At 73.8% G+C, this 49,736-nt stretch carries 41 protein-coding genes; 24 read left to right on the top strand and 17 right to left on the bottom strand.

Features of this window, described 5'->3' with window-relative positions; genetic code table 11:
• Positions 1 to 71 precede the first annotated feature (71 nt).
• Positions 72 to 1,007 carry a TIGR03619 family F420-dependent LLM class oxidoreductase gene (locus AB0J46_RS49735; protein WP_364343778.1) on the bottom strand — a complete coding sequence of 312 codons (936 nt, stop codon included), beginning with the start codon at positions 1,005 to 1,007 and terminating at the stop codon, positions 72 to 74.
• A gap of 96 nt (positions 1,008 to 1,103) precedes the next feature.
• Here AB0J46_RS49735 and AB0J46_RS49730 point away from each other — a divergent pair, with 96 nt between their 5' ends.
• Genes AB0J46_RS49730 through AB0J46_RS49705 form a run of 6 tightly spaced genes read left to right on the top strand, consistent with a single transcriptional unit; the run spans position 1,104 to position 7,704 of the window.
• Positions 1,104 to 2,297, top strand: coding sequence for an ABC transporter substrate-binding protein (locus AB0J46_RS49730; RefSeq protein WP_364343775.1), 1,194 nt, complete (start codon positions 1,104 to 1,106; stop codon positions 2,295 to 2,297).
• A complete protein-coding gene (locus AB0J46_RS49725) occupies positions 2,297 to 3,154 on the top strand; it encodes a branched-chain amino acid ABC transporter permease (RefSeq protein ID WP_352327194.1) in 858 nt (285 codons plus the stop codon). The genes AB0J46_RS49730 and AB0J46_RS49725 overlap by 1 nt, the downstream gene beginning before the upstream one ends.
• On the top strand, positions 3,141 to 4,889 hold the full coding sequence (locus AB0J46_RS49720; RefSeq protein WP_364343772.1) for an ATP-binding cassette domain-containing protein: 1,749 nt from the start codon (positions 3,141 to 3,143) through the stop codon (positions 4,887 to 4,889). The genes AB0J46_RS49725 and AB0J46_RS49720 overlap by 14 nt, the downstream gene beginning before the upstream one ends.
• Before the next feature lie 23 nt (positions 4,890 to 4,912).
• A complete protein-coding gene (locus AB0J46_RS49715) occupies positions 4,913 to 5,596 on the top strand; it encodes an ABC transporter ATP-binding protein (protein ID WP_364343769.1) in 684 nt (227 codons plus the stop codon).
• Positions 5,593 to 7,161 carry an amidohydrolase family protein gene (locus AB0J46_RS49710; protein ID WP_364343766.1) on the top strand — a complete coding sequence of 523 codons (1,569 nt, stop codon included), beginning with the start codon at positions 5,593 to 5,595 and terminating at the stop codon, positions 7,159 to 7,161. Before AB0J46_RS49715 ends, AB0J46_RS49710 begins: the two co-directional genes overlap by 4 nt.
• A 45-nt stretch (positions 7,162 to 7,206) precedes the next feature.
• Positions 7,207 to 7,704, top strand: coding sequence for a MarR family winged helix-turn-helix transcriptional regulator (locus AB0J46_RS49705; RefSeq protein WP_352327198.1), 498 nt, complete (start codon positions 7,207 to 7,209; stop codon positions 7,702 to 7,704).
• Here the strand turns inward: AB0J46_RS49705 and AB0J46_RS49700 are convergent.
• Positions 7,679 to 8,908: a cytochrome P450 gene (locus AB0J46_RS49700; RefSeq protein ID WP_364343763.1), complete on the bottom strand. Its 1,230-nt coding sequence runs from the start codon at positions 8,906 to 8,908 to the stop codon at positions 7,679 to 7,681. The two genes, AB0J46_RS49705 and AB0J46_RS49700, sit on opposite strands and share 26 nt — an antisense overlap.
• A gap of 150 nt (positions 8,909 to 9,058) precedes the next feature.
• Here AB0J46_RS49700 and AB0J46_RS49695 point away from each other — a divergent pair, with 150 nt between their 5' ends.
• Positions 9,059 to 10,450: a tetratricopeptide repeat protein gene (locus AB0J46_RS49695; protein ID WP_364343760.1), complete on the top strand. Its 1,392-nt coding sequence runs from the start codon at positions 9,059 to 9,061 to the stop codon at positions 10,448 to 10,450.
• 92 nt (positions 10,451 to 10,542) lie between these two features.
• Positions 10,543 to 11,367, top strand: a complete 825-nt coding sequence (locus AB0J46_RS49690) for a PIG-L family deacetylase (RefSeq protein ID WP_364343757.1) — start codon at positions 10,543 to 10,545, stop codon at positions 11,365 to 11,367.
• A 345-nt stretch (positions 11,368 to 11,712) separates the two neighbouring features.
• Here AB0J46_RS49690 and AB0J46_RS49685 read toward each other — a convergent pair whose 3' ends face one another.
• Positions 11,713 to 12,909: an MFS transporter gene (locus AB0J46_RS49685; RefSeq protein ID WP_364343754.1), complete on the bottom strand. Its 1,197-nt coding sequence runs from the start codon at positions 12,907 to 12,909 to the stop codon at positions 11,713 to 11,715.
• A gap of 87 nt (positions 12,910 to 12,996) precedes the next feature.
• A complete protein-coding gene (locus AB0J46_RS49680) occupies positions 12,997 to 13,449 on the bottom strand; it encodes a carboxymuconolactone decarboxylase family protein (protein ID WP_364343751.1) in 453 nt (150 codons plus the stop codon).
• A 69-nt stretch (positions 13,450 to 13,518) separates the two neighbouring features.
• Here AB0J46_RS49680 and AB0J46_RS49675 point away from each other — a divergent pair, with 69 nt between their 5' ends.
• Entirely contained in the window at positions 13,519 to 14,925 is a 1,407-nt protein-coding gene (locus AB0J46_RS49675) for a PLP-dependent aminotransferase family protein (RefSeq protein ID WP_364343748.1), read from the top strand.
• A 132-nt stretch (positions 14,926 to 15,057) separates the two neighbouring features.
• Here the strand turns inward: AB0J46_RS49675 and AB0J46_RS49670 are convergent, their stop codons facing one another.
• Together AB0J46_RS49670 and AB0J46_RS49665 are read right to left on the bottom strand one after the other, a co-directional pair.
• Positions 15,058 to 15,864 carry a GNAT family N-acetyltransferase gene (locus AB0J46_RS49670; RefSeq protein ID WP_364343745.1) on the bottom strand — a complete coding sequence of 269 codons (807 nt, stop codon included), beginning with the start codon at positions 15,862 to 15,864 and terminating at the stop codon, positions 15,058 to 15,060.
• Positions 15,865 to 15,893: 29 nt separating this feature from the next.
• Complete coding sequence (locus AB0J46_RS49665; protein ID WP_364343742.1) at positions 15,894 to 16,373, bottom strand: helix-turn-helix domain-containing protein; 480 nt, start codon at positions 16,371 to 16,373, stop codon at positions 15,894 to 15,896.
• A 170-nt stretch (positions 16,374 to 16,543) separates the two neighbouring features.
• Here AB0J46_RS49665 and AB0J46_RS49660 point away from each other — a divergent pair, with 170 nt between their 5' ends.
• Positions 16,544 to 17,356: an SDR family oxidoreductase gene (locus AB0J46_RS49660; RefSeq protein ID WP_364343739.1), complete on the top strand. Its 813-nt coding sequence runs from the start codon at positions 16,544 to 16,546 to the stop codon at positions 17,354 to 17,356.
• A gap of 320 nt (positions 17,357 to 17,676) precedes the next feature.
• Here the strand turns inward: AB0J46_RS49660 and AB0J46_RS49655 are convergent, their stop codons facing one another.
• Positions 17,677 to 18,399 (bottom strand): hypothetical protein, encoded by a 723-nt coding sequence (locus tag AB0J46_RS49655; RefSeq protein ID WP_364343736.1) that lies wholly within the window; start codon positions 18,397 to 18,399, stop codon positions 17,677 to 17,679.
• Positions 18,400 to 18,686: 287 nt separating this feature from the next.
• Between AB0J46_RS49655 and AB0J46_RS49650 the strand changes: the two genes are divergently transcribed.
• The 3 genes from AB0J46_RS49650 (at position 18,687) to AB0J46_RS49640 (ending at position 20,665) form a co-directional block, all read left to right on the top strand.
• A complete protein-coding gene (locus AB0J46_RS49650; protein ID WP_358286085.1) occupies positions 18,687 to 19,001 on the top strand; it encodes a metalloregulator ArsR/SmtB family transcription factor in 315 nt (104 codons plus the stop codon).
• Positions 18,998 to 19,573, top strand: a complete 576-nt coding sequence (locus tag AB0J46_RS49645; protein ID WP_364343733.1) for an SRPBCC family protein — start codon at positions 18,998 to 19,000, stop codon at positions 19,571 to 19,573. The genes AB0J46_RS49650 and AB0J46_RS49645 overlap by 4 nt, the downstream gene beginning before the upstream one ends.
• 144 nt (positions 19,574 to 19,717) lie before the next feature.
• Positions 19,718 to 20,665: a carbohydrate kinase gene (locus AB0J46_RS49640; protein WP_364343730.1), complete on the top strand. Its 948-nt coding sequence runs from the start codon at positions 19,718 to 19,720 to the stop codon at positions 20,663 to 20,665.
• Positions 20,666 to 20,741: 76 nt separating this feature from the next.
• Here the strand turns inward: AB0J46_RS49640 and AB0J46_RS49635 are convergent, their stop codons facing one another.
• The 5 genes from AB0J46_RS49635 to AB0J46_RS49615 all read right to left on the bottom strand — a co-directional run bounded on the left by AB0J46_RS49635 (position 20,742) and on the right by AB0J46_RS49615 (position 31,948).
• Positions 20,742 to 23,324 carry a glycoside hydrolase family 2 protein gene (locus AB0J46_RS49635; protein ID WP_364343727.1) on the bottom strand — a complete coding sequence of 861 codons (2,583 nt, stop codon included), beginning with the start codon at positions 23,322 to 23,324 and terminating at the stop codon, positions 20,742 to 20,744.
• A gap of 21 nt (positions 23,325 to 23,345) precedes the next feature.
• On the bottom strand, positions 23,346 to 24,902 hold the full coding sequence (locus AB0J46_RS49630) for a beta-N-acetylhexosaminidase (protein WP_364343724.1): 1,557 nt from the start codon (positions 24,900 to 24,902) through the stop codon (positions 23,346 to 23,348).
• 61 nt (positions 24,903 to 24,963) lie between these two features.
• The gene (locus AB0J46_RS49625; RefSeq protein WP_364343721.1) at positions 24,964 to 29,103 is read right to left on the bottom strand and encodes a TIGR02680 family protein; all 4,140 of its coding nucleotides are present in this window, start codon (positions 29,101 to 29,103) and stop codon (positions 24,964 to 24,966) included.
• A complete protein-coding gene (locus tag AB0J46_RS49620) occupies positions 29,100 to 30,314 on the bottom strand; it encodes a TIGR02678 family protein (RefSeq protein ID WP_364343718.1) in 1,215 nt (404 codons plus the stop codon). Before AB0J46_RS49620 ends, AB0J46_RS49625 begins: the two co-directional genes overlap by 4 nt.
• Entirely contained in the window at positions 30,311 to 31,948 is a 1,638-nt protein-coding gene (locus AB0J46_RS49615; protein WP_364343715.1) for a TIGR02677 family protein, read from the bottom strand. Before AB0J46_RS49615 ends, AB0J46_RS49620 begins: the two co-directional genes overlap by 4 nt.
• A 179-nt stretch (positions 31,949 to 32,127) precedes the next feature.
• Between AB0J46_RS49615 and AB0J46_RS49610 the strand changes: the two genes are divergently transcribed.
• On the top strand, positions 32,128 to 32,547 hold the full coding sequence (locus AB0J46_RS49610) for an SRPBCC family protein (RefSeq protein ID WP_364343712.1): 420 nt from the start codon (positions 32,128 to 32,130) through the stop codon (positions 32,545 to 32,547).
• A gap of 106 nt (positions 32,548 to 32,653) precedes the next feature.
• Here the strand turns inward: AB0J46_RS49610 and AB0J46_RS49605 are convergent, their stop codons facing one another.
• Positions 32,654 to 33,022: a hypothetical protein gene (locus tag AB0J46_RS49605; protein ID WP_364343709.1), complete on the bottom strand. Its 369-nt coding sequence runs from the start codon at positions 33,020 to 33,022 to the stop codon at positions 32,654 to 32,656.
• A 295-nt stretch (positions 33,023 to 33,317) separates the two neighbouring features.
• On the opposite strand from AB0J46_RS49605, the gene AB0J46_RS49600 reads away from it, so the two are divergent.
• The 7 genes from AB0J46_RS49600 (at position 33,318) to AB0J46_RS49570 (ending at position 40,999) form a co-directional block, all read left to right on the top strand.
• Positions 33,318 to 34,553 carry an alpha/beta hydrolase gene (locus AB0J46_RS49600; protein WP_364343706.1) on the top strand — a complete coding sequence of 412 codons (1,236 nt, stop codon included), beginning with the start codon at positions 33,318 to 33,320 and terminating at the stop codon, positions 34,551 to 34,553.
• Between the two features lie 147 nt (positions 34,554 to 34,700).
• Positions 34,701 to 37,466: a Na+/H+ antiporter subunit A gene (locus tag AB0J46_RS49595; RefSeq protein WP_364343703.1), complete on the top strand. Its 2,766-nt coding sequence runs from the start codon at positions 34,701 to 34,703 to the stop codon at positions 37,464 to 37,466.
• The gene (locus AB0J46_RS49590; protein ID WP_364343700.1) at positions 37,463 to 38,293 is read left to right on the top strand and encodes a Na(+)/H(+) antiporter subunit C; all 831 of its coding nucleotides are present in this window, start codon (positions 37,463 to 37,465) and stop codon (positions 38,291 to 38,293) included. The genes AB0J46_RS49595 and AB0J46_RS49590 overlap by 4 nt, the downstream gene beginning before the upstream one ends.
• A 21-nt stretch (positions 38,294 to 38,314) precedes the next feature.
• Positions 38,315 to 39,883, top strand: coding sequence for a Na+/H+ antiporter subunit D (locus tag AB0J46_RS49585; RefSeq protein ID WP_364343697.1), 1,569 nt, complete (start codon positions 38,315 to 38,317; stop codon positions 39,881 to 39,883).
• On the top strand, positions 39,880 to 40,422 hold the full coding sequence (locus AB0J46_RS49580) for a Na+/H+ antiporter subunit E (protein WP_364343694.1): 543 nt from the start codon (positions 39,880 to 39,882) through the stop codon (positions 40,420 to 40,422). Before AB0J46_RS49585 ends, AB0J46_RS49580 begins: the two co-directional genes overlap by 4 nt.
• Positions 40,419 to 40,679, top strand: coding sequence for a monovalent cation/H+ antiporter complex subunit F (locus AB0J46_RS49575; protein ID WP_352351365.1), 261 nt, complete (start codon positions 40,419 to 40,421; stop codon positions 40,677 to 40,679). Before AB0J46_RS49580 ends, AB0J46_RS49575 begins: the two co-directional genes overlap by 4 nt.
• A gap of 5 nt (positions 40,680 to 40,684) precedes the next feature.
• A complete protein-coding gene (locus AB0J46_RS49570) occupies positions 40,685 to 40,999 on the top strand; it encodes a monovalent cation/H(+) antiporter subunit G (RefSeq protein ID WP_364343691.1) in 315 nt (104 codons plus the stop codon).
• Here the strand turns inward: AB0J46_RS49570 and AB0J46_RS49565 are convergent.
• From AB0J46_RS49565 to AB0J46_RS49550, 4 genes are all read right to left on the bottom strand, one after another.
• Positions 40,951 to 41,448, bottom strand: a complete 498-nt coding sequence (locus tag AB0J46_RS49565) for a DUF6328 family protein (RefSeq protein ID WP_364343688.1) — start codon at positions 41,446 to 41,448, stop codon at positions 40,951 to 40,953. The genes AB0J46_RS49570 and AB0J46_RS49565 overlap by 49 nt on opposite strands.
• A 65-nt stretch (positions 41,449 to 41,513) precedes the next feature.
• Positions 41,514 to 43,535, bottom strand: coding sequence for a xanthine dehydrogenase family protein molybdopterin-binding subunit (locus tag AB0J46_RS49560; RefSeq protein WP_364343685.1), 2,022 nt, complete (start codon positions 43,533 to 43,535; stop codon positions 41,514 to 41,516).
• On the bottom strand, positions 43,532 to 44,503 hold the full coding sequence (locus tag AB0J46_RS49555; RefSeq protein WP_364343682.1) for a xanthine dehydrogenase family protein subunit M: 972 nt from the start codon (positions 44,501 to 44,503) through the stop codon (positions 43,532 to 43,534). The genes AB0J46_RS49560 and AB0J46_RS49555 overlap by 4 nt, the downstream gene beginning before the upstream one ends.
• The gene (locus tag AB0J46_RS49550; protein WP_357977060.1) at positions 44,500 to 44,988 is read right to left on the bottom strand and encodes a 2Fe-2S iron-sulfur cluster-binding protein; all 489 of its coding nucleotides are present in this window, start codon (positions 44,986 to 44,988) and stop codon (positions 44,500 to 44,502) included. Before AB0J46_RS49550 ends, AB0J46_RS49555 begins: the two co-directional genes overlap by 4 nt.
• 132 nt (positions 44,989 to 45,120) lie before the next feature.
• Here AB0J46_RS49550 and AB0J46_RS49545 point away from each other — a divergent pair, with 132 nt between their 5' ends.
• From AB0J46_RS49545 to AB0J46_RS49535, 3 genes are read left to right on the top strand one after another with little or no spacing between them, the layout of a single operon-like run.
• Positions 45,121 to 46,278, top strand: coding sequence for an acetate/propionate family kinase (locus AB0J46_RS49545; RefSeq protein ID WP_364343679.1), 1,158 nt, complete (start codon positions 45,121 to 45,123; stop codon positions 46,276 to 46,278).
• Positions 46,271 to 47,527 carry an erythromycin esterase family protein gene (locus tag AB0J46_RS49540; protein WP_364343676.1) on the top strand — a complete coding sequence of 419 codons (1,257 nt, stop codon included), beginning with the start codon at positions 46,271 to 46,273 and terminating at the stop codon, positions 47,525 to 47,527. The genes AB0J46_RS49545 and AB0J46_RS49540 overlap by 8 nt, the downstream gene beginning before the upstream one ends.
• Before the next feature lie 34 nt (positions 47,528 to 47,561).
• Positions 47,562 to 49,694 (top strand): ATP-dependent RecD-like DNA helicase, encoded by a 2,133-nt coding sequence (locus AB0J46_RS49535; RefSeq protein WP_364343673.1) that lies wholly within the window; start codon positions 47,562 to 47,564, stop codon positions 49,692 to 49,694.
• Positions 49,695 to 49,736: the final 42 nt, after the last annotated feature.

The raw sequence follows: 49,736 nt of genomic DNA, 5'->3' as shown, positions 1-49,736 counted from the left end.
CCCGTGGCCCGGGTGCCCCCCCACCCATCAACCCGCCGCCCGGCCGGATGAGGGCCGGCCGCGCGACGTCCTCAGCCGGTCAGCTCGCCCACGCGGCGCATGACCTCGCGGCAGAAGGCGCCCACGCCGTCCGGGTCGTCGATGAACTGCGACGGCTTGATGCAGAACGTGGTGTACCCCTCGGCCATCCGGGCCGGGATGTGCTCCAGGGCAGGACCGAGCGGCGCGCAGGAGACGGCGTCGGGGAAGACGGCCCGCGTGCCGCCGGCCAGCTCCAGCTCGCCGATGTCCCGGCCGGCCGCCTTCATGCCGTCGGCCAGCGCCTTCATGTCCTCGGCGGGCGGGTAGCCGAGCGGGTTGAACCCGCTGCCCCAGCGGGTCATCCGGCGCAGCAGCCGGCCGCTCATCCGCGCGCCGCCGAACCACAGCGCGGGCCCGCTCTCCCGGTACGCCTTCGGCTCGAAGTACACCTCGTCGAACCGGTAGTGCCGGCCGTGGTAGGTGACCGGCGAGTCCCGCCAGAGCAGCTCCCAGATCTCCAGGTGCTCGTCGAGGAGCTCGCCGCGCCGCTCGAAGGGCACGCCGAGCGCGGCGTACTCGTCGCGGCTCCAGCTCACGGTGGGCAGCACGACGAGCCGGCCCTGCGACAGCAGGTCGAGCGTGCCGAGCTCGCGGGCCAGTGCCAGCGGGTGGCGCAGCGGAGCGAGCACCGCGGCGGCGGCCAGGCGCAGCCGGGTGGTGACCGAGGCGACGGCCGCCAGCAGGCCCAGCGAGTACGGCCACGGCGTGAACGGGTCCTGGTTGCCGGGCAGCGCGTACTCGCGGGGGTTGGCCATGCGGCCCCGGGCGCCGGCGTCGGGGCCGAGCACCAGGTGTTCGCTGATCATGACCGAGTCGAACCCGGCGTCCTCGGCCTCACGCGCCCACTGGACCAGCACCGGCAGGTCGCGGGCCGAGGTCATCGTCCAGTTCTCGGACAGCACGAGTTGCATGCGCGGTTGCTTCATCTTGCATTCATACCCGAACGATCTTCAGCAAGCTAGCTCTTGAACGCAATCGTTTGGCACCTTACGATCCCTCCAAAATCCGCAGAGAGGTCGCCCATGATCCCCATGAGGGCACTCGCCGTCCCGCTCGCCGCCCTGCTTCTGGCCGCCGGGTGCGGCCTGTCCGACGACCCGCCGGCCGCCTCGTCCGGGGCCGCCGGCGACGTCATCAAGGTGGGCGGCGTCAGCTCGCTGAGCGGCGCGGTCACCTTCCCCGACTCCTCGGCCGCCGCCAAGGCCGTCTTCGACCGGGTCAACGAGCAGGGCGGCGTCAACGGCCACAAGATCGAGTACGTCAGCGCCGACGACAAGGGCGACCCGGCCGCCGCCGCCCAGGCCGCCCGGGACGTCGTCACCAACCAGGGCGTGGTGGCGCTGGTCGGCTCGGCCAGCCTGCTCGACTGCGCCGTGAACGCCCCCTTCTACCAGCAGTCGCGGATCGTCTCGGTGCAGGGCACCGGCGTCGACCCGACGTGCTTCGAGTCCCCGGCGATCTCCCCGGTGAACACCGGCCCGTACCTCAACATGGCGATCAACCTCTACTACGCCTCCGAGGTGCTCAAACGGGACAAGGTCTGCATGTTCCTGGCCATCCTCGGCAACACCAACGACGCCTACGGCGGGGCCGTGAAGAGCTGGACCGCGCTCACCGGCAAGAAGCTCACCCTGGACGACCGCACGGTCAAGCCGGACTCCGACCCGACGCCGTTCGTGCTGCGCGCCCGGCGGGAGGGCTGCCAGGCGGTCCTGTACAACGGCACCGAGCCGATGGCGATCTCCTGGATGAAGGTCGTCAAGCAGCAGGGCCTCAGCGGGATCGACTGGCTGATGACCACCGCCCCCTACACCGAGGCCGTCGCCAAGGCCCTGGGCGCCGACGGAGACGGCATGTACGCCAACGCCGAGTTCGAGCCGTTCACCGAGACCGACTCGCCCGCGCTGAAGGACTGGCGCACGCTCATGACCTCGAAGAACGTGCCGCTGACCTCCTTCGGGCAGGGCGGCTACCTGGCGGCCACCTACTTCGTGGACACGCTGAGGACGATCAAGGGGCCGATCACCCGGGAGTCGGTGACGGCGGCCTTCCAGGCGCTCAAGCCCGTCCAGACCCCGATGACCGGCACCCCGTACGAGTTCGGGCAGGCCGCCAGGCACTTCTCCAACCGGGCCGGCAAGATCGTGCAGCTCAGGGGCGGCGCGTGGCACGTGGTCACCCGCGAGTGGGTGCGCTACCCGGGGACGCTCGGCTGATGTTCCAGGGCCTGGTCTCGGGGCTGGCCGCGGGCGGCACGTTCGCCGCCCTCGGCCTCCTGCTCACCGCCATGTACCGGCTGACCGCGACGGTGAACCTGGCCGTCGCGGCGACCGGCGTGGCCGGGGTGTACGTGATGGCCGCGCTCGCCGGGACGGGGTGGCCGTACTGGGCGGCGGCCCTGGCCGGGGTCGCGGCGGGGGCGCTGGTGTCGGCCGGGTGCGGGTTCGTGATGACGCGGTGGTTCGCCGAGAGCGGGCCGCAGACCCGTACCGCGGTGTCGATCGCGCAGCTCATCGGGATCATCGCACTGGCCTACATCGCCTTCGGCGACGAGCCGCGGGTGCTGCCGAACCCGGCCGCGGGCCGCGTCGCCACGCTGGCCGGGGTGGTGGTGACGCAGGGCGCGGTCGTGCTGCTCGCCCTGGCCGTGGTGATCGGCGCGGGCACCTGGCTGCTGCTCACCCGGACGCCGCTGGGCCTGCGCCTGCGCGCCATGGCCGAGCGGCCGGTGACCACGGAGCTGCTGGGCATCGGCACCCGGGCGCTCACCGTGACCGTGTGGGCCCTGGCCGGCGCGCTGTCGTCGCTGGTGCTGCTGGTGGTGGCGCCCGTGCGGTCGAGCGACATCCTGTCGCTGAGCATGCTCATCGTGCCCGCCTGCGCGGCGGCGCTGCTCGGCGGGCTGCGGCGGCTGGCCGGGGCGCTGGCCGGCGGCCTGGCGCTCGGGCTGCTCGAAGGGGTGCTCGCGGGGTCGGCGGTGGTGCAGCAGTACCGGGACGTGGTGCCGTTCGCGGCCATCCTGCTGATCCTGGTGTGGAGCCGGCGGCGGGAGGTGTGGGATGCGTCCCGCTGACCGGCCGGTGCCGCGGTGGGCGGTCGCGGGCGTCCTGATGGCGGCGGGAGCCTACGGGCTGGCCGCCGGGCTGCCGGCGTACTGGGTGTTCCTGGCGATGTCGGCGGTCATCTCCGGGGTGCTGCTGCAGAGCCTCGGCGTGGTGGCCGGGCAGGCCGGGATGGTGTCGCTGTGCCAGATGGCCTTCGCCGCCATCGGCGCCTGGACCACCGCCCAGCTCAACGTCTGGGGCGTCCCCGGCGGCCTGTACGTCTGGCTGCCCCTGGCGGGCCTGGCCGCCGTGCCGTTCGGGCTGCTCATCGGCCTGCCGGCGCTGCGGCTGCGCGGCGTGCACCTGGCGATCGTCACGCTGGGCTTCGCCGCGACCGTGGACGTCGTGATGGCCGCCAACTCCTTCCCCGGCGTGAGCCAGGGCGTGGTGGTGGGCCGACCGGCGGGGCTGACCTCCGACCGCCAGTTCTTCCTGTTCTGCTGCGGCGTCTTCGCGCTGGTGGCGGTGGCGCTGGCGGTGGTGCGGCGGACCCGGCTCGGGGCGTCGTGGCGGGCGCTCAAGGAGTCCGAACGGGCCACGGCGGCGGCCGGCACCAGCGTGCCGGGGGCCAAGCTGAGCGCCTTCGCGGTGAGCGCCTTCATCGCGGGCGTGTCGGGGGCGCTGCTGGCCGGGCAGCTCGCCATGGTGGTCTCGCGCAACTTCGACCCGGGGCAGTCGCTGGTCGCCTACGCGGTGGCCGTGATGGCGGGGGCCCACCACGCGGAGGGCGCGCTCATCGGCGGGGCGCTGGGCATGCTGGTGAGCGAGTTGCTGCGGCGGTTCGGCGTGCCGCAGCAGTGGGCGAACGTCGTGTTCGCGGTGGGCGCGGTGCAGGCGATGACGCAGGGCTCGGGCATGAGCGACGGCCTGCGCGCCGCCCTGCGCTCCCGCCGTGCCCGCCGCTCACGCGGGTCCGGCGCCGCACCGGACGTGCCCGCCGCGGCGGCGGCGCCCGAACTCCCCGCGCCCGGCCCGGACGGACGGCCGCCGGCGTTGCGGATCGAGGGCGTCAGCGTGCGGTACGGCCAGGTCGTGGCCGTGGACGGCGTCGGCCTCACCGTGCTCGCCGGCGAGGTGCACGGGCTGGTCGGCCCGAACGGCGCGGGCAAGTCGTCCCTGGTGGACGCGATCAGCGGGTTCGTGCCCGCCGGCGGCGGCCTGGTCGAGGTCGGCGGCGTGGCCGTCGCCGGGGCCCGGGGCGGCACGGCGGTCCACCGGCGCGCCAGGGCCGGGTTGCGCCGCACGTTCCAGCAGGACCGGGTGCCGGTGGGCCTGTCGGTGCGCGAGTACCTGCGCTTCGCCGCGCGCCGCGCCCTCAGCGACGCCGAGCTGGCGGAGGGCCTGGCCGGGCTGGTGGCGGCGGCGCCCGGCGACCCGATCGCCGCGCTCGACGTGGGCAGCAGGCGGCTGCTGGAGGTGGCCGGGACGCTGCTGGCCCGTCCCGCGGTCGCGGTGCTGGACGAGCCCGCCGCCGGTCTCGGGCACGCCGAGAGCGAACGGCTGGGCGCCTGGCTGCGGCGGGTCCCCGCCCGGTACGGCGCCGCCGTCCTGCTCATCGAGCACGACCTGGACCTGGTCAGGGCGGCGTGCACGGGCGTGACCGTGCTGGACTTCGGCCGCGTCATCGCCCAGGGCCCGCCCGCCGAGGTATTCGCCGAGCCCGGCGTCCTGCGGGCCTACCTGGGTCAGGAGCCCGCCGCGTGAGCGGGCGGACGGGAGGCGTCCCCATGGATCTCGTGCTGCGCGACGTGACCGTGGCCAGGGGCGGCCAGCCGGTGGTCAGGGGCGTGACGCTGACCGCCGCGCGCGGGCAGGTCACCCTCCTGCTCGGCCCGAACGGCGCGGGCAAGACCACGCTGCTCGAAGCGGTCTCGGGCGTGCTGCCCGCCGCCGGGGGCGAGATCGTCCTCGGCGGGACCACGCTGACCGGCCGGCCGCGCACCCACCGGGCCCGGCACGGCCTGGCGCACGTGGAGCAGGGCCGGGCCGTGTTCGCCACGCTCACCACGCGTGAGAACCTGGCCCTGGCCGGCGACCCCCGGCGCGCGCTGGAGCTGTTCCCGGAGCTGGAGCGGCGGCTCGACGTGCGGGCCGGGCTGCTGTCCGGCGGCGAGCAGCAGATGCTGGTGCTGGCCAGGGCCATCGGGACCGGTCCCGCGGCGCTGCTGCTCGACGAGATGTCGCTCGGCCTGGCCCCGGGCGTCGTGCGCCGGCTGCTGCCGGTGATCCGGCGACTGGCCGACGAGGGCTGCGCGGTGCTGCTGGTCGAGCAGTTCGCGCACGCGGCCCTGGCTTTGGCCGGCAGCGCGTACGTGCTGGCCCACGGCGCGATCACCTACGGCGGCGACCCCGCGCCGCTGCGCGAGTCGGATGCCGCGCTCAGGCGCGCCTATTTGGGAGATGATTCATGACGAACGCGGATCTTTTGCTGGTCAACGGGCGGGTGCTGACCATGGACCCGGCGCGGCCGTACGCGACCGGCGTGGCGGTGCGCGACGGCGTGATCGCGCACGTCGGCGACGCCGTCGGCTGGAGTGCGGCCGAGGTGGTGGACCTGCGGGGCCGCGTCCTGCTGCCCGGGATCAACGACTCCCACCTGCACGCCTGCGGCTACGGCCTGACCCGCCCGCCGTTCTGCGTGGACGTGGCGGTGGGGTCGATCGCCGAGGTGCGGGAGCGGGTCGCCGCCGCGGTACGCGCCGCCGGGTCCGGCGAGTGGGTGCGCGGGATCGGCTGGAACCCCGGTCGGCTGGCCGAGGGCCGGTCTCCGTCGAGGACGGACCTGGACGACGTCGCCCCCCACCATCCCGTCCTCCTCCAGGACTTCTCCGGCCACACGACGTGGGCGAACTCCGCCGCGCTCCGGCTGGCCGGGTTGCCCGACGACGGCGACGGCCTGCTGCACCACGGGGACCAGGGCCTCGTCCAGCGCCTGGTGCCGCCGCCGCCCGGCGGGCTGACGCGGGTGCTGCGCGAGGTGGTGGCCGAGCTGAACCGGGCCGGGATCACCAGCTTCACCGAGCCTGGCCTCGGGCCGGGCGGCGGGGAGGCGTTCGCGGGCGGCATGGGGCCGGGGGTGCTGGGCGCGTACGCGGAGCTGGCCCGGGCCGGCGAGCTGACCGCGCGGGTGAGCGTGCTGGGCCTGCCGAGCCCGATGTCGGGCGCCTCGGTCGCCGACACCGCCGCCTACCTCGACCGCCTGCCGGACGACCTGGACGGCGTGGACGAGCGGCTGGTCCGGCTGCTGGGCGTGAAGGTGTTCGCCGACGGGATCCCGCCGTCGGAGACGGCCTGGATGCGGGAGGCGTACCCGTCGGGCGGGCACGGCTCGCTGTGCACGCACGGCGGCACGGACGCCGAGCGGGTCGCCGAGCTGGACGAGATCCTGCGCCTGGTGCACGTGGCCGGCCTGCAGGCGGGCGTGCACGTGGTGGGCAGCCGGGGCGTGGACGCCGTCGTGGACGCGCTGGCCGCCATCTCCCGCGAGCACCCGCGGGCCGACCCCCGCCACTACGTGATCCACGGCCAGTTCGCCTCGAAGCAGGCGCTGGCCACGCTCGGCGAGCTGGGCTACGGGATCAACCTCCAGCCGGTGCTGCAGCGCGTGGAGTCGGGCACCACGCGCGAGCTGTTCGGCGCGCGGGCGGCCGAGCAGGAGTGGCCGGCCCGCTCGGCGATCGACGCGGGCGTGCTGACCGCGTGCAGCTCCGACGCGCCGGTGACCGCGCCGGACTGGCGGGCGGGCGTGGCGGCGCTGGTCGCCCGCGACGGCGAGGGGGTCTCGCTCGCCGAGGCCCTGGCCACCTATACGATCGCCGGAGCGCGGCAGGACTTCGCCGAGGGCTGGAAGGGCACGCTCACCCGGGGCAAGGTCGCCGACCTGTGCGTCAGCGCGGCGACGGCGGACGACGACGTCGTGGCCGCTCCGGTGGACCTGACGGTGTTCGGCGGCCGGGTCGTTTGGTCCCGTTCGTGAGTGGCGATCGTGAAGATTGTTAGGTACCGAATATACTTTCGTGCCATGACGGGACACCACACGCTGCGCCAGACCGAGGAGGCCATCGGCCAGCGGCTGGGCGACCTCAACATCGACTTCGAGGCCATGTGGGCGGTGTCGAACGTCTACCGGGCATCCTCGGCCATCCGCAACCACCTGGAGCAGACCGTCCTGCGCGACACCGGCCTGACCTGGACGGGGTTCGTGGTGATGTGGGTGGTGTGGATCTGGGGCGAGAGCGAGACCCGCCACGTCGCCGCCGAGGCGGGCATCTCCAAGGGCACGCTCACGGGCGTGGTGAAGACCTTGGAGTCCTACCGTCACCTGCGCCGCTTCCCGCATCCCACGGACGGCCGCCGGGTCATGCTGGCGCTCACCGCGACCGGCGAGCGGCTGATGCGCGAGCTGTTCCCGGAGTTCAACCGGCAGGAGGCGTTCGTGGTCAAGGAGCTCGACAGCGATCAGCGGCGCGAGCTGGCCGGCTCGCTCCGGCGCGTCATGGAGCACCTGGAGAGCATCTGACCGGCAGCTCCTTGATGCCGTTGACGAAGTTCGAGCGGATCCTTCGCACCTCGCCGGCGAGCTCGATCGACGACAGGCGCGGCAGCAGCTCCTCGAACAGCACCCGGATCTCCAGCCTGGCCAGCGCGCCGCCGAGGCAGTAGTGCGGGCCGCCCCTGCCGAACGTCAGGTGCTCGTCGGCGTCCCGGCCCACGTCGAACCGGTACGGGGCGGGGAAGACGCGCTCGTCTCTGTTGCCCGAGGCGTACCACATGACGACCTTGTCGCCGGCGGCGACGCGGCGGCCGTGCAGGGTGACGTCGCGGGTGGCGGTGCGGCGGAAGTGGTAGACGGGCGAGGCCCAGCGCAGGAACTCGTCCACGGCCCGGGGCATCAGCGCCGGGTCGGCGCGCAGCCGGTCGAGCTGGGCAGGGTGCTCCATGAGGGCGAGCATGGCGTGCGAGACGGCGTGCCTGGTGGTCTCGTTCCCGGCCACGACCAGCAGCAGGAAGTAGTTGTCGAAGTCCCGGTCCGACAGCGGCAGTCCGTCCACGGGCTCCTGGTTGACGAGCCTGCTGACCAGATCCGTGCCGTGGCCGCCGCGGCGGCGGGCGGCCAGCTCGCGGCCGTACTCGAAGACCTCCAGGGAGGCCGGGCTGCGGAAGGGCAGGTCCTTGAACTCCTCGCTCTCGCGCAGCCGCTCCGGGTCGGTGTTCTCGATGATCTGGTTGCCCCAGTCGATGAGCCGCTGGGTGTCGGGCACGTCGAGCATGCGGGCCAGCACGTTGATCGGGAAGTCGGCGGCGACCTCCTTGACGAAGTCGAACTCGCCCTTGGGCAGGGCGGCGTCCAGGGTCGTGGCGGTCAGGCCGCGCAGGAACACCTCGTAGCCGGCCACCGCCCTGGCCGAGAAGTCGCGCAGCAGCAGCCGCCGCAGCGCGTGGTGGCGGGGGCCGTCGGTCTCCAGCAGGGAACGGCGGATCGCGGCCTGCCGCTCGTCCACCTCCTCCAGGTTGGTGAAGCCCTCGGAGGTGAACGTCTCCGGGTCGCGGCCGACGGCCACGATGTCGGCGTGCCTGGTGACCGCCCAGAAGCCTCTGCCGTGCCCGTGCTCGTCCTGCCAGTGGACGGGCGACTGCGCGCGCAGCACGTCGAACATGCGCCAGGGGGTCACTCCGTCGGTGAACCGGCCGGGGTCGGCGAGGTCGACGTCTGCCAGGCGCATGGCTCTCCTTCACCTTGTTTGGCCACAAACATTACGTCTGGCGACTTATCCGGACAAGGGTGCTTGTGGGGTCGTGCGGATGCGAATGAGCTCTGAGGCCGGCGCGCCGTTGCCCTGAGCCGCCGACGGTCGCGCGGTTACAGTGGCCGGGTGACCACCGACCAGCACGGCCTGGCCATGTCCGGCGCGAGCGCCGCCGCCGCCCGCCACTACGACCAGGCGATCGACGAGCTGCTGCACTTCCGGGCCGAGGTCGCCGCCGAGGCGGCCGCCGCGCTGGCCGACTCCCCCGGATTCCCGATGGGCCACGTGCTGGCCGCCTACCTCGACCTGCTGACCACCGAGGCGGCCGGCGCCCGTGCCGCGCGGGCCCGGTTCGCGTCCTTCCGCCGCCGGGCCGACGAGTCGTCGCTGCTGCCGCGCGAGCGCGCGCACGTGGCGGCCGTCCAGGCGCTGCTCGACGGCGACCTGACCACCTGCGGCGCGCTGCTCGCCGAGATCGCCGTCGCCCACCCGCGCGACGCGCTGGCCCTGGCCGCCGGGCACCAGCTCGACTTCTTCACCGGCGACGCCCGCTCGCTGCGCGACCGGATCGGCGGCGCGCTCACCGCCTGGCACGATGACGACCGGCACTTCGGCCACCTGCTCGGCATGTACGCCTTCGGCCTGGAGGAGGCCGGCCACTACGACCGCTCGGAGCAGGTCGGCCTGCGCGCCGTCGAGCTCGACCCGCGCGACGTGTGGGCGATCCACGCGGTCGTGCACACCTACGAGATGCAGGGCCGCTTCGGCGAGGGCGTGCGCTACCTCGACGCCCGCCTGGACGACTGGTCCACCGGCACGTTCTTCAACGTCCACACCTGGTGGCACTACGCCCTCTACGCCCTGGAGAGCGGCGACACCCGGCGGGCGCTGGAGGTGCACGACGCGGCGCTGGCCGGCGGACGCACGTCCATGGAGCTGCTGGACGCCGCCGCGCTGCTCTGGCGGCTCCTGCTGGAGGGCTCCGACCAGCACGAACGCTGGCAGGCCCTGGCCGAGGCGTGGCCGCCGCTGGTGGCCGAGCCGTTCTACGCCTTCAACGACGTGCACGCGGTCATGTCGTACGTCGGGGCCGGGCGGATCGGGCAGGCGGAGAAGCTGATCGCCTCGCGGGAGGCGTACACGCTGGAGTGCCGTCCGGAGGTGACCAACGTCGCGATGACGCTGCGGGTGGGGTTGCCGGTGTGCCGGGCCCTGGTGGCGTACGGGCGGGGCGACTTCGCGGCGGTGGTCGACCTGCTGCACCCGATCAGGCACCGGGTCGGCGAGTTCGGCGGCAGCCACGCCCAGCGGGACGCCGTGCAGAAGACGCTGCTGGAGGCGGCGCTGCGGGGCGGGCGGCACGAGCTGGCGCGGGCGCTGGTGAGCGAGCGGATCGGCGTGCGGCCGTGCAGCCCGTTCAACTGGCTCAAGCAGGCGGCGGTGGCCGACGGGCTGGGCGACCGCGCGGCCGCCGCCGTCGCCCGCCGGAAGGCCGCGACGCTGATCGCCGGCGCCTGACCCGCCGGCGGTTCCCCCACCCGGCCGCTGCGCCGCGGTCGCCGCGGGACGCGCGGCCGGAAGTGTCGCACGCGCCGAGTAGGGTTCCCTTCATGGATCGGGAACTCACCTTGATGGTCGTCCACGCCCACCCCGACGACGAGTGCCTGAGCACCGGCGGCGTCCTCGCCCGCTACACCGACGAGGGCATCCGCACCGTGCTGGTCACCTGCACCAACGGCGAGCAGGGTGACGACACGGGCGGCGTCAAACCAGGCGAGGACGGTCACGACGCCGTCAGGGTGGCCGAGCGGCGGCTGGCCGAGCTGCGCGAGTCCGTCGCGCACCTGGGCATCGACCACCTGGAGCTGCTCGGCTACCGCGACTCCGGCATGGACGGCTGGGACACCAACCACCACCCCGACGCGTTCGCCAAGGTGCCGGTCGAGGTGGCCGCCGCCAGGCTGGGCGAGCTGATGGAGCGCTACCGCCCGCAGGTGGTCGTCACCTACGACGAGACCGGCGGCGGCGGTTACGGCCACCCCGACCACGTGCAGGCCCACCGCATCACGGTGGCCGCCGTCGAGGCGACCGGCATCCCCGACAAGTTCTACTACACGGCGATCCCCCGGGCGGCGATCAAGCGCATGTTCGAGCTGATGCGCGACAGCGGCGTCGACCTGGGCGGCTTCGAGCCGTCCGACGACTTCGGCACCCCCGACGAGCGGGTCGACGCCGTCGTCGACGTCACCCCCTACGTCGAGCGCAAGCTCAAGGCTCTCAAGGCCCACGAGAGCCAGGGCGAGAACATCTTCCTCCTCCGCATGCCCGACGAGGCCCAGCACCAGGCGTTCTCCCACGAGGCCTTCGAACGCAAGCTGAACAAGGTCAACGCCCCCGACCACGAGGAAGACCTCTTCACCGGCCTCCGCCCCTGACCCTCCCTCCCGCCGGGCTGTCCGGCGGTGATGGATCTTCGCCGAGTCGCGGTCCCGGTCCGGCACCAGCAAGCTCGTCCACCTGGACCTCGGCCTCGGCTGGCCGGCTTCCCTGTGTGGTGCGGCATGACGGGCGACCAGCCGTGGTCCGGTGCGACCACGGCCGGACATCTCAACGACCGTCCCCGGGTGCAGCACCCGGTTTGATCCGGGCCGACAGCACGGGCGGCCCGGTCGCCGAGTGCCGCGAAGACGATCATGCAATCCGACGACGTCCGTGCGCCGCAGGACAAGCAGTTCGCAGAGCGACCCAAGGGGGATTCCTTGAGGCGGTGCGGGCCGTCGTCATGTCCGGCGGCCCGCGACGGTGACGAGCGGCGGCACCAGAACGGCCAGGGCGCCGCCGATCCACAGCACACTCACCGGGCCGGCGGCATCGACCGCCAGGCCGCCGACGAAGGCGCCGAGGGCGATGGACAGGTTGAACGTCGAGACGTACAGGGAGGACGCGGCCTCGGTGGCGGTAGGGGCGGCGTTGAGCATCCAGGTCTGGAAGGTGACCGGGACGGCGCCGTACGCCAGTCCCCAGACGACCAGGATCGCAGCCGCGGACCGGACGTCGTGGCTGCCGATCGCGACGGCGGCCATGGCGGCGGTGAGCAGCAGGCCGATGCCGCACACGGTCTGCCGCAGGCGCGTGGTGACCAGGGCGCCGGCGAGGAAGTTGCCGCAGATGCCGGCGACGCCGAAGACGAGCAGCAGCACGCTGATCATGCCGTCGGCGACGCCGTCGTCGTGGAGGATGGGCCGCAGGAAGGTGTAGGCGGTGAAGTGCCCGGTGACGGCCAGGAAGGTCATGGCGAGGCCGGTGCGTACGGCGCGGTGGGTGCGCAGCACGCGCGGCAGGTCCGCGAACGTCAGGGTGCGCTGCGGTGCCACCTTCGGCATCACGATGACCATGCAGGCCAGCGAGATCAGGCCGAGCACGCCGACGGCGGCGAACGCGGTGCGCCAGCCGGCGAGGTCACCGGTCAGGGTGCCGGCGGGCACGCCGAGCACGGAGGCGGTCTCGACGCCACCGAAGACGACCGCGGTGGCGCGGGCCACGTGGCGTTCGGGCACCAGGCGCAGGGCGATGCCGCCGGCCAGGGACCAGAAGCCGCCGACACTGATGCCGATCAGGAAACGGGCCAGCAGGACGACGGCGAAGCTGGTGGCGAAGGCGGAAGCGAGGTTGGCCGCGCCCACGATGCCGATCAGCACGACCAGCACCAGGCGGCGGTCGATCCGGGCGGTGGCCACGGTGACCAGCGGCGCCGCGACGGCGGCGACCAGCCCGGGCACGGTGACCATGAGCGCGGTGGTGCCCTCGGACAGGTCGAGGGTGGTGCCGATGGGGGTGAGCAGTCCGACGGGCAGCAGTTCGGACGTCATCAGGGCGAAGATGCCCAGCGTGACGGCGAGGATCGCGGACCAGCCCCGGACCGGTGAGGGGCCGGGGCCCTGGGCCGCGTCCGGCGAGCTTGCGTCGATGGTGGTCATGGGTGAGGGGCCTCTCCGGGTGTGGTCAAGGCGCGGGCGGTGGCCGCGACGAGGCGGCCACCGCCCGGGAACAGGGACACGGGGCGCTTACTCGGTGCCGGGGGTCTTGCGCGTGGTCACGTTCATGCGGTTCCAGGCGTTGACCGTGAAGATCAGCGCGATGAGCTGGGCCAGTTCCTTGTCGTCGAAGTGCCGCGCGGCCTCGTCGTACACCTCGTCCTCGACTCCTCCCGGCAGCAGGGTCACCGCCTCCGCGAGCGCCAACGCGGCGCGCTCCTTCGCGGTGTAGAGGCCGGCCTCCTGCCAGGCGCTGAGCTGGTAGATCCGCGCCTCGCTCTCACCCGCCCGGCGGGCGTCGCCGGTGTGGTAGTCGATGCAGTACGCGCACCGGTTGATCTGCGAGGCGCGGATCTGCACCAGCTCGATCAGCACGGGGTCCAGCCCCTCGCGAGCCACGGCGTCCAGGGCCAGCACGGCCTTGAAGACCTTGGGGGCGACACGCGAGAGGTTCATCCGTTCGGCAATGGCAACGTTCGTCATGCCACCACGCTAGGAGCGTGATCGGCCCACGATATGGTGCATTCCGATGACTCTTTCCTGGGCCAATTCGTGAGCGGCAGCGACCTGCATCTGGAGCTCACCGGCAACGGCGGTGCCCGCGTACGGCTGATGCGGGCCCTGCGCGAGGCCATCCGGTCGGGACGGCTGGCGCCCGGCATCCGGCTGCCGCCCTACCGCGCCCTCGCCGTGGACCTGGGCATCGCCCGCAACACGGTGGCCGCCGCCTACGCCGAGCTCGTCGAGGAGGGCTGGCTCACCGCACGTCAGGGCTCGGGCACCGAGGTCGCGCACCGCGCCGCGCCGGTGGAGCCGGACCTGCGGCGAGCTCCCGCGCGTCCGTCCCGCCCGCGGATCGTCCACGATCTGACGCCCAGTTCCCCCGACGCCGCCGCCTTCCCCCGCTCGGCCTGGGCCACGTCGGCCCGGCGGGCGCTGACCGCCGCGCCCAGCGACGCCTTCGGCGTCGGCGACCCCCGTGGCCGGCCCGAGGTGCGTCAGGCGCTGGTGGACTACCTGGCTCGCACCAGAGGCGTACGCACCACGGCGGAGCACATCGTGATCTGCTCGGGGTACGCGCACGGGTTGCGGTTGCTGTGCCAGGTGCTGCGCGGCCCGGTCGCCGTCGAGGCCTACGGGCTCGCCTTCCACCGCTCCCTGCTGACCGAGGCCGGGCTGAGGACCGTCCCGCTCACCGTGGACGCCCACGGCGCCCGGATCGAGGACCTTCCCGCCACGGACGTGCGAGCGGTCCTGCTGACGCCGGCGCACCAGTACCCCACCGGAGGCGCCCTGCACCCCCGGCGGCGGGCCGCGGCCATCGACTGGGCCCGCGCCACGGGCGGCCTGGTGCTGGAGGACGACTACGACGGCGAGCTCCGTTACGACCGCGAACCGGTCGGCGCCGTGCAGGGCCTCGACCCCGACCGCGTCGTCTACTTCGGCTCGACCAGCAAGAGCCTGTCGCCATCGCTGCGGCTCGGCTGGATGGCGCTGCCCACCCGGCTGGTGGACGACGTGCTCGCCGCCAAAGGTTCGCGCGAGTTCTGGTCGAGCGTCACCGACCAGCTCGCCCTGGCCGACTTCATCGCCTGCGGCGCCTACGACCGCCAGCTGCGCCGTATGCGCGCGATCTACCGGCGCCGCCGGAGCCTGCTCACGGCCACGCTCGCCGAGCGCGCCCCGCACATCACCGTCAGCGGCATCGCCGCGGGCCTGCACGCCGTGCTCGACCTTCCCCCTGGCACGGAGGAGGCCACCCTGCGCGCCGCCCGCCGCCTCGGCCTCGCCCTCGACGGCCTGGGCCCCTACCGGCATCCGGACAGCGCCATGCCGGCACGTGACGGCCTGGTCGCCGGGTACGGCACACCAGCTGAGCACGCGTTCGCCGCCGCGCTGGACGCCCTGTGCCTTGCCCTGCCGGCCCCCGGTGACACCGATGAGGCCCGCCCCAGATGACGACCCGGCCGTAGCGCGGTCTTCCCAGGCCATGTCGCCCGGTCGCGCTCAGGGCCTCCGCGGGCCCGGCCCGACCGGACCGCCTCACGGGGACCGCCCCTTGATAAGAGTCTGTGAACCAGCGCCCGGGGTTCAGGGGTTGACGGGGTGTTCGGTGAAGTGGCCGCAGGGGCGGAAGCCCAGGCGGCGGTAGACGGGCTCGCCGTCGGCTGACGCCTGCAGGACCGCGATGCGATGAGCTCGGTCGCGGGCCGTGCGGAGTGCCGCGAGCGTGATGGCGCCGCCGTAGCCCCGTCGGCGGTGGGCGGCCAGGGTGGAGATGTTGTAGATGCCGGCGACCCCCGCGTGATGGAACACTTCGGCGGAACAGACCGGGCGGCTGTCCACGTAGCCGACCAGATACCGGGCCGGACAGTGCGCGGCCAGTGCCCGCGGGGCGGCCCGGGCGAAGAAGCGGCGGACGGTGTCGGCAGGCGGATCCCAGTTCGCGGCCAGAACCGTGGCGTAGTCGGCGAGCTGTCCGGGCGTGGCGACCCGCTGGATGTCCAGCCCCCGGACGGCAGGCGGCGGCAGGGCCTCGTCCAGCTCGGCCCACATCGCCGTCTCGCGTTCGGACGCCGGCAGGCCGGCCGCCGTCAGGCGGGCACCGAGGTCCGGCGGTGTCGAGGCGGGCCCCACCCACCAGGAGAAGCGGCGGCCGGTGCGAGCCGACGTCCGAACGGTCTCGCTGATGCGGGCCGCGGCGTCGGCGACGGTGAAGCGGGCCGCGGCGACGATGTTGAAGGTGTCGTCGTCCAGGCCGCTGTCGGCGACCAGGAGGTCATCGGTCTCCGTGACGGTCGCGCCGGTCATGCTCCGGTGCAGGTGACAGGCGTGTTCCGCCAGGTTCCGTTCCATCCTGTCCAGCAGGTCGGCTTCAACGAGTGGGTGATCATTCATGCTGAGTCCTCATCTCCCGGAGCGGGGTGTCACCGCGGGGTCCGGGAGGCCATCAGGGCCTCGGGGAAGCCGGGACCGTGGACGACGTGGATCTGCCCGAGGTCGGTGACCTCGCCGCAGGTGCCGCAGGTGGTCTGCTCGGTGATGGGCCCGCCGCAACCGGTGTGCCGATACAGGATGGGCGGACCGTCGGGTGCCGCCCATCGATCACCCCACTGCGTCAGCGCGATGATCACGGGTGCCAGGTCGAGCCCCTTCGCGGTCGCGGCATAGCGGCCCCGGTCGGGCTGGTCCTTGCTCGACCGTCGTTCGAGTACGCCCGCGTCGACCAGGCTGTCCAGGCGTTTGGCCAGGATGTTGGTCGCGATGCCCAGGCGCTGGAAGTCGGCGAACCGGGTCGCTCCGGCGAACAGCACGTCACGCACGATCAGCAGGCTCCATCGCTCGCCGACGACCTCCAGCGCCCTGGCGGCCGAGCACACCTGCGTGTCGTAGGTCTTGCCGAGCATGGCGACCCCACCTCCGAGAGGAGCACTTGCGTGATGCAAGACTACCCCTCTAATGTCGCTTGCATCACGCAAGTACGCTCTCGAATGGCGGACGGCTCCATGGCCGCGACCACGGCGTGACCAGCGAGCCCGCCTGCCCGTCCGGAACAAAGATCATGTGGAGGTCACCGATGAGCGGATTGCTGCTCAAGGACAAGAACGCCGTGCTCTACGGAGGCGGCGGCGCGATCGGCGGCGCCATCGCACGGGTTTTCGCCAGGGAAGGCGCGCGGGTCTTCCTCGCCGGGCGGACGCAGGCGAGGCTCGACGCCGTGGCACGTGACATCGCCGCCGTGGGCGGAAAGGTCGAGACGGCGCGGGTCGACGTGCTCGACCAGGAGGCGGTCGACAAGCACGCCGCCGCGGTCGCGGCGACGGCCGGCGGCATCGACATCGCCGTGAACGCCGTGAGTGTCCAGCACGACCAGGGGACTTTGCTGGCGGATCTGTCGCTGGAGGAGTTCATGCGGCCGATCGACGGCTTCCTGCGGACGCTGTTCATCACCAGCAAGGCTGTGGCCCGGCACATGGGGGGCGAGCGTCCCGGTGTGATCCTGACGCTGTCGGAGCCGGGTGCCAAGCTGGCCGTCGGCGGCATCTTGGGGCACGCCGTGAGCGCGGCCGGCAAGGAGGCGTTCTCCCGGGTTCTGGCCGCGGAGCTGGCACCGAGCAATGTCCGGGTGATCGGTATCCGTCCGCACGCCGTCGTCGACGCGCCGGCCGCCGGTTCCTACACCAAGGAGCTCTTCGAGCAGGCGGCGGCAGCGGCCGGACAGTCGGTCGAGGAGATGCTCGACGGCGGGGCGATGGCCCAGGGGACGCTGCTCAAGAGGCTGCCGACGCTCTCCGAGATCGCGGAGACGGCCGCGTTCCTGGCGTCGGATCGAGCGGGGGCCATGACCGGGACGATCGCCAACCTGACCAGCGGCGCGATCGTCGACTGAGTTCAGATTCGCCAAAACGTTCGCCGGGGGGGCGGGGGCAGTGAGGGCGCGGACGGGGCTCGCTCTCACAGGACCGGCGAGGCGAACTCGGCGCGATCGCCGGCCCCGAGACGGAGGCCGTCACCGCAACATCGAGTGGAAGGCCACCTGGGGGCGCACGCCGCGCCCATTGGCCAGCGTGTCGAAGCGGGTGGCGACAGCGCGCCACCGCCACTCGGCACCACCGCACGCTGGGCGCCCAGGCGATCAAGAACCTGGCGATGGGCCTGGACCATGCTGGCCGCCGAGCCCACTTCCTGCTCCACGATCGAGAGGGGTTGTCAGAGGCCCGCTATGTCGATTGCCTGGTCGAGGTACGCCTCGGTGCTTCCGGGCCAGAAGCGCTCGTAGAGGAGATATTCCAGCGGGTCCCGCCGCTCGTCCGTCAGGAATTCGCGGGCGGCCCGGGGGTGGTTGGACAGGGCGGCCATGACGGCCGCCATGGGGTCCCGTTCGTCCAGGGGAATGGCACACATCGGCCGTGAGTCCGGACGGAGGTTCCGCCAGTACGGAGACGCGGGAGGCTGGCTGCGTTCGTAGTCGTAGACCTTGAAGGCGAGGTCACGCAGGAACACGTCGGCGAAACAGCCGCATCGCAACAATTGCCCGAGCGCGAAACCGGTTTCCGGGTCGTCGAGGTTTTCGAGCAGACGGTGCACGTAAGGGGTCGAGATCCTGGCCGCGCCGGGTGCGCGCGAAGCGGTGCCGAGAAGCGTGCTCAGCGCCCTGGCCAGTCTGTCGAGGCTGGTGGACTGGATGGCATGCGCGCGGCGCAGACCGGCCAGAAGGCTCTTGAGCTGGCGCGGCGGCATCACGGCGGCGAACGCCACGGCGAAGTCGGGGTCGTTTCGGCGCTTTTCGAGTTCGGCCAAATCGTGGGAATCGATGGCGCCCTTCTTCCCCTCCGCTCCGCAGAACGACTGGACGAAGGAATCGTAACCACAAGAATGATCGGACAGCGCTGCACCAATTTTCCCGATAAAAACGAAAAGTCGGGCAGGCAATCTCCTCTATAGACCCCCTCTCGGGACAAATCGTTCGCCAGCGCTGCACATCACGAAGAGGTAACATTAGCGAGCCCTCGGACGGACACGAAAAAACCACACGCCCGACCGGAATCCCGGCCCCCGCAGCCACCAAGACAGGTCCCGAACGACCCCGCCCCTCGCCGACCCGGACGCCGGCGAGCGACCGAGCCGAGGGGAGTTTCGCGGCCCGCCGAAGGGCCCGCCGGAAGGGAATGCGGCGTGTATTCCTTGACAGGCATATACCCGAAAGGGAATATGAAGGCATGTCCGTCGACGCGTTCTCCGTGCTCTCCGAGCCGACCCGGCGTCGGATCCTCGATCGGCTCCGAATGGCCGAGAGCAGTGTGAACGAGCTGGTCGAGGCGCTCGATGTCAGCCAGCCGACGGTGTCCAAGCAGCTGAAGGTGCTCAGGGAGGCCGGGTTCGTCACCTGCCGCACCGAGGCGCAGCGACGGATCTACCGCCTGCACGCCGGCCCCTTCCAGGCGCTGGACGACTGGCTTCAGCCGTACCGGGCCCTGTGGGACACGCATCTCGACGCCCTTGAGCGCCATCTCGACAACCTGGAGCAGCCATGACCCCAGACGCGTACCGCCCGAGCCCGCCGGCCCACGTCGGCAGCGAGGTGACGGAAGGACGCTGGACCCTCGTCTTCGTCCGCGACCTGCGGCATCCGCCGGAGAAGGTGTGGCGGGCGCTGACCGAGCCCGGACAGCTCGCGGCGTGGGCGCCGTACACCGCCGACCGTGATCTTTCCGAGGCCGGTGACGTGACCCTCACGATGATCGACGACGAGAAGCCTCAGGACCTGGTGGCCGAGGTCGTCCGCGTCCAGCCGCAGACGCTGCTGGAGTACACGTTCGGCACCGACCTGCTGCGGTGGGAGCTGGCGGCGACCGGCGGCGGCACGCGTCTGACGCTGCGGCACACCGTCCTGGACCGTGACCTGCTGCCGAAGGTGGCGGCCGGATGGCACCTCTGCCTCGACGTGGCCGACAGGCTGCTCGAAGGGCGGCCGATCCCGCCGATCCGGGGTGCGGCGGCGGTCGGCTTCGGCTGGTCGGAGCTGAACGACCGGTACGCCCGGCAGCTCGACGTCCCGAACACCGGCCTGCCCGGCCACCTGAAGGACGGCGACCAAAGCTCCTGACGGGCCCGCACCACGCCGGACGCCGCCCCGGAGCCGACAGGGGCGGGGAAGGCGGCCGGGCTGCGATGATGAGCTCCCATCCGGAGACGTCGATGCCGCCCGGGGCGTACGGCATCGGCGGCGCGCGCCAGGAAGGCAGGCTCGATGATCGCTGTTCTGGGCGAGTGCGTCGCCGACGGCTTCACCACCGCGCCAGGCGACGCGGGGGGCGACGCAGGGCAGGGCGGCGAGCTCGGGTTGCGGGTGCTGCCGGGCGGCGGCCCGGCCAACACGGCGGTGGCGCTGGCCAGGCTCGGCACGCCGGCCCGCTTCCTCGGACGCATCTCCGGCGACGTGTTCGGCGCGCTGTTCCGTGAACGTCTGGCGTCCTCGGGCGTGGACCTGTCGGCGGCCGTCGAGGCCGCGGAGCCTAGCACGCTCTCGGTCGCCGCGCTCGACGGCGGCGGCCAGGCCGCCTACACCTTCTACGCGGGCGGCACCGCCGACTGGCAGTGGAGCCGGGACGAGCTGACCCCGGCCCGGCTCGGACCGGCCGCCTGCCTGCACACCGGGTCGCTGGCGCTGGTCAGGGAGCCGGGCCGGGCGGCGGTCGAGGAGTTCGCCCGCGCGGCCGCCGCGCGGGCCACGGTCTCGGTCGATCCCAACGTGCGGCCCACTCTCGCCGCCCGCGAGGACTACCGGGTCGAGCGCTGGTGCCGGTGGGCCGACCTGCTCAAGCTCAGCGAGGACGACCTGCGCTTCCTGATGCCCGGCGTGCCGGTGGAACGGGCCTGCGACACCTGGCACGCCGCCGGGGCCCGGCTCGTCGTGGTGACCCGCGGGGCGGCGGGCGCGCTGGTGTCCCTCGACGGCGAACGGGCGGAGGTGCGGGCGCCGGAGGTCGTCGTCGTGGACACGGTCGGCGCCGGCGACTCCTTCACCGCCGGGCTCCTGCACGACCTGGGCGCGCGTGGCCTGCTCGGCGGCCGGCTCGACGGCCTCGACCTGGACACCGCCGTGGCCGCCGCGTCGTTCGCGGCCCGGGTGTCGGCGCTGACGTGCTCGGTGGCGGGCGCGAACCCGCCCTGGGCCGACGCGCTGGCAACCCCCTGACCGCCGCCCGCACGGGACCCCGGCAAGCAACCGGGACCCCGCCCGAGGCGGCGGACCTCGTGGTCCAGAAGGCAGGTCAGGTGAGGGGGACGGTCGTGGTGGGGACGTTGTAGCCGCGCACGCGGAGCGCCGGCTGCCGGCCGCCGAGGTCGCTCGTGCGGTACGTGGCCGTGATGGTCGTGGTCTCCCCCGGCCACAGCGTGACGTAGTTGTCGGTGTAGGTCACCGGGACGACCTCGCGCCCGTCCGCGACCACCTCCGGACGTACGAGGAAGGCCAGGCCGGACGGGTTGCGCAGGGTGATCGTGACGGTCTCGGTCCCGGCCGAGGCGGCGCGGACGCCGGTGGCGGCGACGTCGGCGGCGGGCAGGGCGTTCAGGCCGGTGAGGTCGGCGTAGGTCTTCGGCGTGGTGCGGTACCAGTTGCTCTTGTTGCCGAGTGTGTCGGGCGCGGTGGAGTACCAGTAGACGTTGTCGCTGACCTTCGCGCCGGCGGCGTCCTTGAGCTGGAGCCTGATCAGGTACGTCCGCGACAGCCCGGTCAGCGCCGGGATCGTCAGCACCTGGACGCCGGCGTTGGCCGTGGCGGTGACGGGGGCCGAGGCGGTGTACTGCTGGGCCAGGTCCGGCAGGTTGTGCACGGAGACCGTGGCGGTCAGCCCGGACCGCGTGGTGAGGGTCGAGTTGACCACGTGGACGGCCCGGGTCAGGTAGTCGTAGGCGATGTGCACGGGTTCGGTGGCCTTCTTGGTGCCGAAGTAGCCGCCGCCGGGCTTGAGGTAGTAGTCGTAGAGGTTCCAGTGGACCGACGGCCAGGCGTTGTTCAGCATCCAGAAGATCGAGCCGAACGAGCGCACGTGCTGCCTGGCGCTCCACGCCTCGAAGAAGGCGCGGGCGTTCTCGTAGTTCTGCGCCTCGGACTTGCGGGACTGGTCGGCGGCGGAGGCGGGCGTGCCGTAGCGCTTGGCCAGGCCGGTGCTGTAGGGGGCGGTGGTGTCGAACACGCTGCCCGGCTTGCCGGCGTGGTAGTTGTACGCCGTCCCGATGGGCCAGACGTCGGCGGGCGCGAGGAAGCGTTGCAGCGTCTCCAGGGGCGGCGGCGACTCGGTGCCCTCCTCCCCCGTGCTGCCGTACGCGCCGCCGCTCCGGCTCTCGTCCCACCACAGGACCGGCGGCTCCCACACGTACGGGCCGTCCATCTTCATGCCGGCGTCGGCGTTGGACCAGGTGGCGACGTTGTCCAGGGTGGGGTTCTGCCAGTGCAGGGCGGTGGCCACGCTCTTGTAGGCGGCCAGGTGCCCGGCCGTCGGCGGCTGGTCGCTGCCGTAGGTCCACAGGAACACCGAGGCGTGGTGGCGCAGTGAGCGGAGCTGGCTGTCCAGCGAGGCGCGGGCGACCTGTTCCTGTTCGGCGGTCCAGGCGCTGTCGTCCTCCCAGGCGCTGCAGCAGACGAAGCCCGGCATGACCAGGATGCCTGCTTTGTCGGCCATGTCGTACAGTTCCTCGTTGCCGAGGGTGCCCTCCAGCCTGATGGTGTTCAGGCCCATGTCCTTGGCGTAGGCGATGTGGGCGGCGTTCGTCCTGGTGTCCCAGCGCTGCATCAGGTCCCACACGTACCCGCCGCCGCGCAGCAGGATCGGCCGGCCGTTGATCTTGTATCCGGCGAACGAGGTGCCGTTGACGGTGGTGCGGTAGTCGGTGACCTGGCGGATGCCGAAGTCGATGGTCTTGCTGTCGGAGGCGCCCGCACTGACCGTCAGGCGGTACAGCTCGGGACTGCCGAACTGGTACGGCCACCACAACACCGGATCGCTCACGTGCAGGGGCGCGAAGGCGACCTCCTTGCGCTCGCGGGCGGCCAGCGTGACGGCCTGGGAGAAGGTGAGGTCGGGCCGGCCCGCCTTGGTGATCGTGCCGCTGACCGTGGTGGTGACGGGGGCGTTCGTCGCGTTGACGGCGTCCACGTAGACGGTCAGGTCGGCGGCGGCGCCGGACAGGGTGGTCCGCACGTACGGGTCGCGCAGGGCCACCGGGCCCGTGGTGTCCAGCAGGGTCGTGTTCCAGATGCCCGCGTTCATGTCGGGGGCCTCGGGGTTCCAGTCGACCGTGCAGGTGGACAGGTCCTTGCAGTCGTGGCGCGGCGGGGTGACCTTGACGGCCAGCGCGTTGACCGCGCCGGGCCGGATCGCGGCGGTGGCGTCGTACTCGTGGCCGACGAACGTGCCCACGGCCGCGGCGTCGAGCTGCACGCCGTTCAGCCAGATCTGGGCGCGGTAGCTGAGGCCCTTGAAACGCAGCCAGTACACCTGGCCGGGGGCCGTGGCCGGGGCGGTGAACTCGCCGCGGAACCACCAGTCCTGGGTGGTCAGGTCGGGCACGTTCTTGAGGTTCTGGCCGAAGTAGACGTCCTGGTAGACACCGTTCGCGACCAGCCCGGCCAGGACGGTCGAGGGCAGGGTGACCGGGTGCCAGCCGGTGGTGGCGTACCCGGGCGTGGAGATCACCGCGCCGGTGTCGGCGAGGCCGGTGGCCGGGCGCAGCGCCCAGCCCGAGGCCAGCTCGGTCGAACCGGCCGCCGCGACGGCGCTGCCGGCGCTCACCACCCCCGAGGCGAGCAGCAGGACGAGCACGGCCAGGACGCATCTGATCGATCGTGACATGCGCAGCTCCTGAGGGGGCTCCTACGAACCGGAGGGCCAGGCGATCTGGGTGGAGGGGTAGTAGGCGATCCCCATGACGCGCCAGCGCGGGCCCTGCGCGCCCAGCCGCTGCCGGAACGCGGTCCAGTCGTGCGTGGCGGAAGGGGACCAGCCCAGTTCGGCGAGCGCGGGCAGGCGGGGGAAGGCCATGTACTCGAGGTCGGCCGACGTCCTGAGCGTCTCGGTCCACAGCGGCGCCTCGACGCCGAGCACCTGCTCGGGCGAGAGCCTTCTGAGGTAGGCGCCGGGATCCCAGCCGTAGGCGTCCTTGACCTCGATCGTGCCCGCCCAGGTCTGGCCGAGCGGGGTGCGCCGGTTGTACTTCATGTCCAGGTACGCACGGCTCGCCGGGGACATGACGACCTTCCGGCCCGCCGTCGAGACCGCCGTCTCGGTGGGGTCGCTGCCCCAGTACTGGACGATCGTGGAGGGCAGCGGGGTGGCGTTGACGACGTCGTGCCAGCCGACCACGGTCTTGCCGTGGGCGGCCACGATGCCCTGCGCCCGGTCGACGAACGCCCGGTAGTCGGCCGGCGTCGTCGAGGACGCCTCGTCCCCGCCGATGTGCAGGTACGGGCCGGGGGTGAGCGCGGCCAGCTCGCCGATCACCTGGTCCACGAAGGTGTAGGTGAGCTCCTTGGACGTGCACAGCGAGCTGAACCCGACGTCCGTGCCGGTGTAGCGCGGCGGGGCGACGCCGTCGCAGGTGAGCTCGCCGTAGGAGGCGAGGGCGGCGTTGGTGTGCCCCGGCATGTCGATCTCCGGGATGACGGTGATGTTGCGCGCGGCGGCGTAGGCGACGATCTCCTGGTACTGGGCCTTGGTGTAGAAGCCGCCGGGATCGCCGCCGACCGCCGTGCCGCCGCCGTAGGAGGCCAGCCGGGGCCAGGAGTCGATCGCGATGCGCCAGCCCTGGTCGTCGGACAGGTGCAGGTGCAGGCGGTTGATCTTGTAGAGCGCGATCTGGTCGAGGTACCGCTCGACCGCGTCCACCGGGAAGAAGTGCCTGGCCACGTCGAGCATCGCGCCCCGCCAGGGGTAGCGCGGCCGGTCCACGACCCGCCCGCCGGGCACCGGCCAGGGGCCCGGCTGCACCGTGCCGGCCTCGGCGGCGTACGGCAGCAGTTGCCGCAGCGTCTGCACGCCGTTGAACAGCCCGGCGGGCGCGTTGGCCAGCACGACGATCCCGGTGGCGGTCACGTCGAGCTGGTACGCCTCCTCCCCGCCGGCCACCGTGCCCAGCCGCAGCGCGATCCCGTCCGCCGGCGGGGCGGTCACGATCGGGACCGGGTAGCCGGTCGAGCGGCGCAACCGTCCGGCGAGCTGCTCGCCCACCTCGGGCGCGTCGGAGTACAGGGCCGTCGCGGCGGTGATCCGGTACGTCACCCCCGCCACCGGGACCGCGCTCACCGGAGCGGGCACGATCGCGCCGAAGGCGACGGCGGCCGCCGCCGTGGCACTGGGCGAGACGGTCACCGAGGCAGGGACCGACAGGGCGAGCAGGGTCGTCAGCACGACCGCAGCGGTGCGGATCTTCATGACCGCCTCCCGAGGGTTGCCCCCACCATACGGACGCGATCGCTGGTGGTAAAGAACCTTTCTAATCAAGAGTCTCGGTGGCGACGGTCCGGTAGCCGTTCCACACGAAGCGGGCCGTGGTCACCGCGTCGTCGCCGTCGCCGGTGATGAGCTGGTGGATGGCGATGCCGTCCAGCTCGCGGTATTCGCACCACTCGTGGTCGGAGGTGAGCACGAGGTCGAGCCCCAGGTTCACCAGCAGGTCGAAGACCTGGCCGCGGTTGGCCCGGTCGACGCCCACGAACACCTCGTCCAGCAGGATGAACCGGGGGCAGCCGGGGTCGGTGCGGTAGTGGGCGGCCACGGCGGCGAACAGCGGCAGGTGCAGGGCGATGGCCTTCTCGCCGCCGGACAGGGCTCCGTGCAGCTTCCTGGTCAGGTCCTGCCAGCCCTGGCCGTCGCCGCGGTCGAGGCGGACCACGAACCGGTGCCAGGACGTGTAGTCGAGCACCTTCATGAGCTGGTCCTCCCAGCCGGCCGAGGAGTTGTCGGCGCGCGCCTCCTCGACACGGTCCCTGAAGAAGGCGTACAGGGCCTCGCGGTCGGCCTCGCTCAGCCCGGCCGGGTCGCGCAGCAGCAGCTCGCGGGCCGCCCGGGTGGCCGGCGACTGGGTGGGATCGACCTGCCACACCAGGCGCACCGCGACCCCCGACGCCGTCCGGACGCGTTCGAGCCGCTGGTTCATGCCCTCCACCAGCGCGGCGGCCTGGCGGATGCGGTCGGCCAGGTGCCGCCGCGTGTCACCGGCGAGCGTGCGGTCGAACAGGTCGCGCTCGGCCTCGGTGATGTCGCCGCGCCGCTCGTCGCGCTCGCCGCGCAGCGCCCTGCCCAGCGCCGCCGCGCCCGCCCGCACCCCGCCGGCGGTGGCGGTCAGCACCTGGACGTCCTCGTCGGGGGCCAGTTCCAGCTCGGCGCGACCGGCCAGGACCTCCCTGGCGTGGTGGAAGGCGTCCCGCAGGCGGGCCTCGGCCTCCCTGACGGTCCGCTGCTCGTGCGGCACCGCGGCGAGCCGCCCGGCCACGTCCCCGGCCGCCTCCAGCACCGCCCGCACCCCGGCGTCGGGGGCGGGCCCGGCCGGCAGGCCGGCGTCGGCGGCCAGGTGGCCGGCCAGCAGGCGGCGCAGGCGTTCGCAGGCCGCCTCGCGGACGCGCCCGGCCTCGGCGTGCTTCTCCTCGGCCTGACCCAGCTCGCCCCTGAGCCGTCCGAGGCGGGCGTTGAGCTCGGCCGTGTCGTCGTGGATCGTCCGGATCAGGCGGCGGCAGCCCTGGTGGGCGATCTGGGCGTCCTGGAGCCGGCCGAGCAGGTCGAGGTCCTCGCCGCCGGCCGCGGGCTCGACGGCGGCCAGCTTCTCGGCCAGCACGACGGCCGCGTCGGCCGCCTCCTCGGCCCGTTCCATCGCCCGTACGGCCAGGTCCTGGTACTCGCGGGCGGTCTCGGCCGCCTGGCCGGCGCGTTCCCTGGCCGCGCGGGCGTCGCCGCGCCGGTCGTGCCAGACGGCGCCGGTGGTCTCGGCGGCGCGCAGGGCGGCCTCCAGCCGGTCGAGCGCGGGCCGGGCGGCGGGCAGGGCGTGCCGGGCGGCCAGCTCGGTGAGCCGGCGCAGTGACCTGCCCACCTCCTTCTCGCGCTCGTGCAGGCGCTGCTCGTGCGCGCGGAGCTGGTCCTCCAGCAGGGCGACCTTGCCCACGGCCGCGTCCAGCGCCCGCGCGGCGCCGTCGTACGGCCTCCGGTCGGGCCGTCGCCGCAGCTCGGCCGCGAGCGTGTCGCGGTCGCCGGCCAGCACCCTGAACAGGTGGTCGCACTCGGCGATCGTGCCGGCCAGGTCGGAGAGCCGGTCGTCCAGCTCGGCGACGCGGCGGCGCAGGGCGCGCTCGCGGGCGGCGTCGCCGATGTAGGAGGGCTCCGGCTTGACCCAGCGCCCGGCGGCCGGGCCGAGCCGCCAGGTGCCGTCGGCGCCGACGGCCGCCGGGTGGTCGAGGCCGAGCGCCGTGGGGGCGAAGGCGACGCCCGCGAGCACCCGCTCGGCCGAGACGGGCGCGCCCGGCTGGGCGGACAGCACGGCGGCCAGGCTGTGGCCGGGCGCGGGCCGGGCCAGGGCGGAGGCGGCGAAGGCGTCGTGCTCGCCGGGGTCCATGCCGCCGTCGGGCAGCAGCCACAGGTCGAGCAGGCCCGAGGCTTCGAGCGCCGCCTCGACGCCCGCCTGGGTGACCGGGTCGACGCCGGAGCGGAAGGCGAGCGCCCGCCACAGCGGCATGCCGGGCCGTCCGGAGCGGGAGGCGGGGCGGACGGGCGAGGGGGGCGGTTCCAGGGCGGTCCGGTCGGCCAGGCGTTCGCGTTCGCGGGCCAGTTCGGCGCGTTCGGCGTGCAGCCGGTCACGCAGGCCGGTCAGGTGGTGCTCGCGGGCGGCCAGCCGGACCGCGGCCGCCGTGCGCGCCGCGCCGACCAGCTCGTCGGCCTGGTCGGACCGGTCGGCGAGGCCGGCCAGCTCCTCGGGGTCGAGCCGGAGGTGGGCGCAGCCGCAGGCCCACTCCTCCAGGGCGGCGGCCAGGTCGCGGGCGCGCTCGTCGCGGGTCGCGGCGGCCTGGTCGTGGGCGGCGGTCGCGGCCGCCAGGTCGTCGCGGACGCGGTCGCGGTCGTGCTCGGCGGTGGTGCGGCGGCCGATCGCCTCCTCGTGCTCGACGGCCGCCGCCGCGACCTCGCGGATCTGGCCGGCGCGGCTGGTGACGGCGGCGCGCAGCAGCTCGCGGGCGCGGCGCACGGACTCCTCGCCGTCGTCACCGCGCTCCCCCTCGCCGCGGGCGCGGCGCACGGGCTCCTCGCCGTCGTCGCCCCGCTCCCCCTCGCCGGGGGCGACGGGCTGCGCGCCCGGCGAGGGGGAGCAGGGCTCGGCGACCGGGCGTTCGCACTCCAGGTGGACCGAGAGCAGCCCCGCGCGCTCGGCGGACCGGCGGGCCTCGGCGCGGGCGCGGTCGGCCAGGCCGGTGGCGGCGCGGGCGACGGCCGCCGCGCGCAGCGACAGCTCCTGCCTGGCCGACGCGCCGCGGGCCGCCGCCCCGGCCTGGTCGCGCAGCCGGGCCGCCGACTCGTGCGCCTCGCGCGCCTGCGTGCGCAGCCGGTGCAGGTCACGCCCGGACCGGTACGCCTCGCTCTCCTTCAGCCCGTCGATCTGCGCGGCCAGGGCCAGCTCCTGCGCCTCCTCCTCCGACAGCCGGACGGCCGCGGCGGCCAGCTCGTCGCCGGCCTGTTTGAGCGCCTCCCGTCCGGCCTTGACCTCGGCGGCGAGGGCGTCGACGACCTGCCCGGCGTCCAGGGCCGCGGCGGCGGCCGCGCGCAGCACCTTCTGGGCGTAGCCGCGCTGGACGTCGGCCAGCCGGTCGGCCTCCTGCACGTCGCGGTCGAGCAGGCGCAGCTCCTCGCGCTGCCGGTCGAGCCGCTCGAACCCGTCGGCGATCTCGTGGATCTCGCCCTCGCCGAGCGGCGGCAGGGCGCTGGACAGCAGGTCGGACAGCAGGCCGGGGTCGAGGCGTTCGGACAGTTTGGGGGTGCGCAGCTGGCGCAGCGCGGTGAGCAGGCAGTCGTAGCGCTGCTCGTTGAGCCCGGTGTAGAGGGTGCGGCGCACGAGGGCGCGGTAGGCGTCGGCGGACTCGTGGACCGTTCCGGCCTCGCCCAGTTCGTCGGCGAGCTGGGCCCTGGTCAGCGGCTGGCCGCCGTCGCCGGTGAGCCGGACGCCGCCGGGCAGGCCGACGCGGGATCCGGTGGTGAAGTAGGCGGCGGTGACGTTCTTGGTGTGGGCGGTGGCCTGGAGGCGGGCGCCGCAGGTGAACCAGCGGCCGTCGGCGTGCTGGAACTCCAGCCAGACGTAGCCGACGCGGGTGACGCCGCTCGCGCCCTCGCCCATGAGGTTCCAGTGCATGGTCCGCTCGGTGCCGCCGAACGTGGACAGCCTGCTGGGTTTGAGACTGGCGTCCAGCACGTACGGCAGCAGCAGTTCCAGCACCTTGGACTTGCCGCTGCCGTTGGGCCCGCGCAGCAGCAGCCTGCCCCGGTGGAACTCGAACACCTCGTCGTGGTAGCGCCACACGTTGAGGATCCCGGCGCGTACGGGCATCCAGCGCCGGTCCATGCCCGGGGCGGTGCGGGCGGGCGTGAGCTCGGTGACGGTCATGCGTCCTCCGTGTCGGCCGGGCCGCGATCGACCCGGTAGCGGGCTCCGGCGGGCAGGGCGGCCACCCGGTCGCCGGTACGGCGGGCCAGCCCGAACATGGCGAGCACCTCCAGCGCGTCGGCCGCGAGGCGGGGCGCGCCGCCGTCCGACTGGTAGGCCCTGGCCCACTGGGGGAAGCGCCGCAGCAGCTCGGCGGCCTCCTCGTCGAGGCGTCCGGCGGGCAGCGGACCGGCGGTGACCAGCAGGTCGAGCAGCAGCAGGGCGGCGACCTTGGCGGGGCCGCCGTCGTCGGGGAACCTCGTGTCGGTGGCGACGGCCTCGGTGTCGACGAGCAGCAGCCCCTCGGCGCGTTCCTCCAGCACGAACCCGGCCTCCTCGGCGGCCCTGCGGATCATCCGGCGGCCGGTGAGCGAGGCGGCGTAGGCGGCCTGGGCGGGGGTCAGCTCGTCGCGGTAGACGACGGGCTCGTCGAGCAGGCGGCGGATGACGGAGTGGCGGGCCCACAGGGCGCGCTGGGTCTCCGTGGGCTCGTCGCCGCCGTAACGGGCCTCCACGGTGAGCGCCACGGCGGGAGCCACGGTGGGAGCCGCGGGGTCGCCGGCCGCGCCGGGCAGGCGGGAGGGCGGGACGGGGGCGGCCAGCAGCCTGATCACGCGGGTGGTGTCCACGCGGTAGAGCACCTTGGCCTCCTCGTCACCGAGGTAGGCGTCGGTCGTGCCGTCGGTGGGGGTGATCGCGCCGTGCCGTTCGAGCAGTTCGAGCGCGTCGACGAAGGCGGCCCGCTCGTCGGCGCTGACCGGGTCGAACGGCGGCACGCCGGGCTCGACCGCCGCCGCCCGCGCCACCCGTCCGGCCAGCATGCCGATCGTGGTGACCGGCGCGGCGAGCAGTTCGGCCGCGCACAGGCACAGCAGCGTGTAGCGGCGACGGTCGAACGGCGGGCCGCCGGCGCGGCGGCGGGCCGGGCGGGTGGCCGTCGGCCGCGACCCGACCTTGACCAGGCGGGCGTAGCCCTCGCGGGGCTCCACGACCAGCCGCCAGCCGCAGAAGTAGTCGAACCACCGGGTCAGCGGCTCCCGCCGTTTCCTGATCACCGCGAAGGCGGCGGGCTCGTCGTCCGCCGTCAGGAACGGCCGGGCGAGGAGGGTCCTGATCGCGCGGGCGATCTCCTCCTTCTCCGCCCTGACGAGCTGGTTGGCCAGGCTGCTCATGCCCCTTCGGCCCTCCCGTGGTCGCGGGCGCCCCGGGAGCGCACGTCGAGCAGGTAGTCGGGGCCGCGGAACCAGCCCTCGGACGTGCGCAGCACCGCGACCGCGCCGTCGCCGGGGGCCCGCAGCACGACCTCGACCCGGCCGTCGGAGGTGACGGCCCGGCGCAGGCCGGTGGCGTCGGGACGGGCGGCCAGGGCCCGGCCCAGCAGGTCGAGCAGCCGGCCGAGGGTGTCGTGGTCGAGCGCGCCGAGCTGGGACAGCCGGACCGAGCCGGTGGTGGCCAGCGCCTGCCAGGCGGCCTCCAGCCCGGCGTGCTCCTTCTCGGCGCGGGCGCGGCGCTCGGCTTGCAGGGCGGCTACGTCGCGCACCCGTCCGGTACGGCCCATGCGCTCGGTCCGGCCCCGCGTGCGCAGCAGCGCCGAGACCGCCACCGGCCCGGCCTCCGCCCAGGGCGTCCCGGCCGGGACGAGCTCGGCGTCGGCGTGCCCGAGGTGGGCGTGCCGGGCGGGGCCGAGGCCGAAGGCGGCGTCCCAGAGGCGGTGGGCGTCGTCCTCGGCCGGCGCGGTGGCGAACCAGCGGGCCAGCGCCCGGAAGTCGGCGGCGGCGCCGGAGGCGGGGCGGCGGGCGGCGGTGACCCGGTCGAGCAGCCCGAGCAGGGTGACGATGGCCTCGCCCGCGACCTCCTGCAGGCGCCGCAACCGGGGCCCGCCCCCGCTCCCGGCACCGCCGCTCCCAGTGCCGCCGCTTCCGGTGCCGCCGTTCTCGGCGCCGCCCCTCTCGGGGACCGGGACGAGGTCGGGGTCGAACCACTGGCGCAGTTCGGCCCAGGCGGCGGCGCGGGCGGCCAGCCACGGCGTGGCCAGGTCGGTTCCGGGCATCCGGGGCAGGTCGGCGCCGGCCAGGGCCCGGGTGTGCAGGACGCCGACGCCCCGGGCGGCCACGCCGCGCAGCGCCCGCGCCGCCGTCTCGCCGCGCTGGTCCAACCCGGTCACGAACTCCTGGAGGTAGGCCACCGTGGCCGCCTCGGCCTCGTGGAACGTGCCAACCCCGGCGCCGTCGGCGCGCAGCAGCCGCCGCAGCTCGCCGTTGAGCCGCACGGTGTCGCGGCGCAGCCCGTCGAGGTGGCACTCCAGCTCCCGCAGGCAGGTGAACACCCTTCGGTCGCGGCCGGGGTCGGGGTCGGCCAGCAGCGCCTCCAGCTCCTCCAGCCGGTCGGCGACGGCGTCGAGCACGGCGGTGTGGAGCGCCCCCCGCGAGGCCGGTGTCGCCGTGGCCAGTGTCGCCGACGCCTGCCGCAGCCCGGCGTGGGCGGCCTCCCCCTGGGCGGTCAGGGCGTAGCGCAGGTTCCTGCGTTCGTACTCCTCGGCGGTCGCGAAGCCGGCGGCGTGGTCGAAGACGACCTCGACCAGCCGCCAGCCGGCGAGCTGCCGCAGCGCGCCGGTGAGGTCGTGGTCGCCGACGGGGGCGTACCAGCCGCGGTCGCGCAGCCGGTCGCGGACCTCGCCGGCGGTCAGCGCGGGCTCCAGGCGCTCGGCGGCGGCGCCGAGGACGTCGAGGAGGGCCGTGTGCAGATCCGCCCGCTCACTGGTGGCGAACCGGAACATCTCCGGCGGCACTCGTGGCAGCTCCGCCATCGCGCCGTTCTCCCCTCTCGCCGCGGTTTCACCGGAGCCACCGTAGTGGCAGAGACGGGCACCGCGGGGGCCGGTTTGCGAGCAGATGCCACGGGTATGGTCGCCGCGTTCGGCTGCCGGTGGCAGGCTGCGCGGTCCGCGCCCGGTACGGCGGCATTCGGGGAAGACGGGGGCCTGTGATGGCGGAGATCGAGGCGACGCGCGGGATGCCGGCCGACAGCATGATCGTGTTCGGGGTGGCGTCCGACGTCGAGCTGATGGACCGGTGGCTGCCGCAGGGGCTGTGGGTCGGCGACGGCGGGGCGGGCACCGTCGAGGCGGGCGGCGAGCTGGTGCCCGGCAGCGGGCGGCACGAGGGGCTGTTCCGCGCCCAGGAGGACCAGCTCCGGGTGGAGTGGGGCGGCCGCGACCACCCCGACTACGCGGGCTGGCTGCAGGTGTCCGACTCGGCGGCGGGCACGAGCGAGGTGACCGTGCACCTGTCGCTGCTCGACGAGCCCGCCTCCAGCGCCAGGGTCGGCGAGGTGCGCAAGCTGCTCGACCGCTCCCTCGACCGGCTGGCCGACGAGGTCACCCGCCGGGTCTCCGAGGGCGGCTGAACGGCGGGATTCTCGGGGAGCGAGGGACTCCGGCGCATGCCGGTGGCGCCTTCCGAGAACGGCAGAGGCCCGGCGGGCGGGCGGGGTGGGCCCGCCCCTCCGGGGTTCAGGCGTCCTCGCGCTCCGGGTTCTCCAGCCGGAAGAAGTTGCTCTGCTTGCCGTCCTTCTTGTGCTCCTGGTAGATGAAGTTCAGCTTCCGCTGGTCGAAGGTCTCGAACCACTCCTCCCAGCTGATCTCCGCCAGGTCGTTGCCGCCGTAGCCGGGGAAGTCGAAGCGGAGCACGCCCGCCCGGCCCTGGTGCTCGGTGCCGGGCACGGTCGCGGGCTTGGCGCCGCGCGCATGCGCCCATTCCTGGATCACGTCGTGGTCGGTGGTGACGAGGCTGCGGCCGGGCCGCTCCTCGTGCTCGTCGGTCGAGGTGACGTGCTGCTCGTATTTGTGCTCGCCCTCGACGGGACGGTTCTGCTTCGACATGGCGGCCTGTTCCCCCTGGTAGTCGTGCGGATGACCTGCTCGATACCCAGCCCGGCGCGCTTCTTGCAAATGATCTGTGCCACCACGCTTAAAGGGGCTCGCAAGGTATTCCCGTCAACTTTTGATTATGCGACGTTTAATCACGATTCTTTCCCCCGTACTCGCAGGTCTGATCGCCGCGGCCGGTCTGTCCGGCACTGCAAACGCGGCTGCGAACGGCGGGCTCAACGCTTATTACGGTCAGCGTCTGGCCTGGTCGGGGTGCGGCAGCGGGTTCCAGTGCGCGAAATTGACGGTGCCCCTCGACTATGCGAAGCCCGGCGGCCGGCGGATCGGGATCGCCATGGTCCGGCTGCCCGCGACCGGCCGGCGGATCGGCTCGATCGTGCTGAACTTCGGCGGTCCGGGCGGCGCCGGCACGACCATCCTGAAGGCCGACAAGACCGTCATGTCGGCCGCCGTCCGGCAGCACTTCGACGTGGTCAGCTTCGACCCGCGCGGCGTGGGCGCCTCCGCCCCCGTGCGCTGCCTGTCCCCCCTCGGCCTGGACGCCTACTTCGCCGCCGACCCCACCCCCGACAACGCGGCCGAGGTCAAGCGGGCCAAGGCGTGGATGAAGATCTTCGCTCAGGGCTGCGCGACCAACTCCGGCAAGCAGCTGCTCGCGCACGTCGGCACCGGCGAGGTCGCCCGCGACCTGGACGTGATGCGGGCCGCCCTGGGCGAGGCCCGCCTGACCTACTTCGGCTTCTCCTACGGCACCTACCTGGGCGCCCGCTACGCCGACCTGTTCCCCACCCGGATCCGCGCCATGGTGCTCGACGGCGCCGAGGACCCCGGCCAGACGCTCGCCGAGTTCGGCGCGGCGCAGGAGCGGGGGTTCCGGCTGGCCCGCGAGTCGTTCCTGCGCGACTGCTTCAGGGCCGGGGACTGCCCGTTCCCCAGGCACACCGTCGCCGCCGCGACCAGGCGGCTGGAGGCGCTCTACAAGCGGGCCGACCGGGCGCCGCTGCGCAACGACGGCGACAGCAGGCAGGTCAACGAGGCCATCCTGCGCGCGGGCGTCAACCAGGCCATGTACGCCAAGGACAGCTGGCCCTACCTGCGCCAGGCGCTCACCCTCGCCTTCAAGGGCGACGGCACGGCCATGCTCGCCCTGGCCGACGTCAACCACGGACGCCGTCCCGACGGCAGCTACGACAACAGCAGCGAGGCGCTGACGGCCGTCAACTGCCTGGACCATCCCGAGCAGCGCTGCGCGTACTGGCCGGTCAAGGGCAAGGGGTTCACCAGGAAGGTGCGCGCCCACGGGTCGCCGCCGATCGTGGTGGTGGGCACGACGCGTGACCCGGCCACGCCGTACGAGCTGGCCAGGCGGCTGGCCGGGCAGTTGGAGCACGGCGTGCTGCTGACCCACGACGGCGACGGGCACACGGCGTACAAGGGGAGCTCGTCCTGCCTGGACCGGCAGATCGACCGGTACGTGATCACGGCCCGCGCGCCGCGCCCGGGAGCCTGCGCGCAGGTCTGAGGCCGTGGGCCCCGGTCCCTCACCCGCTCATGGGCGGGTGAGGGACTGGTGACGTTCGGGTCAACCCTGGCCGCGCCTGCGCGGCGGGGCACGACCGGGCGGGAGAGATTGGGCGGACGTAGCCGGAAATTCCCGCCCGAGGAGCCCATGGAGTCGCTGCTGGTCCTGCACGCGCTCGCGGCGGTCTGCGCTCCCTGGCTGGCCCGGCGCATGGGACGGGCCTCCTTCCTGCTGCTGGCCGTGGCGCCCGGCGCCGGCTTCGCGTACACGGTGTGGCTGGGGGTGCGGGGGCTGCCGGCGCGGGAGGACACCCGCTGGGCGCCCGCGCTCGGGCTGGAGCTGTCCTTCCGGGCCGACACGCTGACCCTGCTGATGATGGCGCTGGTCACCGGCGTGGGCGTGCTGGTCCTGGTCTACAGCGTGCGCTACTTCCCGGCCGGCGACGACGGGCTGGGCCGCTACGGCGGCGCGATGGCCGCCTTCGCCGGGTCGATGCTGGGGCTGGTCACGGCCGACAACCTGCTCCTGCTGTACGTCTTCTGGGAGCTGACCACCGTCTTCTCCTACCTGCTGATCGGCTACGACCCGGAGAGCCGGGCGGGCCGGCGGGCCGCGATGAAGGCGCTGACGGTGACCACGCTGGGCGGGCTGGCGATGCTGGCCGGGTTCGTGGTGGTCGGGCAGGCGGCGGGCACGTACGCGCTGTCGGGGGTCCTCGCCCGGCCGCCGCAGGCGGGCCCGCTGGCCGCCGGGCTGGTGCTGGTGCTGGCCGGGGCGCTGTCGAAGTCGGCGATCTTCCCGTTCAGCACGTGGCTGCCGGCCGCGATGGCGGCGCCGACGCCGGTGTCGGCGTACCTGCACGCGGCGGCCATGGTCAAGGCCGGGGTGTACCTGGTGGCCAGGCTCGGGCCGGCGTTCGGGGACGTGCCGCTGTGGCGGGCGGTCGCGGTGCCGCTCGGCTTGCTGACGATGCTGCTGGGCGGCTGGCGGGCGCTGCGCGAGACGGACCTGAAACGGCTGCTGGCCTACGGCACGGTCAGCCAGCTCGGTTTCCTGATCACGCTGTTCGGCTCGGGCACCCGGGGCGCGGCGCTGGCCGGGGTGGGCATGCTGGCCGCGCACGCGCTGTTCAAGGCCGCGCTGTTCCTGGTCGTGGGCGTCGTCGACCATGCGACCGGCACCCGTGAGCTGCGCGAGCTGAGCGGGGTCGGCCGGTCGATGCCGTGGGTGTGCGCTGCCGCGGTGCTGGCGGGGGCGTCGATGGCGGGGCTGCCGCCGTTCGCGGGGTTCGCCGGCAAGGAGGCGGCGCTGGAGGCGCTGCTGGACCGGCCGCTCGTGCTGGCGGGGGTGGTGGCGGGGTCGGCGCTGACGGCGGCGTACACGCTGCGGTTCCTGTGGGGGGCCTTCGCCGCCAAGCCGGGCGTGCCGGACACGCCGGCGCACCGGACGGCGGCGGCCATGTTCGCGCCCGCCGCGCTGCTGGCGGTGCTCGGCCTGGCGCTGGCGCCCTTCGCCTCCTGGTACGGGGGCGCGATGTCGGGCTACACCGGCACCTTCCGCGACCCCGGCCACGCCACGCACCTGGCGATCTGGGCCGGGCCGTCCCCCGCGCTGCTGCTGTCGGCCGTGGCGCTGGCGGCCGGGGTGCTGCTGTTCCTGGCCAGGGAGCCGGTGGCCAGGGCGGGCGCGGCGCTGCACGTGCTGGACTCGACGCAGCTCTTCTGGGCGCTCGTCCGCCGGCTGGACCGGTTCGCCGTGCAGGCCACGGGCTTCGTCCAGCGCGGTTCGCTGCCCGACTACCTGCTGCTCACGCTGGCCGCCACGACCGGCGTCGGCGTGTTCGCCGTCGCCTACGGCGGCGTGCCGCACCTGGACGTGCCGGTCGTCGCCTGGGAGCGCGTGGAGCAGCCGGTGCTGGCGGTCCTGATCACCGCGTCGGCGGCGCTGGCGCTGTTCGCCCGCGCCTACATCCTGCTGGCCGTGGTCGTCGGCGTCATCGGGTACGGCACCGCGCTGCTGTTCCTCGCGCACGGCTCGCCCGACCTGGCGCTGACCCAGTTCCTGGCCGAGACGCTGGCCCTGGTGGTGTTCGCCCTGGTGCTGCGGCGGCTGCCGGTGACCCCGGTCAGGGCGCGGCTGCCGCGGCTGTTCCGGTTCGGGCTCGGGCTGGCCGTGGGGGTGGTGGTGACCGGGGCGGGCATGCTGGCCACCGGCGCGCGGAGCACCTGGGCCGTCGGGTCGCTGATGCCCGCCGCGGCGCGCGAGGCGGGGGCGCGCAACATCGTCAGCGCGATCATCCTGGACATCCGGGCCTGGGACACGATGGGCGAGAGCACGGTGCTGGTCGTGCTGACGCTGGGTGTGACGAGCCTGGTGTTCCTGCGGCGCAGGACGTACCAGATCGAGCGGGACGACCGCGGCCGGGTGCCCGCCGAGCGCACGCACTGGTTGTCCTCGACGCTGCCGCGCGGCCAGCGGGCCGTGGCCTTCGAGGTGGCGGCCCGGCTGACCTTCCACACGGTGCTGGTGCTCTCGGTGTTCCTGCTGTTCGTCGGGCACAGCGGGGTCGGCGGCGGGTTCGCCGGCGGCATCGTGGCCGGGCTGGCGATCACCGTGCGTTACCTGGCCGGCGGCCGGTACGAGCTGGCCGCGGCGGTCCCGGTGCACGCGGGCGTGCTGATGGGCGCCGGGCTGACCCTGTCGACCGGCACGGCGCTGGCCGGGCTGCTGTTCGGACGGGCGGCGCTGGACATGCTGGCGGCCGACGTGCACCTGCCGCTGGTCGGCAGCCTGCACGTGTCCACGGGCCTGCTGTTCGACCTCGGCGTGTACGTCTCGGTCACCGGCATGGTCCAGGACGTGCTGCGCGGCCTCGGCGCCGAGCTGGACCGGCAGATCGAGGAGAGCGCGTGACGATCTCCCTGGCGCCGTTCCTGTGCTGCTGCGTGATGATCACGACCGGTGTGACGCTGCTGCTGGAGCGGAGCCTGGTGCGGGTGCTGGCCGGGGTGGTCGTGCTGGGCAACGGCGTGAACCTGCTGATCGTCACCGCGGGCGGGAACGCCGGCGGGCCGCCCATCCTGGGCAGCACGCCGGTGGCGGACATGGCCGATCCGCTGCCGCAGGCGATGGTGCTCACCGCCATCGTGATCACCCTGGGCGTGACGGCGTTCGTGCTGGCCATGGTGCACCGGTCGTGGCAGCTCACCGGCAGCGACGAGGTCCAGGACGACACCGAGGACCGGCGCGTGCGGCTGCGCGCCAGGCGCGGCGAGCTGAGCCACGCCCTGCGCACCCGGCAGGACGCCTACCGGCGGCTGGTCGTGGAGCAGCGGGCGGAGCTGGCCCGGCTGGAGGCCGAGCAGGCCGAGCGGGAGCGGCTGCAGGAGGCCGACCTGGAACGGCGGATCGCCCGCGTGCACACCGAGCTGGAGGAGTGGATGCGCACCCGGATGGCCGAGGGGCTGTCGGAGGAGGAGCTGCAAAGCGGCTTCGAGGAGGCCGGGCAGCGGGACGTGCCGGACGAGGAGGCCACGGCCGGTGACAACGCCGAGCGCATCGACGAGCTGCGCCGCGAGCACACCCGGCGGCGGGCCGAGCAGGCGGCCGGCGAGAAGGAGCTGCGCCAGCGGATCAAGGCCAGGCAGCGCGACGCCCGCAGGCAGATGCGCTCGGCCATCCGCGAGGAGCGGGCCCGCCAGGCCCTCGCCAACGACCCCGAACTGGAGGGCGACGACTAGTGGCAGGCAGGGGCGGGGCCCGTGGGTGACCTGGTCGAGCTGCGCGGGCTGGTGTGCGTGCCGGTGCTGCTGCCGCTGCTGGCGGCCGGGATCAAGCTGGCGATCGGCGGCCGGCTGCGGCACCTGCAGTCGGCCATCAGCCTCACCACGCTGGGCATCTCGCTGGCGGTGTCGGTGCTGCTGCTCGCGCACGCCGACACGCACGGCCCACTGGTGACCGAGCTGGGCGGCTGGGCCTCGCCGGTCGGGATCTGCCTGGTGGCCGACCGGCTCTCGACGCTGGTGCTGGTGGTGTCGTCGGCGGTGACGCTCTGCGTGATGGTGTACTCGATCGCCAACGCCTACGACGAGGCCGAGCACGACGCGCCGATGGCGATCTTCCATCCGGCGTTCCTGGTCATGGTGGCGGGCGTGGCGGACGCGTTCCTGTCCGGTGACCTGTTCAACCTGTTCGTCGCGTTCGAGATGCTGCTGAGCGGCTCGTACGTGCTGCTGACCTTCGGCGGGACCGAGTCCAGGATGCGGGCGGGGGCCACGTACACGCTGATGGCGCTGGCGTCGTCGATGTTGTTCCTGATCGCGCTGGCGGTGACCTACGGCGCGACGGGCACGTTGTCGATGGCGCAGCTCGCCGAGCGCTTCGGCACGCTGCCCGAGCAGGTCAAGCTGCTGGTCGAGCTGACGCTGCTGCTGGCGTTCGCGATCAAGGCGGCGATCTTCCCGGTGTCGGCGTGGCTGCCGGACTCCTACCCGACCGCGCCCGCGCCGGCCACGGCCGTGTTCGCCGGGCTGCTCACGAAGGTCGGCGTGTACGCGATCATCCGGCTGGAGGCGCTGCTGTTCCCCGGCGGGCCGGTCTCCACGCTGCTGATGGCGGTGGCGCTGGCCACGATGCTGGCCGGCGTGCTGGGCGCGGTGGCGCAGACCGACATCAAGCGCATGTTGTCCTTCACGCTGGTCAGCCACATCGGCTACATGGTGTTCGGGGTGGCGCTGTCGACGGTGGCGGGCCTGGCGGGCGCGGTGTTCTACATCGTCCACCACATCACCGTGCAGACGAGCCTGTTCCTGGTGACGGGGCTGATCGAGCGGCGCACCGGCACCACGTCGGTCAACCGGCTGGGCGGGCTGATGAGGAGCGCGCCGGTGCTGGGCGTGCTGTTCTTCGTGCCCGCGATGAACCTGTCGGGCATCCCGCCGATGTCGGGGTTCCTGGGCAAGCTGCTGCTGGTGCAGGCGGGCCTGGACAAGGGCGGCCCGGCGGCGCTCGTGCTGGTGGCGGGCGGGCTGCTGACGAGCCTGCTGACGCTGTACGCGATCGCCAAGACGTGGGGCAAGGCGTTCTGGCGCGCGCCGCGCGAGGAGCGGCTGGGCCAGGTGATGGAGAGCGAGGAGGCGACGGGTGAGGAGCCGGTGGTGACGACGACGGCGCTGCCGCCCGTGCTGCTGGGCGCGACGGCGGCGCTGGTGGCGCTGGGGCTGTCGTTCACGGTGCTGGCCGGGCCGCTGGCGGCGCTGACGCAGCGGGTGGCCACGGAGCTGAGCGAGCGGCAGACGTACATCACCGCGGTGCTGGGGACGCGGCGGTGAGCGCGGGCCTGCTCGCGCCGCGGCTGTTCGGCCGGCGGGTGCCGCTGCCCCTGGTGGCCTGGCTGACGCTGGTGTGGGTGACGTTGTGGGGCGAGCTGTCGGCGGGGAACGTGCTGGGCGGCCTGGCGACCGCGCTGGTGGTGACGTGGCTGCTGCCGCTGCCCGTCCTGGACCCGGGGATCAGGGTGCGGCCGCTGCCGCTGGCGCGGTTCCTGCTGTGGTTCGGGTGGGACATGCTGCTCTCGACCGTGCGGGTGGTGGCGTGGGTGGTGCGGCCCGGCGATCCGCCCACGCAGCTGGTCCTGGTGCGGCTGCGCACGTCGTCGGAGTCGATGACCGTGATGATCATGGTGGCGTTGTCCACGATGCCGGGGAGCCTGGTGGTGGAGGCGTACATGGACAGGAGAGAGCTGATGCTGCACGTGCTCGGGCTGGCCGGAGAGGGCGTCCCGGACGCGGTCCGCAGGGACCTGGCCGGGCTGGAGTCGCGCATCGTGGCCGCGTTCGGCACCCGCGCGGACCTGGAGGAGCTGCGGTGAGCGCGGTGTACCTGGTGACGATCGCGCTGCTGGGCGGCGGGGCGGCGGCCGCGTTGTGGCGGGTGGGGCGCGGGCCGTCGATGCTGGACCGCGCCGTCGCCCTCGACGTGCTGACGTCGCTGGCGATGTGCGCGGTCGGGCTGTTCGCGGTGGTCAGGGACGACTACTCCGACCTGCCGGTGCTCCAGGTGCTGTCGTTGCTGGGGTTCGTGGGCTCGGTGTCGCTGGCCCGGTTCTTCCCCGGGCGGTCGGGGTGAGCGTGATGGAGATCGCGGCCGCGGTCTGCCTGGTGCTCGGGGCCGTGCTGGCGTTGTCGGCGGGCGCCGGGCTGGTGCGCTTCCGCACGACGCTGGACCGGATGCACGCCGGCACCAAGCCGCAGGTGCTCGGCGTGCTGCTGGTGCTGGCCGCGATGTGGCTGCACCGGCCCACCTGGTGGAACGCCGGGCCGCTGCTGATCGTGGGGGCCTCGCAGGTGATCACGGTGTCGGTGGCGGCGTACATGGTGGGGCGCGCGGCCTACTCGCGTCAGTCGTCGCGGGACGAGACCGAGATGCCGCCCTCGGAGGAGGACTGATCGCCCCTGCGGTCGAGGGCGGGCTGGCCGAACCAGGTCCAGGCGGCCAGCCCGGCCAGGATGCCGGCGGTGATCCAGGCCAGCGTGGAGTGGAACAGGTAGTCGATCACCAGCATGGTGGCCGTGGTCATCGACACCACCAGGGCGAGCGCTCCTAACAGGCCGTAGGTGTTGGACCGGCGTACCAGCCTCTCCTTGTGGCCCTGCCGGAACAGCACGCGGTGCTGGGCGGTCGGCGCGATGTAGCAGATCGACGCGACGGCGGCGCTGACCAGCGCGGCGAAGTAGAGCCAGCGGTCGGTCTGGTCGAGCTTGACGAAGCCGGGCGAGAAGGGGACGGTCAGCAGGAACGCGAACAGCACCTGCACGCCGGTCACCGCGACGCGGGCGCCCTGCAGCAGTTCGACGAAGTTGCGGTCGGCGCGTTCCTCGTGCGACTCGTTCTTCACTCGGCCTCCTTGTCGGATGTTCCCCTCTTCCTTGGCGGAGGCCGGTCGAAACATGGATGGCGAGATCAGGTGAGGATCTTGGCGGGGGTGATGGGCAGATCGCGCACCCGCCGGCCGGTGGCGTGGTGAACGGCGTTGCCGATCGCGGCGGCGGTGCCCACGATGCCGATCTCGCCGATGCCCTTGGAGCCCATCGGGTTGAGCAGGCCGTCCTGCTCGTCGATCCAGACGGCCTCGATCGCCGGCACGTCGGCGCAGGCTGGCACGTGGTACTGGGCCAGGTCGCGGTGCAGGAAGCCGCCGAACTCGTCGTCGGTCAGCGTCTCCTCCATCAGCGCCATGCCCATGCCCATGGTCATGCCGCCGACGAACTGCGACCTGGCCAGCCTGGCGTCCAGGATGCGGCCGGCGGCGAACACGCCGAGCAGGCGCGACAGGCGGATCTCGCCCGTCACGGAGCTGACCCTGACCTCGGCGAACTGGGCGCCGAAGGCGTGCCTGGCCAGCTCCTCGTCGGCCTTGACCTCCTCGGTGGTGTCGGCGGACCCCTCGCCGCCGTCGGCCCGCAGCGCCTCGCAGGCCCGTACGACGGCCGAGCCCCACGACGCCGTGCCCATCGAGCCGCCCGCGACGGGGGCGGCAGGCAGGTCGCTGTCGCCGAGCTCGACGTGCACCCGGTCGGGGGCGACGCCGAGGCAGTCGGCCGCGATCCTGGTGAGCACGGTCCGGGCGCCGGTGCCGATGTCGGCGGCGGCCACCCGGATGACGAAGTCGCCGTCGCGCACGGTCGCGGTGGCCTGCGACGGGCCGCGCCTGGCCGGGTAGGTGGAGGCGGCCACGCCGGTGCCGACCAGCCACTCCCCCTCGCGCCGCACGCCGGGCGCCGGATCGCGGCGGTCCCAGCCGAAGCGGCGGGCGCCCTCGCGCAGGCAGGTCACCAGGCTGCGGGAGCTGAAGGGCAGCCCGCCGTCCGGCTCGGTCGTGGGCTCGTTGCGGATGCGCAGCTCGACGGGGTCGATCCCGGCCGCCTCGGCCAGCTCGTCCATCGCCGACTCCAGAGCGTACATGCCGGGGCACTCGCCGGGGGCGCGCATCCAGGACGGGGTGGCGACGTCGAGGCGGACGAGCCGGTGCGCGGTGCGCAGCGCGGGCGTGGCGTACATGACGCGGCCGGGGGTGGCGGCCTGCTCGGCGAACTCGACGATCCTGCTGGTCTGCACGTACGCCGTGTGCTCGACCGCGGTGAGCCGGCCGTCGGCGTCCGCGCCGAGCCGCAGCCGCTGGACGGTGGGCGTGCGGTAGCCGGTGAGGTCGAACATCTGCTGCCGGGTGAAGACGACCTTGACCGGACGGCCGGCGGCCCGGGCGGCCAGGGCGGCGAGCACGGCGTTCGGCCTGGTGGTGCCCTTGGAGCCGAACCCGCCGCCGACGTGCCTGGACACCACGCGCACCCGCTCGGCGGGCAGGCCGAGGGTCTTGGCGATGCTGTCCCGGTCGCCGCTGGCGCCCTGGGTCGAGTCGTAGACCAGCAGCCGGCCGTCGTCGGCCCACACGGCCACCGCGGCGTGCGGCTCCATCGCGTTGTTGTGCAGGGGCGGCGTCGTGTACGTCACGTCCACGGCGGACGCGGCGGCGGCCAGCCCGGCCTCCACGTCGCCCTTGCCGGTGTCGGGCGGCAGGTTCGGGTTGACCTTCTCGGGCCGGTAGAGGTCCGGGTGGTCGGCGCGCAGCCGCACGTCGTGGGCCTGCGGCTCATAGGCGACGCGGACGGCGTCGGCGGCGGCGCGGGCCTGGTCGTAGGTGCCGGCGACGACGGCGGCCACGAGCTGACCCCGGTAGACGACGTCCCGGGAGCGGAACAGCGCCAGCTCGGGGTCGGCGTCCTCGGCCAGGCCGGGCGGGTCCTCGACGGACAGCACGGCCAGCACGCCCGGCATGGCCAGCGCCTGCCCGGCGTCCACCCCGGTCACCCGGCCCCTGGCGACCGTGGACTGCACCGGGTAGCAGTAGGCGACGCCCTCGACCGGGTACTCGGCGGCGTACGTGGCCAGCCCCGTGACCTTGACGCGCCCCTCGATGCGGTTCACGGCGTCAGCTCCTCCAGCGTGCGGACGATCAGGTTGCGCGCCAGCGGCAGCTTGTACGCGTTGCGCGGCAGCGGGCGGGCCTGGTCGAGCTCGGCCTCGGCGGCCCGCAGGTACGCCTCCCCCGTGGCGGGGCCGCCGATGATCTCCCGTTCGGCGCGTTCGGCCCGCCAGGGCGCGTGGGCCACGCCGCCGAGCGCGATGCGGCAGCCGGTCACCACGCCGTCCCAGCGCACGTCGAGCACGGCGGCGATGGACACCAGGGCGAACGCGAACGAGGCCCGCTCGCGCACCTTGCGGTAGAGGGAGGCGCCCGGCGGCGGCGCGGGCAGCTCGACGGCGGTGATCAGCATGCCGGGTTCGAGCACGGTGTCGCGCTCCGGCGCGTCGCCGGGCAGGCGGTGCAGGCCGGGCATGGGGATGATCCGGTCGCCGGCCGGGCCGGTGACGTGCACCTCGGCATCGAGCGCGGCCAGCGCCACGGCCATGTCCGAGGGGTGGGTGGCCACGCAGGCGTCCGAGGCGCCGAGCACGGCCAGGTTGCCGTGGTCGCCCTCGATCGCGGGGCAGCCGGTGCCGGGCTCGCGCTTGTTGCACGGCCTGGTGACGTCCTGGAAGTAGGGGCAGCGGGTGCGTTGCAGCAGGTTGCCGGCCACCGTGGCCATGTTCCTGACCTGGCCGGAGGCGCCGGTCAGCACGGCCCTGGCGAGCATCGGGTAGCGGGCGCGGACGAGCGGGTCGGCCGCCAGGTCGCTGTTGCGCACGGCCGCGCCGATCCGCAGCCGGTCGCGTACGGGCTCGACGGCGTCCAGCGGCAGGCGGCTGACGTCCACGAGGTGGTCGGGGGCGGCCACGCCGAGGCGCATGAGGTCGACCAGGTTGGTGCCGCCGCCCAGGTACATCGTGCCGGGGCCGTACCGGCCGACCGCGTCGGACGGGCTCTGGGCGCGGACGTAGTCGAACGGCTTCACCGGGCCACCTCGCCGATCGCGGCCACGATGCCGGGATAGGCGCCGCACCGGCACAGGTTGCCGCTCATGCGTTCCCTGATCTCCTCGGGCGTCAGGGCCGGGTCGAGGAGGAGGTCGGCGGTGACGGCGCTCGGACCGGGCTCGCCCAGCATGCCGACCGCCGAGCAGAGCTGGCCGGGCGTGCAGTAGCCGCACTGGAAGGCGTCGTGCTCGATGAACGCGGCCTGCAGCGGATGCAGTTGCTCGCCCGAGGCCAGCCCCTCGACGGTGACGATCTCGCTGCCGTCCACCGCCACGGCCAGCGCCAGGCAGGAGTTGGCCCGGCGGCCGTCGATGAGCACCGTGCACGCGCCGCACTGGCCGTGGTCGCAGCCCTTCTTGGAGCCGGTCAGGCCGAGCCGTTCGCGCAGCAGGTCGAGCAAGGAGATCCTGGGGTCGACGGCCACGGTGTGCGGCACGCCGTTCACCTGCAGGGTGATGTCCATAGGCGCTCGCCTACCCGGCCACCGCCGGAGGCAACCACGGGCTCGGACATCTCGGGGTAAAGGTGACGGGGTCCAGGTGTCGGGGCGCGGGCGGCGGGTAGCCGGGGAGAGGATCGGGCCGCGGAGGGGTGCATGGGGCGAGCGTTCGACGAGCAGGTGGCGGAGTCCGAGGCGGTGCTCACCGTCAACGCGGGCTCGTCGAGCCTGCGCCTCGACCTCGTGCAGGGCGGCTGCGTGCTGGACAGCGCGCACGCCGAGCGGGCCGCGGACCCCGGCTCGGCGCGCGAGGAGCTGGCGGCGTTCCTGGGCGGCCACTTCGACCGCGACATCCGCGCGGTGGCGCACCGGCTGGTGCACGGCGGCGACGTCGTCCGCGCGCCCACGGTCGCCGACGACGAGACCGTCGAGGCGCTGCGCGGCGTCGTGAGCCTGGCGCCGCTGCACCTGCCGCCCGCGCTGGCGCTGCTGGAGGCGGCCCGCGAGCAGCTTCCCGCCGTGCCGCACGTGCTCTGCCCCGACACGGCCTTCCACGCCGGCCTGCCCGACGCCGCCGCGGTCTACGCCCTGCCGCGCGAGTGGCGCGACCGGTACGGCCTGCGCCGCTACGGCTTCCACGGCCTGTCCTACGCCTGGACCGCCGAACGGGTGGCCGAGCTGCTCGGCCGGCCGCTCGCCGACCTGGAGCTGGTGCTGACCCACCTGGGCGGCGGCTCGTCGGTGTGCGCGGTGTCGGGCGGGCGCAGCCTGGACACCTCGATGGGGTTCACCCCGCTGGACGGCGTCCCGATGAGCAAGCGCTCGGGCAGCGTCGATCCCGGGATGCTGATGTGGCTGCTGTCGCAGGGCCACCTGTCGGCCGACGAGCTGGGCGAGGGCCTGCAACGCCGGTCCGGGCTGCTCGGGCTGTCCGGCGGCCGCTCGGGCGACACCCGCGAGCTGGTCGAGGCCGAACGCGCCGGCGACGCCGAGGCCGCCCTGGCCCTGGAGGTGTTCTGCCACCGGGTGAGCCGGGAGATCGCCGCCGCCGCCACGTCGCTGTCCAGGATCGACGCCCTGGTGTTCACCGGCGAGATCGGCTGGGACCAGCCCGAGGTGCGCGAGGCGGTCTGCCGCCGTCTCGGGCTGCTCGGCGTCGAGCCGCCCGAGTCCGGCAACCGGCACGACGACGGCCTGGTCAGCGGGCCGGGCGCCGCCGTGCCCGTCCTGGTCGTCCAGGTGCGCGAGGAGCTCCAGCTCGCCCGCGAATGCCTGGGCGTCTTCCGGCCGGCAGAGGAGGACGGCTATGGATGACGTCACCCGCTCGGCGCTGCGGCTGTCGGGCGAGCAGGATCTCGACCCGCTGCTCGACCGCGTCGGCGAGGCCGGTCTCGTGCTGATCGGCGAGGCCAGTCACGGCACCCACGACTTCTACACCTGGCGGGCCGCGCTCACCCGCCGCCTGATCGCCGAGAAGGGCTTCGGGTTCGTCGCCGTCGAGGGCGACTGGCCCGACTGCGAGCGCGTCCACCACGCGGTCACCCGCGACGGCGAGGACCCCTTCGACGCCCTGTACGCCTACCAGCGCTGGCCCGCGTTCATGTGGGCCAACGAGGAGGTCGCCGAGTTCTGCCGCTGGCTGCGCCGCTGGAACGCGGCCCTGCCGCCGGGCGAGCGCGTCGGCTTCCACGGCCTCGACGTCTACAGCCTCTGGGAGTCCCTGCGCGCCGTGCGCCGCTACGCCGCCGACCACCTGCCCGACCAGCTCGGCACAGTGATGGAGGCCCTGTACTGCTTCGAGTCCTACGGCCACGACCCGCAGCGGTACGGCCTGGAGACCCGCCTGGTCCCCGACTCCTGCGAGACCGAGGTCGTGGAGCTGCTCAGGGCGGTCGTGGCGGCCGTGCCCGCCGACGAGGACGGCTTCGAGGCCCGGCAGAACGCCGAGGTCGTGGCCGGGGCCGAGAACTACTACCGGACCATGGTCGGCGGCGGCCCCGGCTCGTGGAACGTCAGGGACGTGCACATGGCCGACACCCTGGACCGGCTGACCGCCTTCTACGGGACCAAGGGCGTGGTGTGGGCGCACAACACGCACGTCGGCGACGCCCGCGCCACCGACATGGCCGCCGCCGGCATGACCAACCTCGGCCAGCTGGCCCGCGAGCGGCACGGCGAGGACGTCGTCCTGGTCGGCTTCGGCGGCTACCGGGGGACGGTCGTGGCCGGGGCGAGCTGGGGCACGCGGGCGCACGTCATGCCCGTCCCGCCGGCCCGGCCCGGATCGCTGGAGGCGCTGCTGCACGACGCGCTCGGCGGCGAGCGGGCCCTGTTCGTGACGCCCCGGCGGCCCCGTCCGCGCTGGTTCGACCAGCCGCTGGACCACCGCGCGATCGGCGTCGTCTACCGGCCGGAACGCGAGAAGTGGGGCAACTACGTGCCCACCGCGCTCGGCGACCGCTACGACGCCTTCATCTGGCTGGACGTCACCGAGGCCCTGCACCCGCTGCACGCCGAGCCGTGGGACGACGTCGAGCCGGAGACCTATCCCAGCGCCATGTGACGGACTGTCGGTGGCAGATGGTTTGATCGCTGCTGTGGAGGCCTCGGTCGAGCAGCTCGTCTACGTCAGGGACGACGAATACACCGTCGCGCGCATGAGCGCCGAGGGCGTGCCCGACTTCGTGGCCACCGGCCGGGCGCTGTCGGGCGCGCAGCCGGGCGAGACGCTCCGGCTGACCGGCGACTGGAGCCACCACGCGCGCCACGGCAGGCGGTTCGCGGTGGCCGGGTGCGAGCGGGTGGTGCCCGCCACGGTCCGGGCGATCCGCGTCTATCTGGGGTCGGGGCTGATCCGCGGCATCGGGCCGCGGCTGGCGTACGCGATCGTCGACCACTTCGGCGAGGAGACGCTCAAGGTCATCGACGCCGAGCCGGGGCGGCTGACCGAGGTCGTCAACATCGGGCCGCTGCGGCAGGCGCAGATCGTCCAGGCGTGGCAGGAGCAGAAGGCCATCGCCGCGCTGATGGTGACGTTGCAGGGGCTGGGCGTCAGCCCGCTGCTCGCGGCCAAGATCCACCAGGTGTTCGGCGGCGAGGCCGAGGAGGTCCTGGCCACCGACCCCTACCGGCTGATCGGCCGGGTCAGGGGCATCGCCTTCCGCGTCGCCGACCGCATCGCGCTGCAGCGGGGGGTGCCCGAGCGCAGCCCGCAGCGGATCAAGGCGGCGCTGCTCGACCGGCTGGAGTCGGCGGCGGTGCGCGACGGCCACTGCTTCGTGCCGGTGCCCCATCTGGTGGCGCGGGCGGCCGAGCTGATCGAGCTCGACCCCGAGGCGGTCGGGCCGATGATCGACGCGCTGGTGGCCGAGCGGCGGGTGGTGGTCGAGGCCGACGACGAGCAGCCGGGGCGGGCGGTGGCCTACGCCAAACACGTGCACGCCCGCGAGCGGCAGCTCACCGAGCAGCTCACCCGGCTCCTGCGGGCCCGCTCCACGCTGCCGCTGCGCTCCTACCGCGAGGACGAGACCCTCCACGACGACCAGCGCGCGGCCGTCAACATGGCGCTGACCTGCACCGTCTCGATCATCACCGGCGGGCCCGGCTGCGGCAAGAGTCACACGGTCAGGGCGGTGGCCGCCACGGTCAGGGCGTCCGGCGGCACGGTCACGCTCACGGCCCCCACCGGCAAGGCGGCCAAACGCCTGTCGGAGCTGACCGGCATGCCCGCCATGACCATCCACCGCATGCTCGCCCACCAGCCCGACCCCGACCCGTCCACGCTGTTCGAGGAGGCGCCCGCGCAGGCCGACCTGATCGTGGTCGACGAGGCGTCGATGCTCGACCTCCACCTCGCCACCCGGCTCACGGCGGCCGTCCAGCCGGGCAGCCACCTGCTGCTCATCGGCGACAGCGACCAGCTTCCCAGCATCGGCGCCGGCGACGTGCTGGCCGACCTGCTGCGGGTTGAGGCGATCCCGCGGGTGCGGCTCACCCACGTCTTCCGCCAGGCGAGCGGCAGCGGCATCGTCGAGGCCGCCCACCTCATCCGGGCCGGCCGCATGCCGGCGACGCCGGGGCGCGGCGGGTTCTGGTTCGAGGAGCTCGACGATCCGGCGCGGGTGGCCGAGCGGGTGGCCCATCTGGCCATGGAGGCTATCCCCCGCAAACAGGGCGTGCCGCCCGAGCAGGTGCAGGTGTTGTGCCCGATGCGCAAGGGCGAGACGGGCGCGGTCACGCTGGGCCGGCTGCTGCAGGACCGGCTCAACCCGGCGGCCGACGACAAGCCCGAGCACTGGTCGGGGGCGTCGGTGTTCCGGGTGGGCGACCGGGTCATGCCCATCCGCAACAACTACGACAAGGGCGTCTTCAACGGGGAGACCGCCACGGTCACCGCCGTGCTGCCGCAGGACCGCGTGGTCGAGGTCCGCACCGACGACGGCGAGACCGTCCAGTACGGGTTCGGCGAGCTCGACGACCTCACCCACGCCTACGCGATCAGCGTGCACCGCTCGCAGGGCAGCGAGTACCCGTTCGTGGTGGCGCCGATCGTGGCCGAGGCGGGCGGGATCATGTTGCGGCGCAAGCTGCTGTACACGCTGGTGACCCGGGCCAAGGCGTGGGTCGTGCTGGTGGGGCAGCGCGAGGCGCTGGAGCTGGCCGTCCACCGGGTGGGCCGCCCCCGCAACACCGGCCTGCCCCGCCGCCTGACCCAGAGCCTCTCGGCCTGACCCCGGCCCCGGCCCCGGCCCCGGCCGGGGCCGGGGCCGGGG

The sequence above is a fragment of the Nonomuraea sp. NPDC049758 genome (genome assembly GCF_040674635.1).
Taxonomy (GTDB): domain Bacteria; phylum Actinomycetota; class Actinomycetes; order Streptosporangiales; family Streptosporangiaceae; genus Nonomuraea.
This window is presented reverse-complemented; position numbering and strand designations above follow the sequence as displayed.

Bases quoted from the DNA above. Each gene is read 5' to 3' on its own strand.
- AB0J46_RS49735 (WP_364343778.1), bottom strand. From the start codon at position 1,007: ATGAAGCAACCGCGCATGCAACTCGTGCTGTCCGAGAACTGGACGATG.
- AB0J46_RS49730 (WP_364343775.1), top strand. From the start codon at position 1,104: ATGATCCCCATGAGGGCACTCGCCGTCCCGCTCGCCGCCCTGCTTCTG.
- AB0J46_RS49725 (WP_352327194.1), top strand. From the start codon at position 2,297: ATGTTCCAGGGCCTGGTCTCGGGGCTGGCCGCGGGCGGCACGTTCGCC.
- AB0J46_RS49720 (WP_364343772.1), top strand. From the start codon at position 3,141: ATGCGTCCCGCTGACCGGCCGGTGCCGCGGTGGGCGGTCGCGGGCGTC.
- AB0J46_RS49715 (WP_364343769.1), top strand. From the start codon at position 4,913: ATGGATCTCGTGCTGCGCGACGTGACCGTGGCCAGGGGCGGCCAGCCG.
- AB0J46_RS49710 (WP_364343766.1), top strand. From the start codon at position 5,593: ATGACGAACGCGGATCTTTTGCTGGTCAACGGGCGGGTGCTGACCATG.
- AB0J46_RS49705 (WP_352327198.1), top strand. From the start codon at position 7,207: ATGACGGGACACCACACGCTGCGCCAGACCGAGGAGGCCATCGGCCAG.
- AB0J46_RS49700 (WP_364343763.1), bottom strand. From the start codon at position 8,908: ATGCGCCTGGCAGACGTCGACCTCGCCGACCCCGGCCGGTTCACCGAC.
- AB0J46_RS49690 (WP_364343757.1), top strand. From the start codon at position 10,543: ATGGATCGGGAACTCACCTTGATGGTCGTCCACGCCCACCCCGACGAC.
- AB0J46_RS49685 (WP_364343754.1), bottom strand. From the start codon at position 12,909: ATGACCACCATCGACGCAAGCTCGCCGGACGCGGCCCAGGGCCCCGGC.
- AB0J46_RS49680 (WP_364343751.1), bottom strand. From the start codon at position 13,449: ATGACGAACGTTGCCATTGCCGAACGGATGAACCTCTCGCGTGTCGCC.
- AB0J46_RS49670 (WP_364343745.1), bottom strand. From the start codon at position 15,864: ATGAATGATCACCCACTCGTTGAAGCCGACCTGCTGGACAGGATGGAA.
- AB0J46_RS49665 (WP_364343742.1), bottom strand. From the start codon at position 16,373: ATGCTCGGCAAGACCTACGACACGCAGGTGTGCTCGGCCGCCAGGGCG.
- AB0J46_RS49660 (WP_364343739.1), top strand. From the start codon at position 16,544: ATGAGCGGATTGCTGCTCAAGGACAAGAACGCCGTGCTCTACGGAGGC.
- AB0J46_RS49650 (WP_358286085.1), top strand. From the start codon at position 18,687: ATGTCCGTCGACGCGTTCTCCGTGCTCTCCGAGCCGACCCGGCGTCGG.
- AB0J46_RS49645 (WP_364343733.1), top strand. From the start codon at position 18,998: ATGACCCCAGACGCGTACCGCCCGAGCCCGCCGGCCCACGTCGGCAGC.
- AB0J46_RS49640 (WP_364343730.1), top strand. From the start codon at position 19,718: ATGATCGCTGTTCTGGGCGAGTGCGTCGCCGACGGCTTCACCACCGCG.
- AB0J46_RS49635 (WP_364343727.1), bottom strand. From the start codon at position 23,324: ATGTCACGATCGATCAGATGCGTCCTGGCCGTGCTCGTCCTGCTGCTC.
- AB0J46_RS49630 (WP_364343724.1), bottom strand. From the start codon at position 24,902: ATGAAGATCCGCACCGCTGCGGTCGTGCTGACGACCCTGCTCGCCCTG.
- AB0J46_RS49625 (WP_364343721.1), bottom strand. From the start codon at position 29,103: ATGACCGTCACCGAGCTCACGCCCGCCCGCACCGCCCCGGGCATGGAC.
- AB0J46_RS49620 (WP_364343718.1), bottom strand. From the start codon at position 30,314: ATGAGCAGCCTGGCCAACCAGCTCGTCAGGGCGGAGAAGGAGGAGATC.
- AB0J46_RS49615 (WP_364343715.1), bottom strand. From the start codon at position 31,948: ATGGCGGAGCTGCCACGAGTGCCGCCGGAGATGTTCCGGTTCGCCACC.
- AB0J46_RS49610 (WP_364343712.1), top strand. From the start codon at position 32,128: ATGGCGGAGATCGAGGCGACGCGCGGGATGCCGGCCGACAGCATGATC.
- AB0J46_RS49605 (WP_364343709.1), bottom strand. From the start codon at position 33,022: ATGTCGAAGCAGAACCGTCCCGTCGAGGGCGAGCACAAATACGAGCAG.
- AB0J46_RS49595 (WP_364343703.1), top strand. From the start codon at position 34,701: ATGGAGTCGCTGCTGGTCCTGCACGCGCTCGCGGCGGTCTGCGCTCCC.
- AB0J46_RS49570 (WP_364343691.1), top strand. From the start codon at position 40,685: ATGGAGATCGCGGCCGCGGTCTGCCTGGTGCTCGGGGCCGTGCTGGCG.
- AB0J46_RS49550 (WP_357977060.1), bottom strand. From the start codon at position 44,988: ATGGACATCACCCTGCAGGTGAACGGCGTGCCGCACACCGTGGCCGTC.
- AB0J46_RS49545 (WP_364343679.1), top strand. From the start codon at position 45,121: ATGGGGCGAGCGTTCGACGAGCAGGTGGCGGAGTCCGAGGCGGTGCTC.
- AB0J46_RS49540 (WP_364343676.1), top strand. From the start codon at position 46,271: ATGGATGACGTCACCCGCTCGGCGCTGCGGCTGTCGGGCGAGCAGGAT.